Below are 42,882 nucleotides of genomic sequence, written 5' to 3'. Positions count from 1 at the left end.
AAAAAAACAAAAAAAAAAAAACCCCCGCCGATATTGGCGGGTCAGGTGTGGAATTTTCACAAAACACAGTCGCGCGAGAAGATAATCAGAGCCGTTCCCCGTTCAATCGTGACGGCAAAGCGGCTGTTCGGTTTTGCCTCGTTCGAGGTGGAGATCATGCCGACACGGGTAACCGTGCCGTTCGTTAATTCATATTTTGCATTCTCGATGGTCACGCCCTCGAGCACCGCGTCCATCGGCACGACCGAGAAGTAGGTAAACGTCTCCGGCATGATGAATTCCTGCCGTCCGCCCTGATGCAGCTCAACGCGGTTGTACGGATCGAGGATGGTCAGGTGGCCGCCGAGCGTTTTTGCTTCCTCAAGCAGCGAGAGATTTGCCAGCATATGGTCGATGCGCCCGCCGGTCGCACACACGAGCGTCGCCTCGCGGCAGCCGCGGCGGAACACCTCGCGCAGACAGCTCTGCGAATCCGTGTCGTCCTTCTCAGGTCTCAGCAGGATCACATCGTCGCCCTCTACCTCGGTCATGGAATCCCGGTCGGAGATCATGAAATCCGGGTGCAGACCGAGCGCCCGCGCATGCCGCAGGCCGCCGTCCGCACACGCAACGAGCGCGTCCGGATGCTCGCGCAGAAACGCGCGGATGTAACCGTAATCGGTTTCCGGTGCAGCCGCAAAAATCAGCGCGTGCCGCCCTTGGTAAGTTCCCATTCCTTCAGATCCTTTACACTTTCATACAGCTTTACATAGCTTTCGTGACGGGTTTTCGCAATCTCGCCCGCTTCGACCGCCGCGAGAACGGCACACCCCTTTTCCTTGACATGCGCGCAGCCGGTGAATTTGCACTGCCCGATGTACGGCTCGAACTCCGGAAACGCATACTGCAGATCCTCGGCCAGCACCAAATCCATCTGCTCGGTCTCAAACGAGGAGAAGCCGGGCGTGTCCGCGATATAGCCGCCGCCTTCGATCGGGTGCAGCTCGACATGACGGGTGGTGTGCTTGCCGCGGCCGATCTTATCCGAAATCGCACCGACCTCGGCGCCGAACGAGCTGTCCAGCCGATTGAGCACGCTCGACTTGCCGACACCCGAGTTGCCCGCAAACGCGCTCACCCTGCCGCGGATGCGCTCGCGCAGTGCGTCAATGCCCTCGCCGGTGTGCGCGCTCACGCGCAGCACCTCGATGCCGCTCTTCCGGTAGGTTTCATACAGCTCGTCACCCGGATTCGCGTCCGTCTTGTTGATGACGACCAGTGCGTCCATGTTCTTGTGCACCGCGATCGCCGTTACCTTGTCGATCAGGAACGGGTCGGTCACCGGCGGTGCCGCACTCGCCACGGCAACGACCAGATCCAGATTCGCCACAGCCGGCCGGATCAGGCTGTTCTTGCGCGGTGCGATCGTCTGCAGATAGCCGGTGCCGTCCTCCGGCTGAATTTCCAGCGTCACACGGTCCCCGACAATAGGCTTGCCCACGGTCTTGCGGAACCGTCCGCGTGCTTTGCATTCAATGAGGCCCTCGGCGGTATCCACATAGTAGAAACCGCCGATGCCCTTCAGAATGATCCCTTCGATCAAACTTAATTCCTCCGTTTTTAACTGAATGTGTACGTCTGCGAGGTAGTCGAACCGTCCACGCTGACCGTAACATCATGGTCGCCCACCGAGCCGCTCACCGAGATGGACGTGCTGCCGCCGCTCGTGCTGCAGGTGTCGTCATACTGGATCACGCCGTCCACATAAATGATAACGTGCGCGGTATCCGTGTTGTCTGGCAGCGAAACCGGAATGGTCGCACTGCCGAGGCTCGGCGTATCGTCGTAGCCGCCATCGCCGTTGTCCTGACCGCCGGAATTGCCGCCGCTGTTATCCGGCGAGTTATTGTTCGATGTGCTCTTGCCCTTGGAGATCTGGATGTTGACGACAGTGCCCTTTGCGACCTCCGCGCCCGCATCCTGCGACTGCCATACGACCGAACCGGCCTCAGCGGTGCTCTCGACCTCGTTCACCGAGCCGATGGACAGACCCTTTTCCGTCAGGGCCTTTTCCGCCTGGTCCTTTGTCATGCCGAGCAGACCGGGCACAGCAACGTTTTCGTTATCGTCCTTCTGCTTGCCCTTGCTGATATAGACGGTCAGCGTCGCGCCCTTTTCCAGCTCGGTGCCCGCCTCCGGGTCGGTGCGGATGACCTTGCCTTCCTCCACGTCGTCGCTGTATTCCTCAACAACCTCGCACTTGATGTCGTGCGATGCCAGCGCCGCCTGTACATAATCGAGCGTCTTGCCGGTAAAGTCGATCACCTTGTAGGTATCCTTGACGTTTTCGCCGCCCGAGGACACCGTTACTGTAATGATCGTACCCTTGGTTGCCTTTTTCTTGCCGTCGCCGTTCGGGTCCTGCTCGAGTATCTCACCGACCGGACGGTCGGATTCCTGCCGTTCGGTCGCTTCCTTTACCGTGAAGTTGTCGGTTATATCCGGGTCGGCCATCACTTCGTCGATATTGCGTCCGATGAGGTCGGGCACGATAATCTTCTCCGACTTGTCGCTGCTGCCGGTGATCATCAGAATGCCGACCAGCAGCAGACTGATCACCGCAATCACGCCGACCGCCATGCCGACCGCCATGCCGGGGCGCTCGGCCAGCTTTTCAAAAAAGCCGTCCGGCTCATCCTGTTCCTTTTTGCGGAAACCGGTGCGGGTGCGGGTCCGGGTCTGCGTGCGCGTGCGGGTGCGCGGCGCAGCTGCGCCCTCAACGGAAGCGGCTTCATGCTCTGCCGCACTGCGGCGCGCCGCGCGCTGAATGTCCGCGCCGATGATCTGCGTCTCGCCCGAGTTGTCCTCGCTTGCCACATAGTGGAAGCGTGCGTTCGGGTCCGAGCGGAGCACCTCCATGTCCTCGTACATCTTTTCCGCAGATTCATACCGGCGGCTGATGTGCGCACTCATGGCGTGCATGACAATATCGTCCATGCCCTTAGGGATGCCCGGCACAAACGCACTCGGGATGATCGGCACCTCATTGATGTGCTGCATGACGATCTGGAGCGCGGTTTCGCCCTCGAACGGCAGCTTGCCGGTCAGCATTTCGTACATCATCACGCCGAGCGAGTACAGGTCGGTGCGGTAGTCGATCTTGCTGCCCTTGGCCTGCTCCGGCGAGATATAGTGCACCGAGCCGATGGCCTCCTGTACCACGCGGGTCTCCTGCGCGGCAGCGAACGAGGCAATGCCGAAATCGGTCAGCTTTGCGGTGCCGTCCCGCAGAATGATAACGTTTTGCGGCTTAACGTCCTGATGGATGATGCCGCGCGAGTGTGCGTGCATGAGTGCGCGGGCAACCTGCTCAGCGAAGAAAATGGTCTCCTGCCACGACAGATGGCCCTTGCGCTGCAGATACTGCTTGAGGGTGATGCCCTCGATCAGCTCCATAACGATATAATCCGTGCCGTCCTCGCTGCCGACGTCGAACACGGAAACAATATTGTGGTGGCTCAGCTTGGCAACGGCGCGCGACTCAATGGAGAACCGCTTGCGGATATCCGGGTCCTCCGCGAACTCCTTTTTGAGCACCTTGAGTGCCACATCGCGCCCGAGAACGGTATCCCGCGCCCGGTAAACGACCGCCATGCCGCCGACGCCGACGATTTCCTCAATCTGATAGCGTCCGCCGAGCATACTGCCGATATATTTATCCATAATCCGTCACGCTCCCTGCTTTTTACCGAGGGTGAACAGCGCAACGGTGATGTTGTCGCGGCCGCCGCCGTCAAGCGCCAGCTGCAGCAGCGCGTCACCGGCCAGCTCGAGCGTCGGCGCGTTTGCCAGCACCTCTGCGATCCGGCTGTCCTCCGCCATGCCGGTCAGACCGTCCGAGCAGAGCAGCAGCATGTCCTTTTCGTTCAGGCGCACTTCAAACAGGTCGCCTTCGACATACGGCTCCACGCCTACCGCACGGGTGATGAGGTTTTTCTGCGGATGGGTGCGCGCATCCGCCTCGGTGATCTTGCCGCGGCGGCGCATCTCCTCCACATAGGAGTGGTCCTCGCTGATCTGGTGCATGGCTTCGCCGTCAAAGCGGTACGCGCGGCTGTCGCCCACGTTGATGACGGTCGCGCAGTCGCCCTGAATGAGCGCGGCAACCAGGGTCGTGCCCATGCCGCGGAACTCCGGCTGCCTGCCCGCCAGAGAGAAAACCGTCTCGTTCGCCTGCTTGAGCGCCTGCGTCAGCAGGTTCTGCCGAGCCGTTTCGTCCAGCGTGCCGCTTAAAGCGTCACCCGCGGACTCGATAAAGCTCTGCGCGGCAAAGCGGCTGGCTACGTTGCCCGCATTTGCACCGCCCATGCCGTCGCACACGACGAGGAGCGCGGTCCGGTTGTCCTCCCGCGCTTCGATCTGAAAAATATCCTGATTGGTCGGGCGCACCCGTCCCTTATCGGTCAAGCCGAAATATTCCATTTCACAACCTCCTTCGATTGTGTTTATATGTGAGAATATTCAAGTTAATCACGAGAACTGCTCTTTCCGTCCTCCTTCAGCTGCCGCTGACGGAGCTGACCGCAGGCCGCATCAATATCCGGACCCAGCTTGCGCCGCACGGTCGCGGTAACGCCGCGCTTCTCGAGCGCCTGCTGGAACCTGCGGACGGTTTCCGGTCTGGACGGCTTCAGCGGGCTTTCCGCCACCTCATTCAGCGGAATGAGGTTGACGTGCGCCGGTCTTCCTTTCAGCAGCTTGGCCAGAAGGTCGGCCTGCCACGGGCGGTCGGTCTTGTCGCGCGCCATCATGTACTCATAGGAAATGCGCCGTCCGGTGGTGTCGAAATAGTACCGGCACGCCTTCATCAGGCGCTCGACCGGATACGCGTCGTTCACCGGCATGATGGACGAGCGTGTTTCGTCATCCGGCGCGTGCAGCGATACGGACAGCGTGATCTGCAGCTTTTCCCGTGCTAACATCTCTATTCTATCAGCAATTCCGCTGGTTGACAAGGAGATATGGCGCTGTCCGATGTTGATTCCCTCCGGGCAGCTCACCAGATGCAGGAACTTGAGTACGTTGTCGTAGTTATCGAGCGGCTCGCCGGTGCCCATCAGCACAATGTTGGAGACCTTTTCGCCGCTGTCCTTCTGCATGAACAGGATTTCGTCCAGAATCTCGCCTGCGGACAGACTGCGCGTGCGTCCGTTGAGTCCCGACGCGCAGAACTTGCAGCCCATCCGGCAGCCGACCTGCGTCGAAACGCAGACGGACACGCCGTGCTCGTAGTGCATCAGTACGGACTCCACGCAGTTGCCGTCCCGCAGACGCCATAAGTATTTCACCGTGCCGTCAACGCGGCTCACCTGCTTGCGGGCGACTTCCGGTACGGTCAGCAGGAAATTTTCCGCTAAACGCGCCCGTAAGTCCTTGGATAAGTTGGACATCTCTTCAAAGGACTCCACACCCTCGTGAAGCCATTTGAAGATCTGTCCCGCACGGAACGGCTTTTCGCCCATTTCCTTCAAAGCGCTTTTCAGTTCATCTATTGATAATGATTTAATTTCAGTCATTATTTTCACCTTTTTAATTGAAAATTGAGAATGGAAAATGGAAAATGACGCTATCCTTGCGCGAGTTCCGTCCGCGCTGCGTCTGTGTGGCGCATAGCGCCGTTATTGAATCATCGCGCTTTGCGCGATACCACAATTCTCAATTCTCCATTCTCAATTTTCCATTATTAAACCTTCCGGTGCATTTTCGCAATAAAGAATCCATCCGTATTGTGAACGGGCGGCAGCAGCGTCACCATACCGTCTGCCCTCTCTCCGCAAACCGGATGCGTCCACGAAACCGCTTCAAACTCCGGGTTTTCGGTGAGAAACGCGCGGACAACGTCCTCGTTTTCCCGCTGCAGGATGGTACAGGTCGAGTAGACAAGCGTGCCGCCCTTCTTTACATACTGTGCACAGTTTGCAAGGATTTTCGCCTGAATCTCCGGCAAAGTCCGGATTTCATCCGGATTCTTGAACCGGATTTCGGGTTTCTTGCGGATAATGCCCAGTCCCGAGCAGGGCACGTCGCACAGCACAACGTCCGCACTGTCCTTCCACTCCTCGCGGCAGACCGAGGCGTCCTGCAGCTCGGTGCGGATATTCGGCAGTCCGAGGCGGGCTGCGCCGTCGCGGATGCGTTTCAGCTTGTGCTCGTAAATATCGCACGAGGTGACGCTGCCTTTCCCCTGCATTTTTTCAGCCATGGCAAAGCTCTTGCCGCCGGGCGCCGCACAGCAGTCGAGCACGGTGCTGCCCGGTTTCGGGTCGGCGACCGCCGCCGCGAGTGCGCTTGCCGCGTCCTGCACGGTCACGCGGCCCTCGATAAACGCCGGAAGCGCGGCTGCGTCTCCGCCGCTGCACAGCAGGATTTCCGGGAATGCCTCGTGCGGCTGCACGGTCAGTCCGGCGGCCTCCAGCTCTGCTTGAGCCTCGGCAGGCGTGCATTTCATCGTGTTCACGCGCACCGAAATCGGCGCGTCCGCGTTATCCGCTTGACAGATTTTCTGCGTCAGCTTCTGGCCGTACTGCTCGGAAAGCAGGCGCACGAGCCACTCCGGGTGGCTGTACTGCAGCGCGTAGTAGCTTTCCTTATCCGGGCAGTTCAGGCGCGGCAAAGAGCCGTTTTGGGCCGCATTTGCGGCATTTCTCAGCACCGCATTGGCAAAGGCGACCGTGCGGTCATTTGCATGGCAGTAGTGCTTGACCAGCGCGACCGTCTCGGCAACCGCCGCATGCGCGGGAATCTTATCCATCAAGATCAGCTGATACAGACCCATCCGCAGGCACGCCAGCACACGCGGCGCGATCTTTTTCAGCCGCACGCTCGAGAAGTGCCGCAGATACCAGTCCAGTAAAATTTGGTTCTGCACCGTGCCGTAGGTCAGCCGCGAGGCCAGCGCCGCATCGCGGCTGTCCAGTCCCGCGCGGGATAAATAGTGGTGCAGCGCACCGTCCGACCAGGCGGCCTCCTCTGCCATGGAAAACAGCGAGAATGCCGCCACCTCACGCGGTGTTTTGGGGCGTTTATCTATCATTGCGGTCTCTTCCTCCAAAAATCAGCACCAGACGCAGCAGCTGTGCCAGCGAGGTCGCCAGCGCGGCAACATAGGTCAGCGCCGCCGCCGTGAGCGTTTTTTTCGCCATCGGGTACTCGTCTGCGGTCAGCAGGCCGTTCTGCTGAATGGTCTGCAGGGCGCGGCGGGATGCGTCCAACTCCACCGGCAGGGTCAGCAGCTGGAACAGCGTGGAAAGACCGAATGCCGCAATGCCGATCGTGACGAGCGTGCTCGTGTTAAGGATCAAGCCGAGGATCAGCAGCGGCATCGCCGCCATCGAGCCGAACTGCGTCAGCGGGATGATCGCCGCGCGCAGCTTGATCGGCGCATAGCCGATGGCGTACTGCACCGCATGCCCTGCCTCGTGCGCGGCAACGCCGATGGACGCCACCGACGTGGACGAGTACACTGCACTCGACAGCCGAATGACGTTGCTTCTCGGGTCAAAATGGTCGGTCAGCTTGCCGGAAACGTACTCGATCCGCACACCGGAAACGCCGTTGTACCGCAGGACAGCCTCCGCCGCCTGTGCGCCGGTCAGTCCCCGCAGATTTTGCACCCGCGAGTAGCGGTTAAACGTGCTGTTTACCTTGCTCTGCGCCCAGAATGCAAATAAAACGCACGGCAGAACCAGTACGATGTAGTACATGTCAATGCCGTAGTAGTAACCATGATAAGGCATAAGAAAACCTCCATACCGGAGTGGAGAATTGGAGATTGGAGCTTACGTCCTCTCCGTTCTTCACTCCTCACGCTTTTTCATTCGTCTCCCAGCTTAGTGCCGACTTCGATTGCGTGCCCACGCAGAAAGTCCGTCGCCTTCATGCGTTTGCCGCCGACGAGCTGAATCTCGGTCAGTCCCAGCGCGCCCTCTCCGCACGCCACGGTCAGACCCTTTTTCGGGTCGGCTTCGAGCACCGTGCCCGGCTCTCCCCTGCCGTTTGCCTTTTCGGCGGCAAACACCTTCAGCCTTTCACCGGAAAGCGTAGTCAGCGCGATCGGCCACGGATTCAGTCCGCGGATCAGGCAGTCGATTTCATGTGCGGACTTGCTCCAGTCGATCACCGCCATCTGCTTATCCAGCATATGGGCGTAGCAGCTCTGCGCATCGTCCTGCGAGCGCGGTATGATGTCATTCAGTTTGACGAGAGTTTCGGTCAAAAGTTCCGCACCGGACTGTGCCAGACGGTCAAAAAGTTCGCCTGCGGTCTCCTTCTCACCGACCTTGGTCTCATAGGTGAGCAGCATATCGCCGGTGTCCAGACCTTCCGCCATCTGCATGGTGGTAACGCCTGCCATTTCATCGCCCGCGATGACCGCCCACTGGATCGGAGCGGCGCCGCGCCAGCGCGGCAGCAGCGAACCGTGCACGTTGATGCAGCCGTGCGGCGGGATGTCGAGTACCGCCTTCGGCAGCAGCTTGCCGTACGCGACAACAATAATGACTTCCGGTGCAAGCTCGCGCAGACGCGCCTGCTCGTCCTCATTTTTGAGGGTATTCGGCTGGAAAACCGGAATATCATGCTCGAGTGCGAGCGTTTTCACCGGCGGTGCAGTGAGAATCTGCTTGCGGCCCTGCGGCTTATCCGGCTGCGTGTACACGGCGCAGACGTCATGTCCGGCGTCGATGAGCGCCTGCAGGCTCGGCACGGCGAAGTCCGGCGTGCCCATGAATACGATACGCATTATTCCTCGTCACCACCCTGCATTGCCTCCGGGTCGATATACTCCTCGACCTTCTCGGTGAACAGATGGCCGTCCAGATGCTCGGTCTCGTGGCAGAAGCACTGCGCTACAATGCCCTCGCCTTCGCGCTCGAACCAGTTGCCAAAACGGTCCTGTGCGCGAATCTTCGCCCAGGTCGGACGGGTCACATAGCCGTAAACGCCCGGCACGGACAGGCAGCCCTCGACAACGCGCTCGGAGCCTTTCTGCTCGATGACTTCCGGGTTTACCAGCTCGACCATCTCCTCCGGCTCCTTGTTCACATCCAGCAGCACAACAACGCGGCGCAGAATGCCGACCTGCGGTGCCGCCAGACCAACGCCGCCGGAGTTCTCGAGCGTTTCGCGCATATCGTCGATCAGCGTGTGCAGACGGTCGTCAAACTTCTCTACCTTGCGGCTGTGCTTGAGCAGCTGCTCGTCGCCCTCGGTCAAAATCTTTCTCAGTGCCATTGTTTTATTCCTCCACTTGATTCAGCTTATCCATGTATTTTTGTAAACATTCCTGTATATTTTTCTCATTGAGTGCCGGAAACGGCGTCACCGGCTGCGGTTTTCCGCTGCCGATATGCTTTTCCAGCCATGCCACATCGTGCCAGCCGTCAAACTTCCAGCCGGAGTCGTGCCACACGCCTGCGTCCTCGAAACCCAGTCTGCGCTGCATGCGAATGCTTTTTTCGTTCGGCAGGGTCACGCAGCTGTACAGGTGGCGCAGCCCCTGCAGCTCGAGCAGGTCGATCAGGCACGCCAGCACGGTCGTGCCCACACCATGTCCGTGGGTGCCCTGTGCCAGATAGATGGACAGCTCCGCATCCCAGTCGTACGCCGCGCGCTCACGAATGCGGTGCGCGTAGGCGTAACCCATGATAACGCCGTCACGCTCGCAGACGAGATACGGAAACGCAGCCGCCGTTTCGCGGATACGGTCCGCAAACGCCTCAGCCGTCGGCACATCATATTCAAACGTGATGGTTGTATTCGTTATGTAAGGCTCATAAATCTTCAAAAGCGATTCTGCATCGTTTTCTGTTGCCTTGCGAATTACAAATTTGCTCATTGAATTAACCTTCTTTGCCGGGGTCTCAATTACTGCTACATTTCATTATTGGAATCCGCGAACACGGTAACGCCCCGGTTTTTACCGTCCTGCATAAACTCCCGCAGCACGCCCGAGATGAGCCTGCGCCATCTTGCACAGTCCTTCGCACGGATGGTGAGGTGGTAGCGATACCGTCCCATCACCTTGACCATCTGCGCCGCAGCGGGGCCGAGCACGGGCGCTTTCACATCGGCAAACTGCCCTTCCATCAGGCTCTGCAGGCGCGTTTTGAGCGCGAGCAGGCTGCTGAGCACCTGCTGCTCCAGTTCACCGACGGCGGTTATCATGGTGATATCGCACACGGGCGGGCACCGAAGCGCTTCGCGCGTCTGCATTTCGCTCTCGTAGAACGCCTCGTAGTCCTGCCGCGCGGCGGTCAGGATGACCGGATGCAGCGGGCTGTACGTCTGGATCACGGCGCGTCCGGTGTCAAATCGCCGTCCGGCGCGACCGACCACCTGCGTGATGAGCGAAAACGTGCGCTCATGTGCGCGGTAGTCCTGCGCATACAGGCTCTGGTCCGCGTCCAGCACACCGACCAGCGTGACGTTTTCAAAATCCAGTCCCTTGGTCACCATCTGCGTGCCGATAAGGATATCGGCTTCGCCTTTGCCGAATTGATTCAGCAGGCGTTCGTGTGCACCCTTAGCGGTCATGGTGTCCGCGTCCATGCGGAGCACCCGCGCGGACGGGAACCGCTCGTGCAGCTCCTCCTCCAGCTTCTGCGTGCCGGGCGTTTCGGTGAACAGGCTCGTGCTGCCGCACTGCGGGCACTTGCCGGTTATCTTGACAGATGCGCCGCAGTAATGGCACATCGCGCGGCCGGAAACCGAATGGTAGGTCATGGTGGTCGAGCAGGACGGGCACTCGGGCACCCAGCCGCACACGCCGCAGCCGATCACGCGGCTGTTTCCGCGCCGGTTGAGGAACAGGATGGCCTGCTTGCCCTTTTCGAGCGTGCTGATCAGTTCGCGCTCGAGGTCAGGCCCGATGATGCCGCTCCGTCCCTCGCGGACCAGACCGCGCATGTCCGAGATGATGACCTCGGGCAGTCCGGCACCGAGAAACCGCTCGGTGAGCGTGAAAACCGGGTATTTTCCCTGTTTTGCGCCGTAATACGTCTCGACCGACGGCGTTGCCGAGCCGAGCACGAGCAGCGCGTTCGTCTGCGCCGCGCGGTACTTTGCCACATCCCGCGCATGGTAGCGCGGCGACTGCTCCGAGCGGTACGCCGCGTCCTGCTCCTCGTCGATGATGATAACGCCGAGGTTTTTCGCGGGCGCGAACACCGCCGAGCGTGTGCCGATGACCACCCTTGCTCTGCCGGTTTTTATCTTCTTGAAGCTGTCGTACCGCTCACCGGCGGACAGCGCCGAGTGCAGAACCGCGACTTCTTCGCCAAATCGAGCCGCAAACTGCCGCAGAAGCTGCGGTGTCAGTCCGATCTCGGGCACGAGCACGATGGCGCTTTTGCCCTGCTCGAGCGCGTGCGCGATCAGCTGCAGGTACACCTGCGTCTTGCCGCTGCCGGTCACGCCGAACAGCAGCGCCGCACGAGGCGCGTTTTCGTCCATGAGCGCCGCCATGCCGTCATACGCCTGCTGCTGCGCCGCCGAAAGCACCGGAGCCGCGGCGCGCGGCACCTCGGAAAAGTCCGGTGCGCGCAGCACTTCCTCGTATTCCGCGCGGAGGATGCCCTTTTTCGTCATGTCGCGCAGCGCGGCGTCGCTCACGCCGGTCATGTAGACGATTTCCTTCTGGCTCATCGCACCGCCGTCCGACAGCAGCGACACCACGTCCATCCGCGCCGGACTGCGGCGGCTGATGTGCGACATGGCTTCACTTGCTTCCATATCCAAACGGAGCATTTTTTCGGTCTTATCACCGGTTTTCTGCGCCGTATTGCTGTGGTAGATGAGGATTCCCTCGCCTGCCAGCGCGTCTAGCGTCTGTCCCGCGCCTTTGCCGAGCCGGTCGCGTATCTCGCTCACCGAGAGCGTCTGTCCCGGCTGCTCAAACAGCGCCAGCACCTGACCGTCTTCGCCGTCCCGCTCCCGCAGAGCCGCCAAATCCGCGTCCGGCGCGAGCGTGTACGTCTCGTTTCGCTTGAACCACAATCCGGCGGGCAGCATGGCGTGTACGCAGTCGAAGTAGGTGCAGTACAATCTCTCCCGCATCCACGCCGCGAGTCTCAGCTGCTCGGCGGTCAGAATCGGCGTTTCGTCCAGCACCTCCACGATGGGCTTGAGTTTGAACTCGCCCGCATCCTCGCGGAAGGCGAGCACCACCGCTTCCGCCCGTTTATTGCCAAAGCCGAACGGCACGAGAACGCGGGTGCCGATCTGCACCTGTTCCCGCAGCTCGTCCGGCACACGGTAAGAGTATAGCTTGTCGATGGCGTAGGTCGCTGCATCCACAGCGGCCGCACAGATTTTTTCCGCCATGGGTTCACGACCTTTCTCATCTTTCTTATCAATTTTACGATGTGGATTTCGTTATACTGTAGGGTGCGACGACTCGGCGCACCGCATGTAAATTCATTGGCATTATGTAGCCCGTAGGGGAGGTCAGTGACCTCCCACATTATCGTTAAATGGGCGTGGGCGGCCAATGACCGCCCCTACGGTGAAGATTGTGCCAATCGTTAGATACGGTGCGCCGAGGTCGTCGCACCCTACGATAATTGCGAAAACATCTGCCTTCGCATAATTACTAATTCCTAATTACTAACTACTAATTATTTCATAGAGAGCAGTCGGTCAAGAATCAGGTCGGCAAGCGCCTCTTTGCTCATCATCGGCGGGGTTTCCCGATGGCCGTCCTTGAACAGCAAGGTAGCCACATTGGTATCCGTGCCGAAGCCCGCGCCCTTATCGCGCAGCGAATTCGCTACAAGCATATCGCAGTTCTTGCGGCGCAGCTTGCTCTCGGCGTTATCGAGAAGGTTCTGCGTCTCCATCGCAAAGCCGCACAGCAGCTGTCCCGGCTTTTTGTCCTTGCCGAGTGCGGCGAGGATATCCGGATTGCGGGTCAGCTCGATATTCATCTCGCCGTCACCCTTTTTGAGCTTTTCATCCGCAGTCTGCGCCGGACGGTAATCACCGACGGCGGCAGCCTTGATGATGAAATCCTGCTCGGGTGCGCGGCTCGTCACCGCGTCGTACATATCCCGCGCGGAAACAATATCCACGCGCGTGACACCGTGCGGCGTATCGAGCGCGGTCGGTCCGGAAACAAGCGTTGCGTCCGCGCCGCGCATGGCTGCGCGGGCCGCGATCGCGTAGCCCATTTTGCCGGTGGAGTGATTGGACAGGAACCGAACCGGATCCATAGCCTCCTGTGTCGGACCGGCGGTGACAAGAACGTGCCTGCCTGCCAGATCCTGCTCGGTCAGCGCCTTTTCAATGCCCCAGAGCAGCGTCGGCGTGTCCGGCAGCTTGCCGCGTCCGCTGTCGCCGCAGGCAAGATGGCCTGCGTCCGGCTCGATGATGTGGAAGCCGCGCTTTCTCAGCGCAGCCAGATTCTCCTGCGTCACCGGATTGTCATACATGCCGGTGTTCATCGCGGGAGCGACAACGACCGGCGCCTTGGTGGCAAGCAGCGTGGTCGTCACCATGTCGTCCGCGATGCCGTGCGCCGCCTTGGCGATGACGTTGGCGGTCGCCGGTGCGATAACAAACACGTCAGCGGCCTTCGCGAGCGAAATGTGCTCCACCTCCCACGGAAAGCTGCGGTCGAACGTATCCACGACCGCGCGGTTGCCGGACAGTGTTTCAAACGTCATCGGCGCGATAAACTGAGTCGCGGACTCGGTCATCAGCACGTGGACAGTCGCGCCGTTCTGGTGCAGCTTGCTGGTGAGATCGGCAGCTTTATAGGCCGCAATGCCGCCCGTCACGCACAGAACAACCGTTTTCCCTGCAAAACGCATGGCTTAGAGGTCCTCCTCCGGAATGTCGCCGTCGCTCAGAGAGCCGTCGTCAAACTCGTTCAGGCGGCGCACCTCGTCCGCGTTCTCATCCTTGTCCTCGTCATCCTCGGCGTCGGTGTGCTCCTCGTCCTCATCCAGATCAAGGGTATCGTCCACATCAACCATAGCGGCTGCAATGGCATTGTTCTGCGGAATAGCAGTCTCTACACGCGGACCCGGACGGTAAACGATCTTGCCGGCTGCGATCTCATCGAGCGCCAGCTTAACAGCCTTGTCCGGCAGCGGCTCGCCCTTTTCCTCCGACTCATCGGCAATATCGCGGGCGCGCTGTGCTGCCAGGTTTACCAGCAGATAGCGGTTGCCTACTCGTTTCATCAGTTCCTGCATAGAAGGGTTCAGCATAGTAATCAGTTCTCCTTATTTACCAGATATAGTTTTATTTTATGAAAGTTTCTGTTTATATACTGTCGCTTATCGACGCTTGTTAAGGATTTCATGCAGTTCGTTTACTGCACGCTCCACCGTGTCGTTTACGACGACGTAATCGAATTTATCCTGCTGGGCAAGCTCGCCCTTCGCCGTTTCCAGACGCTTCTGCACCTTGGCTTCGTCCTCGGTGCCGCGTCCGCGCAGACGGTTGGCCAGCTCCTCGAACGACGGCGGCGCAATGAACACCATCACGGCATCCGGACGCTTTTCATGCACCTGCATCGCGCCCTGCACCTCGATCTCGAGGATAACATCGCAGCCTTCCTCCAGCTTTTCGTTCACCGGAGCCTCCAGCGTGCCGTAGTAGTTATCAACGTACTTCGCGTGCTCGAGGAACGCATTAGCGGCGATCTTCGCCTCAAAGTCCTCTTTCGTGAGGAAATAATACTGTACGCCGTCCTTTTCGCCCGGACGCGGCGCACGGGTCGTCGCGGAGATCGAGAAGAACAGCTTCTCGTCCTCGCTCAGCAGCCTGGACAGCACGGTGCCCTTGCCTGCACCGGACGGTCCGGTGAATACATACAACGTTCCCTTACGCATCTTCTGGTTCTCCTTCCTCGGTCTCGCCCGCAAAACGAGCCGCAACGGTCTCCGGCTGCAGAGCACTGAGCACCACATGGTCGCTGTCCATGATGAGCACGGCGCGGGTGCGTCTGCCGTAGGTGCCGTCCACGACCATGCCGCGGTCGCGGGCCTCCTGCACGGTACGCTTGACCGGCGCGGATTCCGGGCTGACAATGGCGATCAGCCGCGACGAAGCGACCATATTGCCAAATCCGATATTGATGAGCTTCATCGCTGACCTCACTCCTCGATATACTGTAAATTACTCGATATTCTGAATCTGTTCGCGGATCTTCTCAATTTCGCTCTTGATATTGACCACGATCTGCGCCATGGACACATCGTTTGCCTTGGAGCCGATGGTATTGGTCTCGCGGTTCATTTCCTGCACAAGGAAATCCAGCTTGCGGCCGACCGGCTTGACCTCATTCAGCATGCCGTCCAGCTGCTGCAGATGGCTGCGCAGACGCACGGTCTCCTCGTCCACGGCGGTCTTGTCCGCGTAAATGGCCGCCTCGGTGACGATGCGGGTCTCGTCGATGGACGTATCCGCCAGCACCTCCTTCATGCGGGCGAGCAGCTTCTCGCGGTACTCGCGCACGCGCTCCGGCGAGCGGACCTCCACCTCACCGACCATGCGCTCGATCTCGGACGCGCGGTTTCGCACATCCTCAGCCAGTTTAGCACCCTCGCGGGTACGCATTTCGTCGAAATTGTCGCAGGCTTCGCCAAATACGGACAGCACATCGCGGGTCATCTCGTCCGCGTCCTGCTCAATACGCTCGGAGCCGAGCACGTCCGGCAGCTTCGCCAGACTCATCACGCTCACGTCGTCGCGCAGACCGTACCTGTCGGCCAGCTCATGCAGCGCCGTCAGATAGTGCTCCGCGACCGCATGGTTCACCGTAACCGCAATGTCGCCGCCCTCCTGCGTCTCCACGCCGATGTAAACCTCAACCTTGCCGCGTGCAATGCGCGCCGCGGCAGCCTTTTTCACGGCATCATCCAGAAAGCCGTACTGACGCGGAGCCTTTACCGTGCAGTCCAGATAGCGGTGGTTGACCGCACGCAGCTCTGCTGTGATGGTTCTGCCGTGCAGCTCCTGCTTGGCACGTCCGTAGCCGGTCATACTCTTCATAGATATCTCTTTCCCTTCTTATTCGGGCGGCAGGGTGCGGCGCAGCAGCGCGATCACCTTTGACAACCCGATATCATATACAATAAAGCCGATATTTGCCGCGATCCACAGTCCGGCAAGCCGGAAAATACCCGGCATCTGCACCTGCGGAAACAGACCGCAGCTTACCAGAACGGCCGCGAGCACCAGCACAATGTTAAAATACGCCAGCTTGCCGCTCAGCTGCGTGAAGACCGGCAGACGGCACTCGATCAGATATTTCACGATCGGGTACAGGCCGAACAGCAGCACATAGGCCGCCGCGATCAGCTTGCGCGGTGTCAGCAGCAGTCCCAGTACCGAGGTGACGAGGTACAGCAGCACAGCCGTTTTTACGTTCGCGCGGCGCAGCAGCGGTATCGCCGAGGCGATACCCGCCATCAGGCAGGCCGCCGGTCCGATCTGCGGCATCACGCCGCCGAAATACAGCCACGCCGTGGCCGCCGCTGCCAGAAGTCCGCCGCGGGCGATCTCGCGCGTGCTCATATCAGCAGCCGCCTCCTCCGCAGCACATGTTCAGGCAGCAGTTGCAGATGAGCGTCTGCACACAGCAGTCGCACATGCTTGTCTCCTGCATGGGCCGGTAGCCGCCGTAGCCGCCGGACAGATGGAGGTTCTGCAGTGCGTGCTGGTACTCCGCGTTGTTCGGGTCCATCTGACACGCCTGCGTGTACGCGCGGGCGGCCTCATCGTACCAGCCCTTGCGGTAGTATACCGTGCCGGTCAGATAGAACCACTCCGCATCCCGTCCTGCGGCACGCTGCAGCAGCGCCTCCGCCATGCCGAGATTGCCCTGATTGATGGCCTGCCGCACCTGACTGTACAGCGCAGCATTCGCACCGGTGTAGGTGCGCTGCTGATAGCCGCCGTACTGCTGACCGTTGTATGCGCCGCCATAGCTCTGCTGCTGTCCGCTGCTGCCTCCCGCCGGATTTCTGCGTTCGTTCATGATCATGTCGTACGCTTCGTTGATCTCCTTCATGCGGGTTTCGGCCAAATCTGCCAGCGGATTGTTTACATAGTTATCCGGATGATACTTGCGCGCCAGCTCACGGTACGCGCGCTTGACGTCATCATCACTTGTTTGCGGTGTTACACCGAGCACTTTATAGGGATCCATGTTTGCCCCTTCCTTCGTTCGTCTGGTAGGTGCCGTTCAGTACCTGTCGGGTAACGGTCGGCATACCAAGAAAAATGATATTGCGGATCAGGTCCGCATCTCTCCGGGGACTCAGCAGGTCAAATGCCATGCAGATATCCGCCAGTGAGCGTTCGAGCGTGCGCTCGAGCGGTTCCCTTACCGCAGAGATGTCCGGCGTTTGCAGTTCATACCGCAGAATGACCGGATTGTAGCTGTTCTCTTCCATATCCTTTTGAATGTCCTGCACCGCATCGACAAGGTAGATCCACCTGCCGATCTGATAGAACATCTGGTGCAGAATACGCTCGCGGGTGTCTCCGGTGCGCGGCACAACGGCAGCTGTCATGCGCGAGGACGTATCCGCCGCACGGTCCATGGACGGGCAGCGTTCCGCCTCCAGACGGCGCAGATCCTCGAGCGCCTGCCGGATGTCCTCATCCGCTTCGGGCATGCGTGCGCGCGCCTTCTCGTAGCCGCGGCGGCCGAGGCGGCACAGCAGCGCCGCAAGCGCGCGTTTCGCGCCCTTTTCGTCCGCCAGATCATCCTGAAACTTGTGATAGGTCAGCAGGATGCTCGCGTCCGCCGCCAGACGAAGTGCATCGTCTGTCTCGGCACAGCTTTTCCGCCGAAACGGAGAAGCGTCGCATCGTTTTCTGCACGGCGGAGCAGTCTCCGCCTCCTCACTTCCTGCAACAAGTGCAAAAAACGTCATATCGTAGCTTAAAAACAAGGTGTAAAATCTGCCGTATTCTGCGCGGATCGCGTGGCATAAGCCGCAGTAAACCTGCTGAAAACGGTCAGCCTCCTTCACCCGCAGCTCGGCCTTCACCGGACGGATAAAGCCAAACATCGCATAGCCCTTTCCCGCCGTGCGGTGTGCACGGACTTTCGTATTCAATCTATTTTACCGAACTTTTGCGTATCTGACAAGGGCGAACACAGAAAATTGGCGAAAATTCATAAAAAATTAAAACTGCCTGTCGTGAAACCACGGTTTCGCCGACTCTATTCCGCATCAAAGCCGCTCTGTGATGGCAAACGGCGCTTCATTTCTGAGCTTCAGCTTATGGCTGTACCACATCGCCGCCAGAATGCCGCCGACGAACAGCACGCCGCCGATGAGCGCGGACAGTCCGCCGCCAAGTTTCATTCCTGCACCGACGCCGTAGCCGACAAAAAACAGCACGAGCGGCAGCAGATACACGAGCACGGCAAAGCCGAGCACCTGCTTGGTCTCGCCCTCGAGCAGCACGCGGTCGCCGACGGACGCATGCGCGTGATTGCGCGCGGTAACGTAAAGTGTCTGGGTTTCCAGACCGCCGCAGCCGCCGCACTTGGCACAGTCATGGCCGCACGCCGAGCGGCGCGTTACCTCGACCTCTGCCAGACCGTTTGGCAGCAGCTTTTTGATGGTTCCCTGTTGGGTCACGTTGAAATCTTCCTCTCTATTATTCAAAACCAGTTGCAGTAATGGGAAATTGAGAATGGAGAATTGAAAATTATGGTCATGCACAAAGCACATTCATTCTCCATTTTCCATTTTCAATCTGCAAACTCTTCCATAATCCGAAATGCCGCTCTGATTCCGTCCACGGCGGCGGACATAATGCCGCCCGCGTATCCGGCGCCTTCGCCGCACGGAATGATGCCGCTGCAGCCGAGTCCGAACAGGTCCTCGCCGCGCGTCATGCGCACCGGAGACGAGGTCCGCGTTTCCGGACCGGTCAGCAGCGCGTCCGCCGTGTCATAGCCGCGAATTTTACGGCCGAAATACGGCAGGCTGTCCCGCAGCATGGTCTGCGCGAAGTCCGGCAGGCAGGCTGCCGCCTCTCCAAGCTCCACGCCGATGGGATAGCTGGGCTTGACCGCACCGAGTTTTCGGGTCGGCTTGCCGTTCAGAAAATCCCCGACCTTCTGGCACGGCGCGCGGTACGAGCCGGTCTGCGTGTACGCCGCGTGCTCGATCCGGCGCTGCAGCGCCACGCCGCCGAACGGTGTTCCGTCATCGTAGTCCTTCGGGTCAACCGACACGGCAAGCGCCGCGTTGGCGTTTTTGCCGTCGCGCGCATGATAGCTCATGCCGTTGGTGACGACCGTGTTCTCCTCGCTCTGTGCCGCAACGACCACGCCGCCCGGGCACATGCAGAAGGAATAGCACGCGCGTCCGTCGGCTCTGCGCGAGAGATTGTACTCCGCAGGCGGCAGCATGGGATGTCCCGCCGCCTTTCCGTACAGAGCACGGTCGATCTCGGTCTGCAGGTGCTCGATGCGCACGCCCACCGAGAACGCCTTCGGCTCAAAGTACACGCCGTTTCCGTGCAGCGCGGCAAAGGTGTCGCGCGCCGAGTGACCGATGGCCAGCACCGCCCGCTCGCAGGCGATGTCCTGCCCGTCCGCCTCGACGGCGCAGAGCGCACCGTTTTTGACCGAAACGCCGGTCAGCGGCGTGCGGAAGCGCACTTCACCGCCGTTTTTGATGATCTCGCGGCGCATTTCGCGCACAACATTCTTGAGGATATCCGTGCCGACGTGCGGCTTCGCCTTTTTGACGATATCCGCCGGAGCACCGTGCGCAGCAAGGATTTCCAGCACGTTGTCGCACAGCGGATCACCGATGCGCGTGGTCAGCTTGCCGTCCGAGTAAGCGCCGGCGCCGCCCTCACCGAACTGGATATTGCAGTCGGTATCGAGCGCACCGCCCTTCCAGAACGCATCCACAACCTTGTCGCGCTCGTCCAGATCTCCGCCGCGCTCGAGCACGAGCGGACGGTAGCCGTGCTTTGCCAGCACATAGGCGGCGAACAGTCCCGCAGGGCCGAGACCGACTACCACCGGACGGTGCTCGAGCCGCTTTTCGCCGTGCGGAATGACGATTTTCGTATTGGGTTTATAACGCACGAAGGGCATTTGCAGTTTTTCCGCAAATGCCTTTTCGTCGAACGGCGCGTCCAGACGCACCGAATATACCCGGCTGATCTGTCCGCGCCGCGCGTCAATGCTGACGCGGCAGACCGCCGCTTGTATGTCGTTTGCCGTCAGACCGGTCAGCCGGCGTGCCTCCGCAATGGCGGCCTGCTCCGGCAGATCAAACGGCAGACGGATGCCGGTTACCATCAGGCTCACTGGCTGCCACCGCCCTTTCTTGTACGGTGCGCGGTCGGCTCTGCGACCGTGCTGTCCGTATCGTCTGTGCTGTCTGTCTTATCCGAGGTGATCGTCTCATCCGACGCATGCGGGTCGGTGATCTCAATCTCGACCTCGATATCCTCCTCGACGAGCGTTACGCCGCTCGGCAGACCGACGGTCGTAGCCACGCCCTTGACCGTGTGCCTGCCGACGCCGAGCGATACCGAATCGTAGGTCAGACCGATGGACAGGTTATTCACATCGACCTTCTTCAGCTGGCTTTCACTGCCGCGCAGCTCCATCTCGACCGACTTGGTGAGGATGTTGACCGTGTACGGCGTATTCTCCTGCGCGGTGTCGTTCCACGCGAACTTGGAGACCTGCACCTTGCGGGTTGCAACACCGTCCACCGAGATGGTGACGTTTGCCGTTTCCGGCTGGCCACTGACAAGCGAAACGCCGCTCGGCAGCTTATCCTTGATGGACATGGAGATCGGCGTGCCCGTGTGGACGCTGCCGAGGTCGATCTCACCGAGGTTGATCTCCTTGATGTCGCTCAGCACCGCCTGATCGCTTGCGATAACCTCTACGTTCTCCGGGTCGATGACGCACTGCACCTGATTCTGCGTCAGGCTGCCGCCGTCCTTGAGGATAACGGTCAGCGGAATTTTGTTGACGCGGTAGATCGGAACCGAAACCTTGATCTTTTCGGTCTGGCTGGTGATATAGTTCGAGGTGAACGCCGCACCGTCCTGATCATACAGGGTTATCCTGCATTCGTAGTTGGTCAGCGAGGAATTGCGGCCGGTAACATCCACGGCTGCAACCGCCTTGGCCACCTGCGCCAGATCGGTTGCCGGACCGAAAACGGTGACCTTTTTGGTGGCCGCGGTCGGCTTGCCTGCGCGGTAGCCGTCGCTCGGTGTGCCGGTCACATTGACCTCGATCGGAACATCCTTGCTCTCCACGCGGTCCACGCGGACGTGCACCTTGCCGGGATTGACATAGTTAGTCTCCACGCCGGACTTGCTGACCGACACGGTGACCGGAAGATCGTATTCATTCGCCTCGGTCAGACCCGAGATATCCACCGTTGCGGTGATCTGGCTGGCGCGGACCTCGCCGACGCTCTTGCTCTGACCGCGCAGGCTGACAGTGACCGTTGTGTTCTCGCCCTCGATGAGTTCCAGACCGGTCGATGCTTTCAGCTGCGACGCACCGATGACGCGCACCGGCACATCGTCAAAGCGCATGTTGCGCTCAGGATTGTCAATATCCATAACAACTGCCCACAGAACGATAGACAGCGCCAGCGACAGGAGCTTCAGCAGAAAATCCTGCTTTTTGATAAAATTCTTCTTCACTTGCCGGCACCTCCCTTCCACTTGTCGCGGATGGCGGCAATACGGCTTTTTTCGTTCCTGTTCCTGAGTTCATCGCCGAGCAGCTCGCTCTCGAGCATTTTCTGCAGAATTTCGGGCGACAGATGGCGCTTGAGCATGCCGCCGATGGCGACAGAGATCGCGCCGGTCTCCTCGGAGACGACGACGAGCACGCTGTCCGCGGTCTCGCTCATGCCGACAGCCGCGCGGTGGCGCGTGCCGAGGTCGCGCGACAGACCCTGATTGCCGGAAAGCGGCAGCACGCAGCCTGCAGCGCACACCCGTCCGGCACGGACGATCATGGCGCCGTCATGCAGCGGGCTGTTCTTGAAGAAAATGTTCTTGATCAGCTCGGCAGACGGTGCTGCGTCCACTCTCGTGCCGGTGGCGATGATCTCGCCGAGACGCTCCTTGCGCTCGAACACGATGAGCGCGCCGGTCTTGGTCCTGGACATATCCGCGCACGCGGAAACGGTTGCAACGATCATGCTCTCCACCACATTCGGGTCGGTATCCGGAATCAGCATGCGGCTGAGGTTTCCCTTGCCGAGCTGCTCGAGCAGGCGGCGCAGCTCCGGCTGAAAAATGACCACAACGGCGAATACGCCGACGCTGAGCGCGTTGCGCAGCAGCCACGAGATCATGGTCAGATGCAGGAAGCTGGCGAACAGCATGATAAGCACCAGAACAAGAATACCCTTGGCCAGTCGTGCGGCGCTGGTATCCTTCAGCAGCTTCATAACACGGTAAATGATATACGCCACGACGAGGATATCCACCACGTCGATCGGCGTCATTGTGCGGAATTGATCAAACGCACTGAAAAAAGAACTTATCATGGTCCGCCATGATAAATTCGGTGAGAATACATTTTGCAGCGCTCCCATTTTGTCACCTATCCTAACTTGCTCCTCATTTTTTGGCTGTCGCCAAACCACGGTTTGGCCGACAACAGGAACGGACCGTGGGCCGTTCCAAAGTCGTCCGAAAGTTCCCATTCGGAAACTTTCTCCCTCTCAGGGCATAAAAACCAGCGCTATCCTTGCGCGGCTTCTTGGCCGCGCTGCGCCGATACATGCTCCCGTTTTTTATGAATTTGCTGAGCAAATTCTATTTTATGCGCGCTGACGCGCGAAGAAAAAACAAATCGGTAAAGCACAGACTTCTTTTCGACAAGCCGCAGTCTGTTACCTTTACAGAAAGCCATGTTTTACCTTACTTATACTACCACAAATCCGGCTTTCTGTATAGCGTGTTCACAGTTTTTTTACCAATCTGCAAACTTTGTCTGCGGCCTGCTCCAGCTGCCGCGCCGTCGAGTAGAACGACAGGGACAGCCGCACGGTTCCGGTGTCCTCCGTGCCCGCCGTCCGGTGCGCGAGCGGCGCACAGTGCAGCCCCGCCCGGGTGCACACTCCCTCGTCCGAGAGCATATCCGCGAGCACCTCACTCGGCGTGCCGGGAACGCGGAAGGACAGCACGCCGGTCTGCTCCTTTCCGGCAAAACACTCGATTTTGCTTTCGCGGGAGAGCGCACGGGCAAGCTCATGCACCAGCCGTCTCTCCTGCCCGGCAATGTGCGCCGGCGTGACCGCCCGGACAAAGGCGATGCCCGCCGCGAGACCCGCGATGCCGGGCACGTTCGGCGTGCCGCTCTCGAGCGCATCCGGCAGAAAATCCGGCTGGCGCATCTCCTCGGACAGACTGCCCGTTCCTCCGGTCAGCAGCGGCTTCGCGGCAATCCGGTCGTCGAGCGCCAGCAGAATGCCCGTGCCCATCGGTCCGTACAGCGCCTTGTGTCCGGGCATACACACCGCCGCAAGACACGGATAGCGCTTTACGTCAATCTCTGCCACGCCCGCCGACTGCGACGCATCCAGGATGAGCGGCACTCCTGCCGCCGTCAGCAATTCCGCGATTTCGTCCAGCGGCGCAATGCTGCCGAACACGTTGGAAACGTGGCTGAGTATCATCAGGTCGGCACCGTGTTCCAGCGCCTGTTTCAGCGCAGAAACCATAGCCGCGCCGTCCCACAGCGGCGTATCCAGCACGGTAGGCTCGATATTTCGAGCCGTCAGCGGCCGCATGACCGCATTGTGCTCGTAACCGCTCACAATGACGCGGGAATCCGGCGCAACCAGAGCATTTACCGCAATATTCAGCGCATGTGTGGCGTTCAGCGTGAAAATGACTCGCTCCGGCTCGCCCACGCCGAACAGCGCCGCTGCCTGCTCCCGGCAGGCGTACACCAGCTCTCCCGCTCGACTGGCTGCCGCGTAGCTGCCTCGTGCGTAGCCTGCCGCGCCGTACATCGCACGGCGAACCGCCTGCTCGACCGCCCGCGGCTTATACAAGGTGGTGGCAGCATTATCCAGATAGATCATGTCAGTCCTCCCGCAGCACACGGCACGGCGGCACACCAAGCTGACGCAGCCGATGCACAGCCCAGTCCGCCTGCTGCGCGCTCACGCGCACCGCCCATCCGCAGGATTCGGTTCGTTCGTGACGCGGCGGGCGCGCGACCTCTCCCGGTACACCCAACCGCGCCAAATGCCGCCGCAGGCCGATGGCCTCGGTCTGACTGCGGCAGATCAACAGCGCATAACCGCCCATAAGGGCACTCCTCCCTCCCAATTCTGAGAAACTAAGGCAATACCGCATAATTGAACAAAAGCGATTTGTGAGTAAATTTTGCGGACTGACGAGGCGCAGTTTTGCGGTAATACTTGATGTATTACCGTGAAATCTCGGCAGCGCGGACGGAACTCGCGCAAGGAACCGAAGCCAAAGTCAGGGCACAAAATTTCCGCAAAGCGCCGCGGCAGCGCGACCGGAGCCTGCGCAAGGAGCCGCAGCTTTAATTGTGCGGTGTTGCCCTAAGGTTTCTCCCCTCATACTATGTTGAAATGAGCGAAAAAGTGTGCTATGCTGATTAGGTTATAAACTACAATCCTGACTGGAGTTGAAAACAATGGAGCTTTCCGCCCTTTCCCTGCGTCTGCGCGCGCTTTCCGTGCTGCGCGGACTGCTTTCCCATCCGCTGGTGCGCGCCTACGGCGACACGCTGACCGCGCTCGACAGCACCGCCGCCGACTTTGCCGACCGCTACGGCGCATTGTGCGCGACCCGCTTCTCCTGCGGCGATATCGCGCAGGCAGTGCTCGACGCCGTGCACTTTGACACCAACACCCTGACCGATACCATCAACGCACCGAAAGCGGCTGTGCTCAACGCCGCAACCCACGATCTGGACGTGCTGAACGCTCTGCTCGCGCTCGACGGCGAAGCCTTCAAGTCCGCCGCAGCGGACAAGTTCTACGAGCCTGCCCTCGAGGATCTGCCGGACTTCGAGGCCGCGGACTCGCTTCCGTTCTCCACCGGTGCTGCACTTGCCGATTACTACCGCGAGGAGGGCTACGGCTTCTTCGCACAGTCCTCGGCGTTTGCCATGCAGGACGACGGCTCGGCGACCCCGATCGTGCATCCCGATGCCATCCGTCTGCACGACCTGCCCGGCTACGAGATGCAGAAGCAGAAAATCCTTAAAAACACGCTTGCCTTCCTCGACGGACGCGACGCCAACAACATCCTGCTCTACGGCGACAAGGGCACCGGCAAGTCCTCGACCGTCAAGGCGGTTGCCAATGAGTACGCCGACCGCGGCCTGAAGATCATCGAGATGTCTCCGCGGCATATCACCAACTTCCCCAAGCTGTTCGAGCAGACCCTGCGTTCGCCGTTCCGTTTCATCGTGTTCCTCGACGACCTGACCTTCAGCAGCGAGGACGACAACTTTGCCGCACTCAAGGCATTTATCGAGGGCGGTCTGGCCGGAAAGCCGTCCAATCTGGTCATTTACGCAACCTCCAACCGCCGTCATCTCATCCGTGAGAGCATGGCTGACCGTCAGGGCGATGAGGTGCGCGTGCGTGATACCCTCGAGACCGTCACCTCGCTGTCCGACCGTTTCGGTCTGGAGATCACCTTCTCCGTGCCGGATAAGGACGAGTATCTGTACATCGTCGAGCAGCTGGCCAAGGAGAACGACCTGAACCTTGATATCGACGAGCTGCACCTGCTTGCAGAGCGCTTCGCGCTGCGCCGCAATGGTCGCTCGCCGCGTACCGCAAGACAGTTCATCAGCCAGCAGCTGGCGGAGCAGTATGGCAAGTAATTGAAAATGGAGAATGGAGAATGATTTCATTTTTCATTTCTGCATCTAAATAAAACAAAACGCAGACCTTAAAATCATAGGTCTGCGTTTTGTTGCTATTGTGGAATCATTTCCGTTGTTTCGAAGTGTTTTGGGTATTGCATACGCTCTACCGTAGGGTGCGCCGACCTCGGCGCACCGTGTAAACCATCTGCACATGGTATACCGTAGGGGCGCACATTGTGCGCCCGCAACACGTTCGATTTTACGTTGCGTAGGAGCACACTGTGCTCCCCTACGAGATAGATTGTGCCAATCGTTAGATGCGGTGCGCCGAGGTCGTACCCCAGGGCACCTTCTCTTGCGGCGTTGCCGCAATTCACCTTGTCGCACCCTACGGAAAACCGCTCTATTATATTTCTCGAAATGAAAAAATGGAGAATGGCTGACCGTTACATCAATTCTCCATTCTCCATTTTCAATCCTCAATTATTTACCAGCCGAACGAACCAAACGGACTGGAGAACCGATAGCTGCCGTAGCCGTCATTCTGCTGCGAATTATCGCTCTGGCTGCTCTGGCGCTGCTGAGTCTGGGCATTCGGGTCATCGCCCTCGAGGTCGTGCGAATCGGTCAGCGTGATGGTGATATTGAGCGTCTTGCCGGTCGAAATGCGGTATACGCTCAGCGTCAGCTTGTCGCCGGCCTTCTTATCCTGCTTGAGTTCGTTTACCTTATCCATGTCCGGGGTCGGGGTACCGTCAACCGCGGTGATGACATCACCGACCTGCAAACCCTCGCTTGCAGCCTTTGCGCGGGAATCAATGGAATATACCTGCACGCCGGACACCTTGCCGTCCGCGGACTCAACGTTCTGGCCGGTGATACCGATGGACGGACGGCCGGAAACGTAACCGTTCTGAATCAGCTCATCAACAATATCCTTGGCGGTGTTGATCGGGATGGCAAAGCCCATGCCCTCAACGGTGGCGCTGCCGAACGCATTGCCGGACAGCTTAGCGGATGTGATACCGACCACCTGACCGTACTTGTTGATGAGTGCGCCGCCGGAGTTGCCGTTGTTGATGGAAGCATCGGTCTGAATCAGCGTCATAACACGGTCATTGACGGTCAGATCGCGGTTGATAGCGGAAATACGGCCGCCGGTGATGGTGTTCGCAAACTGTACACCGCCGGGAGAACCGATCGCGTAGGCATACTCGCCCGGCTCCAGCTCATCCGAGTCACCGAACTCTGCGGCGGTCAGGTCGCTTGTCGGCGTTACCTTGATGACCGCAAGGTCGGTCTGCTCATCCGTGCCGATGATCTCGGCATCAAGAGAGGTGCCGTCGCTCAGCTGTACGGAAACCGACTGCGCGCCGTCCACAACGTGGTTGTTGGTGATGATGTAGCCGTCCTTGCTCATGATGACGCCCGAGCCGCTGCCCGTGCCCTCAGAGGTGGTGGAGATAACCGAAACGACCGACGGATTGACCTTTTTGTAGATATCCTCACCGGCCATGCCGTCCGCGGTATCGTAGTTGTCCGAGGAGTTGCTCGAATCCGACTCCGGCTTGCTGTTGATCTGCAGCGTCGGCGCGGAATCCGAGGTCGATGCCGAAGCGCCGGAATCGCTGTTTGCATTGCCGCTGAACGCCATATTACCGACAACGGCGCCGCCTGCAAACAGCAGGCACGCAGCTGCTACACCGCACAGACCGAGCGCTAAGCCTCTGCTGTGCTTTTTATTCTTCGGGGTGTGCGGCTTCTGGCTCATCGGCGGAACCTCGCCGAAGCCGGTCTGCTGCTGCGCCTGATGGAACTCCGGATGCTGCACCGGCGTCTGGAACGGCGTGCGCGGCTCCTCTGCCTGCGACTGATCGTTCTGCGGTGCCTGTGCAGGCTGTTCTGCCTGCGGCTGGTCGTTCTGCGGTGCCTGTGCAGGCTGTTCTGCCTGCGGCTGCTGCATCGGCTGCTCGCTCTGCGGTGCGGTGTTCCGGGTTTCGGCGGTCGGCTGTTCGTTATTCTGATCGCTGCTGTTCAGCGGTGTTTTGTTGTTCATGTTGAAGTCGTCCATGATACTGACCTCCTATCGTTTTTGTACCTTTATTGTAAAATTGCTTTGTGGTAGTTTGTTGAAAACAATATGAATAAATTTTGAACACTCAATCAAGAATCTGTGTCCGTACAGAGAACGACCTCCCTGTGCATTGCTGCACACGGAGGTCGTTATTTAGGCGTTATTCGGTTTATTCTGCTCCGGTGCGAGCGGCAGGGTGAACTCAAACTCGGTTTCGCCGCCGCCCGAGCGGACGGAGATCTCGCCGCCGTGCAGGTTGATGATGTTCTTCACAATATACAGGCCGAGACCTGCGCCGGTCTTATCCATCGAGCGCGAACGATCGGTCTTGTAGAAGCGGTCGAACACATGCGGCAGATCCTCCGCCGAAATGCCGATACCGGTGTTGCTGATGGCGAACACGCACAGCTGTCCCTCCTGATGGACCTTCAGCCTCAGCGTACCGCCGTCCTCGATGAACTTTACCGCGTTATCAGTCAGGTTGTACACCACGCGGTACAGGTGGTCGCGGTCACCCATGACGGTCAGCCGTTCCTCGAGATCGCACTGCACATCCAGCTTCTTTTTCTCAATCTTCTGCTCGAACGAGAGCAGGATCTGCGCTGTCATTTCGGTAAAGTCGAACGGCGCCGGACTGAGGATCAGCTCGCCGGACTGAATTTTTGCGGCATCCAGCATGCGGTTTACCATGCGGGACAGGCGTTTGGTCTCCTCCGCGATGATCTTCAGGTACTTGTCGCGCTGGTCGAGCGGAATCGTGCCGTCGATCATGCCGTCCACAAAGCCGCCGATGGTCGTCATCGGGGTCTTGAACTCGTGGCTGACGTTGGAAATAAAGCCGCGGGTCAGCTCCTCGAGCTGGTCAAGGTCGCGCGCCATGTTGTTGAACGAGACCGCCAGCTCGTCAATCTCGTAGCAGCGGTTGTCCTCGGGCACGCGCACATCGAAGTTGCCGCCCGCGAATTCCTTAGCGGCGGCGGCAATCGTCTTGAGCGGACGCGTGACGTGCTGAGAGATCATGAACGAAATCACCAGCATGACCGCCAGTGTCACCAGCAGGATGAGCACGAGCGTCTGCGTCGAGTGACGCACCACGCCTGCCGAATTCGGGTCCTGCGTGGAGACGAAGATCATCAAATCCGCATCGCCGTTATCATCCTTGACACAGGTGCCCACCGTGTAAAACGAGGACTCACTCAGCACGCCGAGTGACCCGACAGACGCATAACTGCCGTTTTTGTGCATCTCCGCGACCACTTCGTTTGAGATATGATAGCCGGGCAGCGTGTAGGTCGTGCCGTCCGGCTTGGCGCCCATTTCAATGTTGCCGTCCGCGTCCGTGATGAGCACGGTCAGCTCATCCTCCTTCGCCACGCGCGCGATAGACAGCACGTAAATCTGACGGATCACGTCAGAGTCCGTACCCTCGAGCAGCTTGCTCTGCTCGGCAAGGCTCTGCACGGTCGTGCGCAGCTCGGTCTGCTTGGCGTGTAGCGCGTAGCTGCTCATCTGGTAGCAGAACACCACGCCGGCCAGTGCAAACGCGCACACGATCAAAATCAGGTGGGCCACATAGTCCTTGAAGAAAAAACTGCGTCTGCCCATGGCTTACTCCTTGGTCTCAAACTTGTAGCCGACACCCCATACGGTTTTCAGCTCCCACTTGTCCGAAACGCCCTCCAGCTTTTCGCGCAGACGCTTGACGTGTACGTCAACCGTTCTCGTGTCACCGAAATAGTCAAAGCCCCAGACATCGTCGAGCAGCTGTGCGCGGGTGAACACGCGGTTCGGGCTGGAGGCGAGGAAGTACAGCAGCTCGATCTCCTTCGGCGGTGCGTCCACGCGCTTGCCCTTGATGACCAGATCGTACGCCTGCTTGTCGATCACCAAATTGTCAAACGACAGCTTCTCGGGCGCATCATCCGGCGCCATGCGGCGAAATACCGCACGCACGCGCGCAATGACCTCCGGCATTTCGAGCGGCTTGACGATGTAGTCGTCCGCGCCCATCTCCAGACCGGAAACGCGGTCTGCGGTTTCGCCTTTGGCCGTCAGCATGATGATCGGCACATCGCTCTCCGCGCGGATCTCCCTGCAGACCGCCCAGCCGTCCATCACCGGCATCATCACGTCGAGCAGCAGCATGTCCGGCTTGTCGGACTTCCACTTTTTGATGCCCTCCACGCCGTTTTCCGCTTCAAGCACCGTGTAGCCTTCGCGCTCCAGATACAGGCGCAGCAGCTCACGGATGTTGGCCTCGTCCTCTACGATCAATATCTTCTTGGGCATAGTTCTCCCCTGCTTTCCCAGTTTAATCTGATTCTATTATAGCGCGTTTTGAGGTGGAATGCATTAACATTTTGTAAAACACCGCTTTGCACCTGACAGTTCCTGTGCTATACTGAATATATCACCCCAAAGGAGAATTCTTATGTCACAGACGGTAGAAATGCATATTATTGCGCGGATACACAGCGATTTTCCCACCAAATTCGGCATTCCGCGGCAGAGCGGACTGGCAGACGTACCGGCGCGCATTGTATTCGAGCCGGAATACCGCAACGCAGATGCGCTGCGCGGCATCGAGGGTTTCTCTCACCTGTGGCTCATCTGGCAGTTTTCGGCAGCCGTGCGTGACGGCTGGTCACCGACCGTGCGCCCGCCCAAGCTAGGCGGCAACAAGCGCATCGGCGTGTTTGCGACGCGCTCGCCGTTCCGGCCGAACGAGATCGGACTATCCTCGGTGCGCCTTGACCGCGTGGAGCCCAACACGCCGGACGGTCCGGTGCTGCACATTTCGGGCGCGGATCTGATGGACGGCACGCCGATTTTCGACATCAAGCCGTATCTCGCGTACACGGACTCGCATCCGGAGGCGCTCGGCGGCTTTGCGCTCACGACCGATGCTGTGCGGGTTGAGTGTCCGGCGCAGCTGCTCGACAAGCTGCCCGAGGAGCGCCGTCAAACCCTGCTGAACGTGCTCGCGCAGGACCCGAGGCCGGGGTATCAGCATGAGCCGGGCCGCGTGTACGGGTTCCCGTTTGCGGGATTTGAGGTAAGATTCACCGTGGAAGGTGACTTGCTGACCGTTCTGCAAATCGAGAGCCGCTAACTATTCTGCGGTAAATTTTACACGGGGGCGCACAAACTGCGCAGGCGGTTCATGTTCCCCGTCTATTCCGTGCCGAAAACGAAAAAATCACCGAAACGATTTGTTTCGGTGATTTTCTTTTACGTTCTATTAGAGGCCGGTCGGAGTGATCTTCTCGAAGTCCTCCAGCGTGCCGCCGTTCATGAAGCAGTCGATGATCTGCTTGCCGAGCGGCTCAAGCTCCGGCGTATCGAACTTCGCCAGTTCCTTGCGGAAGAAGTCGGTCAGGATCTTTGCACCTGCATCGTAGCCGTCGGTGCCTACGCGGTCCTGCGTATCAACGCGCAGGAACTTAGAGCGGATCTTCTGGCCGTCGATGGTCAGATCCTTCATCGCGTAGCCGAGCAGCGGGCAGCGTGCCGGTTCGAGGTGCTCGCGGCGGATCTTTGCGCCGCCGTGGCGTGCCAGATACTCACGGGAGATCCACTCAGCCGCAAAGCCGACCTTGTAAACGCCGATGTGCTGGTTCGGGATCAGGACGTAGCGGGTGTTCGGGCTGTCCACGATCTGGTGCAGCAGCAGGTTGGCCTGCTTTACGCGCTTGCCGGTTGCAAACGGCCAGTAGGAACCAACGCCCTCGCTCTTCAGCTCGTTGCCGGTTACGATAGACGGGTTATTGAAGCCGCGCGGTGCGATCAGACGCCACAGCCAAGCCAGTGCCGGCGGAATGATATGCAGCATACCCATGATGCCGTAGTTCGGGTTATCGCGGGTGGAGGGGGGCATACGAACGCCGAAAGAGCGTACGTCTACTTCTACCGGCTCCTTGACGATGTTCGGAACATCCCAGCGCGGCACGATGGCACGCGGGTTGGAGCACGGCTTGCCGTTGGAATCCAGGGTGTGCTCCCAGATCAGCAGGGTTGCACCCGGATGGCCTTCCATGTTGAAGAAGCACAGCGGCTCCTTCGGCTCGGTGCAGATGCGCTCGTAAACCGGATCGCAGCCGTAGTGGGTTACGCCGTCCATGCGGAGGAACCAGCCGTCCTCACCGTCAACGAGTACCAGCTTGCCGGAGTTGTTCTGCACGCCCGGATAGCAGGTAGCCATATCGTCGCACACCGGCTCAATCTTGCAGGTGGAGCTGATATGCAGGTAGGTCTTTTCGCCCGTTACCGTGTTGGTAGAGAGCAGCACCTCGCCGTCCGGCTCGCGGGCGATGTCCTGCAGCATCTCGCTCTTGCCGCCGCCGGAAGCGCCCTCGTGCATGATGACAAGCTCGTTCTCGTACGGGGTGATCAGACGGCCTGCAGAAGTATGGCAGGTGGTCCAGCCCTCCTGCTCGCCAATGTCGAGCAGTACGGAGTAAACACCCTTCTTGGCAGACGGGCCCGGATACAGGTTGTAGGAGAATACCTCGTGGCAGTCATCCAGACGGTTGTGAACAACAACCTGCTTGCCCTCAAAGTGGGTGTGACGGAACGGAGGTGCAACGTAGATGATCGCACGCGGCTTGTAGCCCTCGGTCTCCTCTGCGCTTACAAAGCCCTGCAGATGTGCCAGCGCGAATGCGAAGAACGCGCACTGCTTCGGGCATACGAGCATGGAGCCGTAGCCGTACTGGTTGCCGCCGGAATTAAACGGCATGAGGATCAGCTCCTGCGTCTTGAACCAGTCCATGGTCTCGCGGCGCAGCTTGTCGAACTTGTAGCCGTACACATCCGCAAAGCGCTTCTTGTCGGTCGGCTTGTCGTCTGCGATACGCATGCAGTCCGGCTCGCGGCGGCGCATGTAATCCTCTGCAAAGTTGACGGATGCGCCGTTCTTGCAGCGTACAACGTCAGCTTCCTTGATCTGACCCTTGCCCGGTACATCGAATACAACGTCGTACACGTCGGCATGTTCCGGACCGAATACCATGTCGTACAGTTCCGCCTTGCTGGTGGGAACAACTACGCCCTTGCAGTTCTCGATGACATCGGTCAATTCATCGGTAAAGGTGAATTTGGTGAGCAATGAGTTCATCTGTATCATTTCCTCCTTAAGCACCGCGGAGTCCCTCGCCACGGCATGCTAACCGGGCCGGTTAAATTTCTTAACCTTTGCCCCATTGTCTTTCGATTATAGCATACCGCAAAACCCACCCTCTCGTCAACTGTGATTTTGCTTTTTTTGCAAGTTGAATTACAAGTTCTTGCAAAATGTACAAAACCTGAGGGATTTCTCACTGTTTTCCCGACACGGTCACTTGTCCGCCGATAGGACTTTTTTACGGAAACGTTTCCGCATGGCAAAATCCGTTTCACAATGCGCAATCGTGTATCAAAAGTGCGATACTGTGCATCTGCGTACACTTTATCTCACATTCCAGCGCTCCCACACGCGGGTGACGGAATTGCATTTTCCGTTTCTCGTAATATCGAACAGCGCACCGGCTACTGCACAGTCGCCCTCGGCCGTCTTGAAATACTCGGTCAGGTCACCGCGAAACATGGCGATGGACTGCTCCACGCGTACGCCGAGCACGGACACGATCGGGCCGGTCATGCCGATATCCGTGATATAGCCGGTGCCCTTGGGATTGACGCGCTCATCCGCGGTCTGCACATGCGTGTGCGTACCCCAGACAGCCGCCGCGCGGCCATCGAGGTAATAGCCCATGGCCAGCTTTTCGCTCGTGGCGTTCGCGTGGATTTCGGCAAGCGCCACGTCGTACATGCCCTCGTTTTCCTTGAGGATGCGGTCTGCACACAGGAACGGATTATCCGGGCCGAATTTCATGTCGCAGCGGCCGATCAGGTTCATGACGAGCAGGCGCATGCCCTGCGGGCCGTCATAAATGCCCCAGCCCCGACCGGGGCTTTGCGGCGCAAGATTGGCCGGACGGAGAACATCCGAACGGCTGTCCAGATACGGCACGATCTGCTGCTTGCCGAACACATGGTTGCCGAGCGTGATCACGTCCGCGCCGGCGGCAAAAATGTCATCTGCCTGACGCGGGAGAACGCCGTTTCCGGCTGCATTTTCGCCGTTTACGATGACGAAATCTGCGCCGGTGTCGCGCTTGATGCGGCGGAGCAGGCCGTGAAGCGCGTCGATACCCGCCTCACCGACCACATCGCCGATGACTAATAGTTTCATGGATTACCTCTTTCTATCATTGCTGCAAGCCGTTGATTGGTTCCACTGGATTCAGCGAGGAGTGCGCCGCCGCTGTGGCGGGAGCATGCCGCGCCCCGCGGCGAGGGCGCCGTACCCACGGCGAGGGGCAAGAGGGTAGACACCTACGGTTTCTACCCTCTTAACTCCCGTTTCCCTTTGTTTCCGAGTCTGGCGCAGATTACCGACATGTGACCGCTGCGAAACAGGGGGGAACGACAGTCGGGTTACCGTCGCGTGTCTTTCGTGAAATATTCGCAGTTCACAGATAGCGTACTGCTACACAGGTCGGAGGGTCTCCGCAGGCGCAACATAACAGTGTTGCGCAACTTGTTCGCACGTTATAATAGACAGGGCCTACGAAGATAAACTGTACCAAATACCTAAATCGTAGGTGCCTTCCGTAATCTCCAGACTAACGAGTTGCGCGACACGGGTATGTCGCGCCTGCGTAGAGTAAACCGTATGTGTAGCAGTACGGTCTCGGACACTGCGAATAGGCTGCTCAAGAGGACGGACTCCGAAGGTAGTCCGTCCGTAGCAGAGGAAAAATCCTCTGTCGTTCCCCTTTTCGAAGCGGTCGCCGCTCTCCGATTTTCGCCGAGCTAACAAAGAAGGGAAAGGTAGGAGTTCAAAGAGGAAGGAAAACCGCAGGTTGTCCTTCCTTTTTGCCCCAGCCGCGGGCGCGGCAGTCTCCCGCGCTCCGCAGAGCGCAACTCCCCCGCTGAACCTCAGCGAAAAACTCTCCGCCCGTCAGGGGCGAACACGCCTACGGCAGTTCGTGTCCCCCGCTCAGCCGGTGCTGAAAAAAGGCTGCCGCCCGGAAAGGGCGAACCCGCTGACGCCGTTCGTGTCCCCCGCTCAGCCGGTGCAGAAAATATATACAAAAAAGAGCCGCTGCACCCATGCAGCAGCTCTTTTCCATGCAAAAACTTAATCGAACAGAGTAGATACGGACGTCTCCTCGTAGATACGCGCGATCGCCTCGGTGAACACCGGTGCAACCGGCAGGACGTTGATCTTATCCAGCTTCTTGTCGTTGGTCAGCGGGATGGTATCGAGGATGGTCAGCTCCTTGATCGGGCTGTTCTGGATGCGCTCGATCGCCGGACCGGACAGTACGCCGTGGCTTGCACAGGCGTAAACCTCGGTTGCGCCGCCGCGCTCTACCAGAGCGTCCGCTGCGTGTACGAGCGTGCCTGCGGTGTCGATCAGGTCGTCAACCAGAATGCACTTCTTGCCCTCTACGTTGCCGATGATGTTCATAACCTCGGATACGTTGGCCTTCGGACGGCGCTTGTCAATGATGGCAAGCGGCATATCCAGCTTCTGGGTGAACTTGCGGGCACGGGTAACCGAGCCCAGATCGGGAGAAACGATAACGGTATCATCGGTGCCGACGCCGAACTTGCCCGCAATGTACGGGATCAGAACGGAAGAACCGAGCATGTTATCCACCGGAATGTCAAAGAAGCCCTGGATCTGTGCAGCGTGCAGGTCCATGGTCAGCACGCGGTCAGCGCCTGCAGCAGTAATGAGGTTTGCGACCAGCTTTGCGGAGATCGGGTCACGTGCCTTGCTCTTGCGGTCCTGACGAGCGTAGCCGAAATACGGGATTACAGCCGTGATACGGCCTGCCGATGCACGCTTGCAGGAGTCGATCATGATGAGCAGCTCCATCAGGTTGTTGTTTACCGGACCGCAGGTGGACTGTACGAGGAACACGTCCGAGCCGCGAACGGATTCCGACATGGAAACCGAGATTTCGCCGTCAGCGAAGGTAGAGATGGCAGCCTTGCCGATCGGCAGTCCGAGCGCAGAAGCGATCTGCATCGCCAGTGCGGGATGGGAGTTGCCGGAGAAAATTTTGATATTTTTTCCGTGAGAAATCATTGTTTGCCTCCGTCATATAAATATATTTTTTGTTCCGTGTGGATTTATATACGTTTTATGGATTTACTTTTCGTCCTTCTCGTGTGCGGCGCGGCGGCGGTCGTTCCAGCCCTCAAGATTGGTCTGGCGGGCGCGCGCAACGCTCAGCGCACCGGCAGGAACGTCCTTGGTGACGGTCGTACCGGCAGCCGTAAAGGCGCGGTCGCCCAGCTTGACGGGCGAAACGAGGTTGGTGTTGCAGCCGATGAAGCAGTCGTCACCGATCTCCGTGCGGTACTTGTGATAGCCGTCGTAGTTGACAACGACCGTGCCGCAGCCGAAGTTGACGCGCTCACCAACGGTCGCGTCGCCGATATAGGTCAGGTGCGAAACCTTGGTTCCGTTGCCGATGGTGGACTTCTTCAGCTCTACAAAGTCGCCGATGCGGCAGCCGTCACCGACCACGCTCTGCGGGCGGATATAGGCAAACGGACCGACCGTGGTATTGCTGCCGACGGTGGATTCATAAACCTGCGAATTGTTTACCGTGGTGCCTGCGCCGATCTCGGCTTTTTCGAGGATGGTGTTCGGGCCGATGACCGCGCCCGCGCCGACCTTGCAGCCGGGACGGATGTGACAGCCGGGCAGAATGGTCGCGCCCGGAGCAATATCAGCGTCCGGCGCAATGTAGGTGCTGGTCAGATCGAAGATCTGCACGCCCTTCTTGATGAGGCCGAAGTTGACACGCTGCATCATCTCGACCTGCGCCATAAAGGCGGCAGTGCCGTCGCAGATGACGTAAATCTTGTTGGTGATGGCAATGCCCTTCTGCGCACCGGCTGCAACAGCCGCCGCAACCAGGCCGTCGAGCGTATCAGCGCCGCTCGCGAGTGCCTTTTTCAGCATATCCCAGGTGAACATGGCGGCATAGCAGCGGCTGTCTCTCGGCAGCGGCTGACCTTCCGCGTCAAAGCCCTGCTGCTCGGCAGACAGTACGCTGACGCCGTAACCGGTGTTCAGGTGCGTCTCGGCCAGATGGAACAGCGCATCCTCCTCTGCCAGTGCAAACGGAGCCGCCAACACCAGAACGTGCTCGCTCTCCGGCAGCGCAGCCAGCGAGGCAAAACGATTTGCGGCATCAAGCGCGATATCCTGTGCGCCGGCAACGGCAGGCTCCCTGTCGTCGTGCGCAAAGAAGCACGCCTCCACCGCATCAGGCAGCGCATCCCGCATTGCATCGCCCGCAGTGCCGAACAGCACCGGACGCGCAAAGGCAGAAATGCCGCTTTCGTCAAACAGGCCGCCAACCATGACGGCATTTACTTTATTCATCGCAGAAATCCTTTCGTTTCTCAAGGGTCATACGACCAGATTTTCCGATATAGCTTTATTATACAACAGTATGCCGCAAATTGCATTATCATTTTTCGATAAATTTCTTCTCACCGCATAATATTTTTCGCCGTTTGCATACAAAGGCCGCAAAGCAAGCGTTTTGGTGGGAATTCGAGTAACTGAAAATTAAGACACCCACAAGGCAGGCGGCGCGTGCCGCCGAGCCTTTCGCGGACGACCGCGTTTCCGCCACCCCCATAAAATCCCGCAGGGATTTCTGCACCCAGAGAACCCCTCACGCCGCGGAGCGCATAAAATGGAGCACGTGCGCGACAAAAATGGCAGGACATGCGCCTGCCATTTTTAACAAACAGTAAAACACCCCGAAAACCGGAAAGTTTTCGGGGTGTTCTGCTGCAGCAGGTGTTCCCGCCCTGTCCGTGAAACGGACACGCGCGGCGACACCGTCCCTTGATTCAAAGGACTTGTCCTTTGAATCGAAAAAACCGCAGGCTTTTAGCCCTGTACTGCAACTACTTCTACTTCTACCTTAGCGCCGAGCGGCAGAGCAGCTACTTCAACGCAGGAACGAGCCGGAGCGCCTTCCGGGAAGTACTTCGCGTACACACCGTTGAATGCAGCAAAGTCGTTGATGTCGGACAGGAAGCAGGTGGTCTTGACCACACGGTCAAAGCCTACGCCGCCCTGTGCCAGAACGCACTGCAGGTTCTTCATAACCTGCTCGGTCTGCTCCTCGATGGTGGTTGCTACGATCTTGCCCTCCTTCGGGTCGATCGGAACCTGACCGGAGGTAAATACGAAACCGTTTGCAGCGATTGCCTGAGAGTACGGGCCTACTGCTGCCGGTGCGAGATCAGTGTGCAGAACTTCCTTGATAGCCATGGTGGGAATTCTCCTTTATATATCTTTATTTTTTGATAACAGGGTGAAATGAGTGCTTTTGTGCATAAAATCCGCACAGAAACGCAATTGTGGCGTAGCCAGTGGTAACGACGCACGGTTTATCGAGAGCGATTTACGAGCAAATTTTGCGTCTTGATTAGGCGCGGCTTTGCAGCAATACTTTGTGTATTGCAAAAAGCCGGAACAACATCAAGGCACAAAATTTCCGTAAAGCGCCGAAGATGCAACCGTGTGGCGTTGCCACAATTACTTCTTGCCGCCCTTGGTCTTTTTCAGACGCTCGGTGTTGGACAGAACGCGCTTGCGCATACGGATGCTCTCCGGGGTGATCTCGAGCAGCTCATCGTCGGAGATGAACTCGAGAGCCGCCTCGATGGACATCTGGCGCGGCGGAATCAGGCGCAGCGCATCATCCGAGCCGGATGCACGCATGTTGGTCAGCTGCTTCTTCTTGCAGACGTTTACAGCCATGTCCTCGCCGCGCGGGTTCTCGCCGACGATCATGCCTTCGTATACCATCGTGCCGGGGCCGATGAACAGCGGGCCGCGATCCTGTGCGTTGAACAGGCCATAGCCGACAGCCTCGCCGGCCTCAAACGCGATCAGAGAACCGGTGGTGCGCTTCTGGATATCGCCCTTATACGGCTGATAGCTGTTGAATACGGAGGACATAACGCCCTCGCCCTTGGTATCGGTCAGGAACTCGGTACGGTAGCCGAACAGGCCGCGTGCCGGGATGATGAACTCGAGGCGCATACGGTCGGTGCCCTTCGGGTTCATGGAAACCAGCTCGCCCTTGCGGGAGCCCATCTTCTCCATGATCGCGCCGACTGCATCCGCCGGAACGTCTGCGATCATGCGCTCCATCGGCTCGCAGGTCTTGCCGTCAATCTCCTTGAGCAGCGCCTTCGGTGCGCCAACCTGGAACTCGTAGCCCTCACGGCGCAGGTTCTCGATCAGAATGGACAGGTGCATCTCACCACGGCCGCAAACGCGGAATGCATCGGTGGTGTCGGTTTCGTTAACGCGCAGGGATACGTCCTTGAGCAGCTCACGGAACAGACGCTCACGCAGGTGACGGGAGGTAACAAACTTGCCTTCCTTGCCGGCGAACGGAGAGTCGTTTACCATAAAGGTCATCTCAACGGTCGGCTCGGAAATCTTAACGAACGGCAGAGCCTCAACGTGCTCGGGGTCGCACAGGGTCTCACCGATGGTAACGCCTTCGATGCCGGAGAAGCAAACGATCTCGCCTGCCTGTGCCTCCTCGATCGGCTGACGGCCCAGCTCCTCGATGGAGTACAGGGTAACCAGCTTTGCGTTATACGGCTTGGTGTTGCCGTGGTAGTCGCAGACGGTAACCTGCTGACCTACCTTCATCGAGCCGCGCTCGATACGGCCGATGCCGATACGGCCAACGTACTCGTTGTAGTCGATAGAAGAAACGAGCATCTGGGTCGGGCCTTCGGTGTCAACCTGCGGTGCCGGAATGTGCTCGAGGATCTGCTCGAACAGCGGGGTCAGGTCCTTGCCCTCCACGTTCGGGGACATGGAAGCGGTGCCTGCACGGCCGGAGCAGTAAACAATCGGGCTGTCCAGCTGCTCGTCGGTCGCATCAAGGTTGAGCAGCAGCTCGAGGACCTCGTCACCGATCTCGTTGAGACGAGCGTCCGGACGGTCGATCTTGTTGATCGCAATGATGATCTTGTGACCGAACTCCAGTGCCTTCTGCAGCACGAAACGGGTCTGCGGCATCGGGCCTTCTGCTGCGTCAACCAGCAGAACAACGCCGTCTACCATCTTGAGGATACGCTCTACCTCGCCGGAGAAGTCGGCGTGGCCCGGGGTATCTACGATGTTGATCTTTACGCCCTTGTAATGTACAGAGGTGTTCTTTGCCAGAATGGTAATGCCGCGCTCACGCTCGATATCGCCCGAGTCCATGACACGCTCTTCTACCACCTGATTTTCGCGGAAAGCGCCAGCCTGCTTGAGCATCTGATCGACCAGAGTGGTCTTGCCATGGTCAACGTGCGCAATGATGGCGATGTTGCGTAAATCGTTACGGATCATATATTCTATTCCTCCATCAGCGGGATTATTTTCGTACGGAATATATTATACCCGTTTTTTTGTTGCTTTTCCACCTATTTTATCGTCAAAATTACGGCGATATATCCGCTCTAAATTGTAAAATATTTTGCTAACTGAGAAAATTTCCGCTCAGGATACAGTTGACGCAGACAAGCTGCTGCCGTACAATGAAGAAAAGGCGCAAGCCGGATAAAAGGAAGGAGAATCTTTATGAACAAAATCGGAAAGGCAATGCTCTGCACCGTACTGACCGGCGCGATGGCAGTCGGCGCGGCAGGCGCGGCTGACCTCGGCACACTGACACCGCAGGGTGCAAAGGCGTACCTCGACCAGATCGTCACGCTGCAAAACCAGTACGGCAAGGCTGCCGCGCGTACAGATGACGGCTTCAGCGGACTGCTGACCGGCCTCTCCATGGCAAAGCTGGTCGATATGGACGGCGACGGCACGCCCGAGCTGTACTGCGGCGCAGGTCTGGACGGGCAGCATATGTATTCGTATGCGGATGGAAAAATCTACGCGCTGGATATTCCGGAGGGCGTGAGCAACTTCGGCACGGACGTTTCGCCGTGCACCCAGTTTTACGTTGGCAAAGACAAGGCGTATCTGGTCTCTGGTCAGGAAGTAATGAATAACAATCCGGTCACCTTCTGGACCAAACAGGGCGATAAAGCCGTTGTGGTCCTCACTTACACGGACGGCTTCGACTGGGATGCCGAGACACCGACACCAGTCAAAACTATCAACGGTCAGTCCGTTACCGCAGAAGAATTTTCCTCCGCTATCCTCGACTTCACCGGCGATATGGACGAGCAGTATTACTCCTTCTGGGAAAGTCCTTACAACAGCGACCGTGCGCTGTCTCCGCGTGCGGCTCTGCAGGACACCATCGCCTCCCTGCGTAAACTCACCAACCCGACCGCACATGTTTCCCGCCACAAGGTAACGCTCAACGGCGAGTCGGTAAAGCTTGGCGCGTACACCATCAACGGCAGCAACTACTTCAAGCTGCGCGATCTCGCAAAGGCGCTCAAGGGTCTGGACACCAATTTTGAGGTCAAGTGGAACGCGGCGCAGCAGCGCATCGACCTGACCAGCAAGACCGCCTACACCGCGGTCGGCGGTGAGCAGGCCGCCCTGCCCGCCGGCAATAAGGCCGCATCTCTCACGAACGCCTCCGTTTATCTGGACGGCAAGCCGCTTTCCCTTACCGCCTACTCCATCGGCGGCAACAACTACTTCAAGCTGCGCGACCTTGGCGACGCCCTCGGCTTCGGCGTGGATTGGAACGCGGACACCATGACTATGATCTTGACCGTGAAATAAAAAAACACGCTGTACACAGCAAAAAGCCACTGTTTCAAAGAAACGGTGGCTTTTTCATGCTCAAAACGAAATCTTACTGATTTGCTTCGATGTAGTTTACGATGTCACCGATGGTGCTCATCTTAGCAGCTTCCTCGTCGGAAATCGTTACGCCGAAGTTCTCCTCGAGGTCCATCATCAGCTCTACAACGTCCAGAGAGTCTGCGTTCAGATCCTCCTTGACCTTGGTGTCCATGGTCATGGTGGAAGCGTCAGCGTCAAACTTGTCTGCCAGGATCTCACATACCTTTTCAAACATGGGATTTACACTCCTTCATTACTTTCTTGATTTATTGTTCTGAAAACTCCGACTCTGCGGAATTTTTCATACCGTTTCTGCAGCATCGTGTCGATGTCTGGCTCAACATCCAGTTCGGCAAGCTGGTCGCGCAGCGTGCGCGCCACATTGCGGATAAGCTGTGCGGAGGATGTGCCCTCCTGAATGATGCCTTCGATCATACCGAAGCTGTACAGGTCCTGCGCGGTGATATGCAGCGTGTCCGCTGCCTCCGCCTCGCGCTTGGGGTCCTTCCAGAGAATGGACGCGCAGCCACGCGGCGAAATAACCGAATACAGGGCGTTCTCGAGCATGAGCACACGATCTGCCACCGCCAGCGCCAGTGCGCCGCCGGAGCCGCCCTCACCCGTCACGATAGAGATAACAGGCGTTTTCAGCTCGATAAACTCATACAAACAGCGGGCAATGGCCTCGCCCTGACCGCGTTCCTCCGCGCCAACGCCGCAGAACGCGCCGCCGGTGTCAACAAAGTTGATGACCGGGCGGTGGAATTTCTCCGCCTGATGCGCGAGACGCAGGGCCTTTCGATAACCCTCCGGGTGCGCCATGCCGAAGTTGGCGTCCATATTCTGCTCAATGGTGCGGCCCTTGCGGTGGCCGATTACCGTCACCGGTGTGCCGTTGAAGTAGCCAACGCCGCCGAGGATGGCATGGTCGTCCGAAAAATAGCGGTCGCCGTGCAGCTCGGTGAAGTCGGTGAACAGCTCATTGATATAGTCCGTGAGCATCGGACGCTTGGTATCGTGAATGATACGCATTTTTTCACTTGCGGGTTTGTTAATCAC

At 58.8% G+C, this 42,882-nt stretch carries 40 protein-coding genes (1 of these 40 running past the window's edge); 3 read left to right on the top strand and 37 right to left on the bottom strand.

Annotated features, from left to right (window positions below; translation table 11 throughout):
• Positions 1–56 precede the first annotated feature (56 nt).
• From DWZ82_RS02265 to DWZ82_RS02145, 25 genes are all read right to left on the bottom strand, one after another.
• Positions 57–713, bottom strand: coding sequence for a thiamine diphosphokinase (locus DWZ82_RS02265; RefSeq protein WP_118478432.1), 657 nt, complete (start codon positions 711–713; stop codon positions 57–59).
• The gene (gene rsgA / locus DWZ82_RS02260; RefSeq protein ID WP_243022761.1) at positions 683–1,582 is read right to left on the bottom strand and encodes a ribosome small subunit-dependent GTPase A; all 900 of its coding nucleotides are present in this window, start codon (positions 1,580–1,582) and stop codon (positions 683–685) included. The genes DWZ82_RS02265 and rsgA overlap by 31 nt, the downstream gene beginning before the upstream one ends.
• A 17-nt stretch (positions 1,583–1,599) precedes the next feature.
• Positions 1,600–3,702, bottom strand: a complete 2,103-nt coding sequence (pknB, locus tag DWZ82_RS02255) for a Stk1 family PASTA domain-containing Ser/Thr kinase (RefSeq protein WP_118478430.1) — start codon at positions 3,700–3,702, stop codon at positions 1,600–1,602.
• A gap of 6 nt (positions 3,703–3,708) precedes the next feature.
• Complete coding sequence (locus DWZ82_RS02250; RefSeq protein ID WP_118478428.1) at positions 3,709–4,461, bottom strand: Stp1/IreP family PP2C-type Ser/Thr phosphatase; 753 nt, start codon at positions 4,459–4,461, stop codon at positions 3,709–3,711.
• A gap of 44 nt (positions 4,462–4,505) precedes the next feature.
• Positions 4,506–5,555 carry a 23S rRNA (adenine(2503)-C(2))-methyltransferase RlmN gene (rlmN, locus tag DWZ82_RS02245; RefSeq protein ID WP_110435109.1) on the bottom strand — a complete coding sequence of 350 codons (1,050 nt, stop codon included), beginning with the start codon at positions 5,553–5,555 and terminating at the stop codon, positions 4,506–4,508.
• Between the two features lie 167 nt (positions 5,556–5,722).
• Positions 5,723–7,072, bottom strand: coding sequence for a 16S rRNA (cytosine(967)-C(5))-methyltransferase RsmB (gene rsmB, locus DWZ82_RS02240; RefSeq protein WP_118478426.1), 1,350 nt, complete (start codon positions 7,070–7,072; stop codon positions 5,723–5,725).
• Entirely contained in the window at positions 7,062–7,775 is a 714-nt protein-coding gene (locus tag DWZ82_RS02235; RefSeq protein WP_118478424.1) for a zinc metallopeptidase, read from the bottom strand. Before DWZ82_RS02235 ends, rsmB begins: the two co-directional genes overlap by 11 nt.
• A gap of 77 nt (positions 7,776–7,852) precedes the next feature.
• Complete coding sequence (gene fmt, locus DWZ82_RS02230; RefSeq protein ID WP_118478422.1) at positions 7,853–8,779, bottom strand: methionyl-tRNA formyltransferase; 927 nt, start codon at positions 8,777–8,779, stop codon at positions 7,853–7,855.
• Positions 8,779–9,270, bottom strand: coding sequence for a peptide deformylase (def, locus tag DWZ82_RS02225; RefSeq protein ID WP_116704623.1), 492 nt, complete (start codon positions 9,268–9,270; stop codon positions 8,779–8,781). The genes fmt and def overlap by 1 nt, the downstream gene beginning before the upstream one ends.
• A gap of 4 nt (positions 9,271–9,274) precedes the next feature.
• Positions 9,275–9,874, bottom strand: coding sequence for a GNAT family N-acetyltransferase (locus DWZ82_RS02220; protein WP_118478420.1), 600 nt, complete (start codon positions 9,872–9,874; stop codon positions 9,275–9,277).
• A 35-nt stretch (positions 9,875–9,909) separates the two neighbouring features.
• Positions 9,910–12,360 carry a replication restart helicase PriA gene (gene priA / locus DWZ82_RS02215; protein WP_118478418.1) on the bottom strand — a complete coding sequence of 817 codons (2,451 nt, stop codon included), beginning with the start codon at positions 12,358–12,360 and terminating at the stop codon, positions 9,910–9,912.
• Between the two features lie 293 nt (positions 12,361–12,653).
• On the bottom strand, positions 12,654–13,847 hold the full coding sequence (gene coaBC, locus DWZ82_RS02210; RefSeq protein WP_117751696.1) for a bifunctional phosphopantothenoylcysteine decarboxylase/phosphopantothenate--cysteine ligase CoaBC: 1,194 nt from the start codon (positions 13,845–13,847) through the stop codon (positions 12,654–12,656).
• Positions 13,848–13,850: 3 nt separating this feature from the next.
• Complete coding sequence (gene rpoZ / locus DWZ82_RS02205) at positions 13,851–14,249, bottom strand: DNA-directed RNA polymerase subunit omega (RefSeq protein WP_118478416.1); 399 nt, start codon at positions 14,247–14,249, stop codon at positions 13,851–13,853.
• A gap of 69 nt (positions 14,250–14,318) precedes the next feature.
• Positions 14,319–14,876, bottom strand: a complete 558-nt coding sequence (gmk, locus tag DWZ82_RS02200) for a guanylate kinase (protein WP_118478414.1) — start codon at positions 14,874–14,876, stop codon at positions 14,319–14,321.
• On the bottom strand, positions 14,869–15,132 hold the full coding sequence (locus tag DWZ82_RS02195; protein WP_110435119.1) for a DUF370 domain-containing protein: 264 nt from the start codon (positions 15,130–15,132) through the stop codon (positions 14,869–14,871). Before DWZ82_RS02195 ends, gmk begins: the two co-directional genes overlap by 8 nt.
• A 30-nt stretch (positions 15,133–15,162) precedes the next feature.
• Positions 15,163–16,038: a YicC/YloC family endoribonuclease gene (locus tag DWZ82_RS02190; protein ID WP_118478412.1), complete on the bottom strand. Its 876-nt coding sequence runs from the start codon at positions 16,036–16,038 to the stop codon at positions 15,163–15,165.
• Between the two features lie 18 nt (positions 16,039–16,056).
• Positions 16,057–16,563: a hypothetical protein gene (locus tag DWZ82_RS02185; RefSeq protein WP_118478410.1), complete on the bottom strand. Its 507-nt coding sequence runs from the start codon at positions 16,561–16,563 to the stop codon at positions 16,057–16,059.
• A 1-nt stretch (position 16,564) separates the two neighbouring features.
• Complete coding sequence (locus DWZ82_RS02180; RefSeq protein WP_110435122.1) at positions 16,565–17,197, bottom strand: J domain-containing protein; 633 nt, start codon at positions 17,195–17,197, stop codon at positions 16,565–16,567.
• The gene (locus DWZ82_RS02175; protein ID WP_147356899.1) at positions 17,184–18,116 is read right to left on the bottom strand and encodes a DUF5685 family protein; all 933 of its coding nucleotides are present in this window, start codon (positions 18,114–18,116) and stop codon (positions 17,184–17,186) included. Before DWZ82_RS02175 ends, DWZ82_RS02180 begins: the two co-directional genes overlap by 14 nt.
• A 117-nt stretch (positions 18,117–18,233) precedes the next feature.
• Entirely contained in the window at positions 18,234–18,647 is a 414-nt protein-coding gene (locus DWZ82_RS02170; RefSeq protein ID WP_158574681.1) for a SoxR reducing system RseC family protein, read from the bottom strand.
• A gap of 113 nt (positions 18,648–18,760) precedes the next feature.
• The gene (locus DWZ82_RS02165; protein WP_243022874.1) at positions 18,761–20,332 is read right to left on the bottom strand and encodes an NAD(P)/FAD-dependent oxidoreductase; all 1,572 of its coding nucleotides are present in this window, start codon (positions 20,330–20,332) and stop codon (positions 18,761–18,763) included.
• Positions 20,333–20,337: 5 nt separating this feature from the next.
• Positions 20,338–21,708 (bottom strand): CdaR family protein, encoded by a 1,371-nt coding sequence (locus tag DWZ82_RS02160; protein ID WP_118478402.1) that lies wholly within the window; start codon positions 21,706–21,708, stop codon positions 20,338–20,340.
• Positions 21,705–22,565 (bottom strand): diadenylate cyclase CdaA, encoded by an 861-nt coding sequence (gene cdaA, locus DWZ82_RS02155; RefSeq protein ID WP_118360835.1) that lies wholly within the window; start codon positions 22,563–22,565, stop codon positions 21,705–21,707. The genes DWZ82_RS02160 and cdaA overlap by 4 nt, the downstream gene beginning before the upstream one ends.
• A 417-nt stretch (positions 22,566–22,982) precedes the next feature.
• A complete protein-coding gene (locus DWZ82_RS02150; RefSeq protein ID WP_118478400.1) occupies positions 22,983–24,110 on the bottom strand; it encodes an aminotransferase class V-fold PLP-dependent enzyme in 1,128 nt (375 codons plus the stop codon).
• Position 24,111: 1 nt separating this feature from the next.
• Positions 24,112–24,321 (bottom strand): putative Se/S carrier-like protein, encoded by a 210-nt coding sequence (locus DWZ82_RS02145; protein ID WP_158575054.1) that lies wholly within the window; start codon positions 24,319–24,321, stop codon positions 24,112–24,114.
• A 376-nt stretch (positions 24,322–24,697) separates the two neighbouring features.
• Between DWZ82_RS02145 and DWZ82_RS02140 the strand changes: the two genes are divergently transcribed.
• The gene (locus DWZ82_RS02140; protein ID WP_118478396.1) at positions 24,698–25,900 is read left to right on the top strand and encodes an ATP-binding protein; all 1,203 of its coding nucleotides are present in this window, start codon (positions 24,698–24,700) and stop codon (positions 25,898–25,900) included.
• Positions 25,901–26,372: 472 nt separating this feature from the next.
• Here DWZ82_RS02140 and DWZ82_RS02135 read toward each other — a convergent pair whose 3' ends face one another.
• The 3 genes from DWZ82_RS02135 to DWZ82_RS02125 all read right to left on the bottom strand — a co-directional run bounded on the left by DWZ82_RS02135 (position 26,373) and on the right by DWZ82_RS02125 (position 30,248).
• Complete coding sequence (locus DWZ82_RS02135; RefSeq protein WP_118478394.1) at positions 26,373–27,956, bottom strand: trypsin-like peptidase domain-containing protein; 1,584 nt, start codon at positions 27,954–27,956, stop codon at positions 26,373–26,375.
• A gap of 156 nt (positions 27,957–28,112) precedes the next feature.
• Positions 28,113–29,564 carry a sensor histidine kinase gene (locus tag DWZ82_RS02130; protein WP_118478392.1) on the bottom strand — a complete coding sequence of 484 codons (1,452 nt, stop codon included), beginning with the start codon at positions 29,562–29,564 and terminating at the stop codon, positions 28,113–28,115.
• 3 nt (positions 29,565–29,567) lie between these two features.
• The gene (locus DWZ82_RS02125; protein WP_110435133.1) at positions 29,568–30,248 is read right to left on the bottom strand and encodes a response regulator transcription factor; all 681 of its coding nucleotides are present in this window, start codon (positions 30,246–30,248) and stop codon (positions 29,568–29,570) included.
• A gap of 142 nt (positions 30,249–30,390) precedes the next feature.
• On the opposite strand from DWZ82_RS02125, the gene tsaA reads away from it, so the two are divergent.
• The gene (gene tsaA, locus DWZ82_RS02120) at positions 30,391–31,071 is read left to right on the top strand and encodes a tRNA (N6-threonylcarbamoyladenosine(37)-N6)-methyltransferase TrmO (protein WP_118478390.1); all 681 of its coding nucleotides are present in this window, start codon (positions 30,391–30,393) and stop codon (positions 31,069–31,071) included.
• A gap of 129 nt (positions 31,072–31,200) precedes the next feature.
• Here tsaA and DWZ82_RS02115 read toward each other — a convergent pair whose 3' ends face one another.
• From DWZ82_RS02115 to typA, 6 genes are all read right to left on the bottom strand, one after another.
• Complete coding sequence (locus DWZ82_RS02115) at positions 31,201–33,075, bottom strand: DUF4914 family protein (protein WP_118478388.1); 1,875 nt, start codon at positions 33,073–33,075, stop codon at positions 31,201–31,203.
• Positions 33,076–33,405: 330 nt separating this feature from the next.
• Positions 33,406–34,191, bottom strand: a complete 786-nt coding sequence (locus tag DWZ82_RS02110) for a TIGR00282 family metallophosphoesterase (protein WP_118478386.1) — start codon at positions 34,189–34,191, stop codon at positions 33,406–33,408.
• A 951-nt stretch (positions 34,192–35,142) separates the two neighbouring features.
• Positions 35,143–36,102 (bottom strand): ribose-phosphate pyrophosphokinase, encoded by a 960-nt coding sequence (locus DWZ82_RS02100; protein ID WP_117488850.1) that lies wholly within the window; start codon positions 36,100–36,102, stop codon positions 35,143–35,145.
• A gap of 63 nt (positions 36,103–36,165) precedes the next feature.
• Positions 36,166–37,413: a DapH/DapD/GlmU-related protein gene (locus DWZ82_RS02095; RefSeq protein ID WP_118478382.1), complete on the bottom strand. Its 1,248-nt coding sequence runs from the start codon at positions 37,411–37,413 to the stop codon at positions 36,166–36,168.
• 519 nt (positions 37,414–37,932) lie between these two features.
• The gene (locus DWZ82_RS02090) at positions 37,933–38,319 is read right to left on the bottom strand and encodes a RidA family protein (protein WP_118478380.1); all 387 of its coding nucleotides are present in this window, start codon (positions 38,317–38,319) and stop codon (positions 37,933–37,935) included.
• A 267-nt stretch (positions 38,320–38,586) separates the two neighbouring features.
• The gene (gene typA, locus DWZ82_RS02085; protein ID WP_118478378.1) at positions 38,587–40,413 is read right to left on the bottom strand and encodes a translational GTPase TypA; all 1,827 of its coding nucleotides are present in this window, start codon (positions 40,411–40,413) and stop codon (positions 38,587–38,589) included.
• 231 nt (positions 40,414–40,644) lie between these two features.
• Here typA and DWZ82_RS02080 point away from each other — a divergent pair, with 231 nt between their 5' ends.
• On the top strand, positions 40,645–41,760 hold the full coding sequence (locus DWZ82_RS02080; protein WP_118478376.1) for a stalk domain-containing protein: 1,116 nt from the start codon (positions 40,645–40,647) through the stop codon (positions 41,758–41,760).
• 73 nt (positions 41,761–41,833) lie between these two features.
• On the opposite strand, the gene acpP is transcribed toward DWZ82_RS02080, so the two are convergent.
• The 3 genes in view from acpP to accD are tightly spaced (at most 19 nt apart) and all read right to left on the bottom strand, a layout consistent with a single transcriptional unit that may run on beyond the window.
• A complete protein-coding gene (acpP, locus tag DWZ82_RS02075; protein ID WP_110435152.1) occupies positions 41,834–42,058 on the bottom strand; it encodes an acyl carrier protein in 225 nt (74 codons plus the stop codon).
• Between the two features lie 5 nt (positions 42,059–42,063).
• Positions 42,064–42,855 carry an acetyl-CoA carboxylase carboxyl transferase subunit alpha gene (accA, locus tag DWZ82_RS02070; RefSeq protein ID WP_118478770.1) on the bottom strand — a complete coding sequence of 264 codons (792 nt, stop codon included), beginning with the start codon at positions 42,853–42,855 and terminating at the stop codon, positions 42,064–42,066.
• Between the two features lie 19 nt (positions 42,856–42,874).
• Positions 42,875–42,882 carry the end of an acetyl-CoA carboxylase, carboxyltransferase subunit beta gene (gene accD / locus DWZ82_RS02065; protein ID WP_442861213.1) on the bottom strand. 826 nt of this gene lie beyond the right edge of the window, so only the last 8 of its 834 coding nucleotides appear in the window; the start codon falls outside the window, past its right edge; the stop codon is at positions 42,875–42,877.

The organism is Butyricicoccus sp. AF35-5AC, assembly GCF_003477715.1.
GTDB lineage: Bacteria > Bacillota > Clostridia > Oscillospirales > Butyricicoccaceae > Agathobaculum > Agathobaculum butyriciproducens.
Note: the sequence above shows the minus strand (reverse complement) of the source record. Positions and strands in the feature narration are given on the sequence as shown.

Coding starts and splice junctions, on each gene's coding strand:
- DWZ82_RS02130 (WP_118478392.1), bottom strand. CDS start 29,564: ATGGGCAGACGCAGTTTTTTCTTCAAGGACTATGTGGCCCACCTGATT.
- typA (WP_118478378.1), bottom strand. CDS start 40,413: ATGATCCGTAACGATTTACGCAACATCGCCATCATTGCGCACGTTGAC.
- DWZ82_RS02235 (WP_118478424.1), bottom strand. CDS start 7,775: ATGCCTTATCATGGTTACTACTACGGCATTGACATGTACTACATCGTA.
- DWZ82_RS02195 (WP_110435119.1), bottom strand. CDS start 15,132: ATGAAGCTCATCAATATCGGATTTGGCAATATGGTCGCTTCGTCGCGG.
- DWZ82_RS02265 (WP_118478432.1), bottom strand. CDS start 713: ATGGGAACTTACCAAGGGCGGCACGCGCTGATTTTTGCGGCTGCACCG.
- coaBC (WP_117751696.1), bottom strand. CDS start 13,847: ATGCGTTTTGCAGGGAAAACGGTTGTTCTGTGCGTGACGGGCGGCATT.
- DWZ82_RS02100 (WP_117488850.1), bottom strand. CDS start 36,102: ATGATTTCTCACGGAAAAAATATCAAAATTTTCTCCGGCAACTCCCAT.
- DWZ82_RS02095 (WP_118478382.1), bottom strand. CDS start 37,413: ATGAATAAAGTAAATGCCGTCATGGTTGGCGGCCTGTTTGACGAAAGC.
- gmk (WP_118478414.1), bottom strand. CDS start 14,876: ATGCGTAAGGGAACGTTGTATGTATTCACCGGACCGTCCGGTGCAGGC.
- rlmN (WP_110435109.1), bottom strand. CDS start 5,555: ATGACTGAAATTAAATCATTATCAATAGATGAACTGAAAAGCGCTTTG.
- DWZ82_RS02180 (WP_110435122.1), bottom strand. CDS start 17,197: ATGGATCCCTATAAAGTGCTCGGTGTAACACCGCAAACAAGTGATGAT.
- DWZ82_RS02090 (WP_118478380.1), bottom strand. CDS start 38,319: ATGGCTATCAAGGAAGTTCTGCACACTGATCTCGCACCGGCAGCAGTA.
- DWZ82_RS02190 (WP_118478412.1), bottom strand. CDS start 16,038: ATGAAGAGTATGACCGGCTACGGACGTGCCAAGCAGGAGCTGCACGGC.
- rpoZ (WP_118478416.1), bottom strand. CDS start 14,249: ATGCTGAACCCTTCTATGCAGGAACTGATGAAACGAGTAGGCAACCGC.
- pknB (WP_118478430.1), bottom strand. CDS start 3,702: ATGGATAAATATATCGGCAGTATGCTCGGCGGACGCTATCAGATTGAG.
- accA (WP_118478770.1), bottom strand. CDS start 42,855: ATGCGTATCATTCACGATACCAAGCGTCCGATGCTCACGGACTATATC.
- DWZ82_RS02115 (WP_118478388.1), bottom strand. CDS start 33,075: ATGAACTCATTGCTCACCAAATTCACCTTTACCGATGAATTGACCGAT.
- DWZ82_RS02080 (WP_118478376.1), top strand. CDS start 40,645: ATGAACAAAATCGGAAAGGCAATGCTCTGCACCGTACTGACCGGCGCG.
- priA (WP_118478418.1), bottom strand. CDS start 12,360: ATGGCGGAAAAAATCTGTGCGGCCGCTGTGGATGCAGCGACCTACGCC.
- DWZ82_RS02110 (WP_118478386.1), bottom strand. CDS start 34,191: ATGAAACTATTAGTCATCGGCGATGTGGTCGGTGAGGCGGGTATCGAC.
- DWZ82_RS02140 (WP_118478396.1), top strand. CDS start 24,698: ATGGAGCTTTCCGCCCTTTCCCTGCGTCTGCGCGCGCTTTCCGTGCTG.
- DWZ82_RS02125 (WP_110435133.1), bottom strand. CDS start 30,248: ATGCCCAAGAAGATATTGATCGTAGAGGACGAGGCCAACATCCGTGAG.
- DWZ82_RS02220 (WP_118478420.1), bottom strand. CDS start 9,874: ATGAGCAAATTTGTAATTCGCAAGGCAACAGAAAACGATGCAGAATCG.
- DWZ82_RS02165 (WP_243022874.1), bottom strand. CDS start 20,332: ATGGTAACCGGCATCCGTCTGCCGTTTGATCTGCCGGAGCAGGCCGCC.
- cdaA (WP_118360835.1), bottom strand. CDS start 22,565: ATGATAAGTTCTTTTTTCAGTGCGTTTGATCAATTCCGCACAATGACG.
- DWZ82_RS02150 (WP_118478400.1), bottom strand. CDS start 24,110: ATGATCTATCTGGATAATGCTGCCACCACCTTGTATAAGCCGCGGGCG.
- acpP (WP_110435152.1), bottom strand. CDS start 42,058: ATGTTTGAAAAGGTATGTGAGATCCTGGCAGACAAGTTTGACGCTGAC.
- tsaA (WP_118478390.1), top strand. CDS start 30,391: ATGTCACAGACGGTAGAAATGCATATTATTGCGCGGATACACAGCGAT.
- rsmB (WP_118478426.1), bottom strand. CDS start 7,072: ATGATAGATAAACGCCCCAAAACACCGCGTGAGGTGGCGGCATTCTCG.
- DWZ82_RS02250 (WP_118478428.1), bottom strand. CDS start 4,461: ATGGAATATTTCGGCTTGACCGATAAGGGACGGGTGCGCCCGACCAAT.
- DWZ82_RS02135 (WP_118478394.1), bottom strand. CDS start 27,956: ATGGACGACTTCAACATGAACAACAAAACACCGCTGAACAGCAGCGAT.
- def (WP_116704623.1), bottom strand. CDS start 9,270: ATGGCACTGAGAAAGATTTTGACCGAGGGCGACGAGCAGCTGCTCAAG.
- DWZ82_RS02185 (WP_118478410.1), bottom strand. CDS start 16,563: ATGAGCACGCGCGAGATCGCCCGCGGCGGACTTCTGGCAGCGGCGGCC.
- fmt (WP_118478422.1), bottom strand. CDS start 8,779: ATGCGTATCGTATTCATGGGCACGCCGGACTTCGCCGTGCCGAGCCTG.